This window comes from Streptomyces sp. NPDC006372 (assembly GCF_040612515.1).
In the GTDB taxonomy this organism is placed as follows: Bacteria; Actinomycetota; Actinomycetes; order Streptomycetales; family Streptomycetaceae; genus Streptomyces.
This window is the reverse complement of record NZ_JBEXQJ010000013.1, coordinates 110,953-165,969: the sequence shown is the minus strand read 5'-3', so window position 1 is coordinate 165,969 and position 55,017 is coordinate 110,953. Positions and strand designations below refer to the sequence as shown.

The window sequence follows — 55,017 nt, the reverse complement described above, 5'->3', positions numbered from 1 at the left end:
GAGCGCCGTGCACACCACCGCCGCCGTCACGCACCGGTACTTGCGCACCGCCACCTGGGACAGGAACCGGATCGTCTGGGACAGTTCGCCGCGCTCCCGGTCCGGGTCGCCGCCGTCGTCGCCGTCGCCGGCGTTCCGGGCGGGCAGTATGTCGGGGCCCGAGGCGAGGTGGACGAAGCTGTAGCGGTTGGCCCCGGTGGGTCTGAGGACCCGGGGGCGCAGGGTGGCCGCCAGGAAGCCCGCGCCGCCGAACATGGCGCAGAGGAACAGGCCGAGCAGCAGCCCGGCGACCACGCCGCCGGGGCCGCCGCCCGAGGCCGCGCGCAGTGCCGGGGCGCTCCAGTAGCCGGCCGTGCCGACGAGCGCGGCCTGGGCCGCGGCGAGAATCCCGGCCTTGGTGTCGGCGTGCTGGTGGGTGGTCTGCAGCGCGGTGAACATGAACTGCGCGGGACGGCTGTCGGGGCGGGCGCCGGTGGACGACGGCATGCTGCTCCTTCTGGGGCCGTGGGCTGTCCGGGTCTCCAGTACGCCCCGAAACCGGCCACGGAACCTGGGATTTCTGCGGGATTCAGGGCGTCGCTCCGTCACGTTCCGCCCCAACTGGACGAACTCGTCCGTAACTTGCGGCTACCGCTGTATGTTTCCGCACCTTTCCGCATCCCGTATTTCGACGGGGTTCGCGGCGGACGGCGCATGTAGGACTGGCCTACCGGCGTCCGCGTGTGGGGGGAGCGGACGCCGGTGTCTGCCGGAGTGCGCGCCCCCGGCCCAGATCCCGGGGTGCGGCTCCACTTCAGTGAGCGGGGAGTCAGGCATGGGAACGTTCGGTCGCAGACTGCTGCTGGCGGTCGACGCGAAGGGATACGGCGGCGTCGACGTGGTGACGCAGCGCGAGTGGCAGGAGGCGATCCGGCGGCTCCTTGAAGAGGCGGCCGGTGTGGCCGGGCTCGACTGGGAGCAGTGGGCGACGCAGGTCGGCGGGGACTCGGTGTTCGCGGTGCTGCCGCAGGGGGCGTCCGAGCCAGGCCTCGTCGACCCGTTCATGCGGCAGCTGGAGGCCGGTCTGCGCACCTTCAATCGCAACCGGCGCGACGAGGCCTGGCTGCGGCTGCGGGCCGCCGTGCACTTCGGCACCGCCTCGCCGGCGGCCAACGGCTTCGAGGGCCGCGCCCCGGTCGAGATCGGCCGGCTGCTGGACAGCCGGGTGCTCAAGGCGGCGCTGGCGGCGGCGCCGGACGCGCCGCTCGCGCTCGCGGTCTCCGCGACCGTCTTCAACGACGTGATCGGCGAGGCGTACACGACGATCAGGCCGCAGGAGTTCCGTGAGGTGCGCGTCGCGGAGAAGGAGTACGCCGGGCGGGCGTGGATCCGGGTGCCGGGGTACGACGTGAAGGCCCTGGACCTCGGGGACACCGACGCCGGCGCGGGAGGGGGCGCAGGGGGCGCGACAGCTGTCGACGCGCGCCCCTCAGGCGCCCCAACTGCTCCCGGTGACACGGTAGTTCAGGTGATCAACGGAACCGTGCATGCGCAGGGTGCCGTCTTCGGGATCTCCAAGTGACCTGAGCGACGGCCGAGGATGAACGAGGAACACGAGGAACACAGCGAGCAGAGCGCTGCGCCCCAGGGTGAACCGGAGGCGCGGCACTCGCAGGACGTGCCGGACACCCCGGCCGAAGCGGAACCATCACCAGAGCCGGAAGCGGAACCCGGACCGGAACCGGATCCGGAACCGCTCCACACCGACGAGCCCGGAGCCCCCCAGGACGCGCCCGAGAAGACGGACCCGCCCGCCCCGGCCACCCCTTCGGAGCAGGTCCACCACAACAGCGTCAACCAGTACTTCTATGGCGAACTCAACGCCTCCGGCGCCCAGTTCGGCATCGGCACGGCCGGTTCCGACAACGCGCGCCGCCGGGCCGTGGGACGTCTCGACGCGGGCGAGGCGGACGCGATCCTCGCGCCGTACGTGAAGCCGGCGTGCTTCGAGCGGGCCGCGCTCGCCCTCGAACAGGACGGGGTCGTGGTCCTGGTCGGGCCTCCGGGCACGGGCAAGCGGTCCGGGGCGGTGGCGCTGGTCGACGCGCTCGCGGACGGGTCGGAGTACGTCGTGCTGTCGCCGGGCCGCAGCCTGGACGACCTCGCGAGCGGGCGGGTCGCCTTCGAGAAGGGCGTCGGCTACGTCCTGCTCGACCGGATGAGCGACGACACCTCCCAGACGGCGGACTTCGACTGGCGGCGGGTCCGGGACACGGTCCGCGAACACGACGCCCGCCTGGTCGTCACCACCGTGCACCGCGCATCGGGCGGCGTCGTCGAGTCCGTGCGGCACGTGACCTGGGAGCTGCCGGACCTCACGGCCGTCCTGCGGGTGCGGCTGGTGCGGGAGGGGTGTGGCCGGGACACCGTGGAGCGGGCCGTGTCGGGGATGCCCGACGGCTGCCGGATCGCGGAGGTCGCGGCAGCCGCCGAGCGGATCGCCCGCGGGGCCGCGCCGGACGAGGTCTGGCGGGACTACGGCAGCAGCGCGGCCCAGCCGGTGCGCGACTGGTTCGCCGAGGACCGTACGCCGCAGGAGTGGGCCGAGGTCACCACGCTGGCCTTCGTCAACGGCGCCGGTTACCGCGACTTCGAGACCTGCCAGGAGCGGCTGGAGTCGTGGGTGGAACCGGCGTTCGCGGCTCCCGTCACCGAGGAGGAGCAGGCAGCCGCGGCCCGGCGGGCCGTCAACCGCAGGCAGTCGCTGTCCCACAACGAGCTCGTCGCCGTGGAGCAGCGCAAGAACGGCCCCCTCACCCGCACCGCGCTGGTCTTCCCGCACCCGCAGTACCGGCAGTGGGCGCTGGAGGAGCTGTGGGCCCGGCTCTCCACCCCGTACTGGAACGGCGTACGGGACTGGCTGACCGAACTCGTCGCCGCGCAGCCGGGGCTGGGGCTCCAGCTGTCCGTCGCGCAGGGGCTGGCGCTGCTCACCCGGCCCGCCTTCGACGAGGTCGCCGACAACTACCTGCACCCCTGGGCGGGCGGCGCCGCCGGTCCCGCCGGGCAGTCGACGGCCACGCTGGTGCTGCAGTGCATGTGCCTGGACGAGAGCCTGGCCGCCACGGCGCTGGGCGTGGCCCGCGGCTGGGCCCGTTCCTACGACCCGGTGCTGCGGTCGACCGCGGCGGCGGCGTTCAGCGGGGCGCTGGGCGTGCGCTTCCCGACGGACGCCGTCACCATCCTGCTGAAGCTGATCGTCCGGCGCGGCGGTCTTCCCGTGGACGCGGCGTTCGCGCTGGCCGGTCTGGTCGCGGTGCTGGCCGAGTGCGGGCAGGACACGGGGGCGGTGTTCCGGCCGCTGGCGTACCGGCTGCGGGCGCAGCGCGAGACGCTGACCGGGCAGCACAAGGAGAACCTCCTCGGTGCCGCCCTGACCGTACTGCGGGCCCGTGACGCGCGGACCGGGCGGCTGGTGTGCGCGTCGCTGCTGGAGCGGGACGTCCCGCGGACCGCGAGCATCGGCGAACTGTGGGCGGGTGTGCTGGACAACCTGCCCCGCCGGGGCCGGGCCCTGGCGGCCCTGTACGCCACCCTGCGCGAGCTGCCGGCCGTCTCGGAACGGCCCGAGCAGGTGGCCGAACGATTCGGCGGGGCCGTGGGCGAGGCCCTGCCGCCGGACGACGGTCCACCGCTGGCCGCGGCCCTGCGGCAGGTCGCCGCCCGCGCCGACGAGCAGACCACCGCCCTGGTCGACATCTTCCTTACCGCCGTACTGAGCACGAAGGGCTGACAGGCATGGCTGAGAAATACCCGCTCGTCGAGCAGCGGGAGTACGGGCGGCCGGAGAAGCGCGGCAGCGTCTGGCGCAAGCGGACGACGCGCGCCGACGAGGAGCTGCCCCGGGTCGCCGCCCACCACGTGCGCGTGTTCCGGGTCGGCGAGGAGTACGTGGAGGACCACGGGCAGCTGCGCGCCGACGACCCGGTGGTGGTGGACGCCAGCTCGGTCACGGTCGTGGACCGGCGCATCGAGGTGCCCGTCGTCGTGGAGACCCGCATCCCCTCGGCCGAGGCGGGCGACTTCACCGTACGGGCCTGGTTCCACTGCACGGTCACCGACCCGTGCGCGGTCGTGCGCGACGGTGTCACCGACGTGGAGGCGCTGCTGCTCGCCCATCTGCGCGAGGTGCCCGGGCTCACCGAGGACGGCAGCGATCTGCCCGTCGTCGACACCGCCGCCGTACGCGCCCGGATCGACGCCCGGCTGACCGCGTACCACGAGATGCGGCCCTCCGTGGTGTCGGGGATCCGCGCCCGGCACGGCGTGATCGAGGTCCTCACGCCCGAGGAGATGTCCGCGTACGTCGCGGAGATGGAGAGGACCCGCCGGGAGAGCGAACGCGACCGCCGGCGGGAGGAGATGGAGCAGCAGGCGGCTCTGGACCGGGCCCTGCGCGAGGCCGAACTGGAGCTGAAGCGCGAGGAGATCCGCAATCTCCAGGCGCTGCGCAAGGAGCGCAACCGGCAGGAGGAGGAGACGCTGCGCACGGGCTACGAGCGCGGCGCCGGTGCCGAGCAGCAGGACTACGAGCTGGAGATCGAGCGCCGGCGCAACCGTTTCACCCGGGCCGAGATCGAGGACGACCTGAAGCTGATCGGTTCCGACCCGGTCTCCGCCGACTACCTGGCCTGGCGCAACGGCGACATCAGCGCCGACGAGTTGTCCAAGCGGCTGCACGCGGCCGAGGAGCGCTGGGACGCCCGCAAGGACGACCGGCTGCGGCTCGACCGCGACTACGAGTTCCAGCGCCGGGGCCTGGACCGGGAGGACCAGCGCTGGCAGGTCGAACGCGACGACCGGCGCCAGGAGCTGACCCGCAAGGAGGAGCGGGACGAGACGGCCGCCCTGAGGCACGAGGACGCTCGGCGCTGGGACCTGGAGCACGAGGACCGGCTGAGGCAGCGCCAGGAGGAACGGGTGGACGCCAAGGAACTCCAGCGCGACCAGCGCGAGTGGGCGAAGGAGCAGCTCAGTGTGCGGGCCACGCTGGGCAAACAGGCCATCGACCGGGGCCTGTTCGACAGCACCATGTACGACGCGGGCGCCTTCATCAACAGCGTCGGCGACGTTGCCTACAACCAGTCCCCGTCGCAGGGCGACGGTCCGGAGATGCCCAAGGCGGAGCTGAAGGGCGAGGTCAAGGGCGAGCTGCGCCGGGGATCCCGGCGGGCCGCCGAGGCCCAGCCCGCCGCCGACGACATGGACGAAGCCGACGACTTCGACCCCGCGAACCAGGAGGGCCGCCTTGGCGACTGACATCCCGCTCCGGCCGGCCGACAGCGCCGCCTACGACGACGACCGCAGCAGCCAGTCCCGTCCCGCGCCGCCGGCGTCCGGCTGGGCGCCCCGGCTGCGCCGTCTGATCGGCATCGAGGAGGGGCTGCTGGCCTGGGTGCCGGAGGAACGCCCGCGCTACACCTGGTACGGCGCGCTCGTCGTCAACACGGCGCTGCTGGGCGCGATCTCCATGGTCCTGGCGCTGTCCAGCTTCCGTTCCGACCTGCCGCTGGCGGCGGTGCTCGTGGTGGCCGTGGTCTGGTTCTGGGTGATCCTGGCCCTGGACAGCTGGCTGGTCTCCAGCACGCACGGCACGTCGGTCCGCAAGTGGACCTTGCTGGTCCGGTTCTTTCTGTCGGTGCTGCTGGGCCTGTTCATCGCCGAGCCGATCCTGTTCCAGATCTTCGACAAGGAGATCCGCCAGGAGATAGCCGTCGGCAACGAGCAGAAGGTCGCCGACTACCGGGGCATGCTCGTCTCCTGCAACCCCACCGACGGCGCGTCCACCACCGGCCGTCCCGAGTGCGCCCGCTACCAGCTGAAGGTCGCGGGCTCCCCCGCCGAACTGGCCCGCCAGATCAAGAGCAACGGCGACCGCGCGGCGGCCCTGCGGACCCAGGTCGCCGGCATCAACAAGACGCTGAACGACAAGCTCGACACCGAACAGCGCCTGTGCGGCCCGAAGTACTGGATCGTCCGGGGCGGCGTCCGGGACGTCACCATCACCTGCGAGCGGGCCCGCAAGGCCACCTCGGAGTACGAGGACAACAGCAAGATCAGGACGTACGAGGAGCAGCTCAAGGGCCTGGTCGCCAAGGGGCAGGAACTGTCCGCCCGAAAGGACCGGGCCGCCGACGGGTACCAGCCCCTGCTCCAGAAGGCCATCGACGACAAGACCCGGCAGCGCGGGTCCGATCTGGACACCGACGGCATCCTCACCCGCGCCCATGGCCTGAAGGAGGTCGCCGGGTCGGACGGCTTCGCGCTGTTCCTGACGATCGTCCTGCACCTGCTCCTGCTCTGCCTCGACGCGATGCCCGTCCTGGCCAAGGTCCTCAGCGGCGCCACGACGTACGACACCCTCCTCGGCGCCCGTCACCGCACGAGCCGCACGCTGTACGCCGAGGAACTCGAGGTCCAGCACTCCTGCGCCCGCCTGGAGCACGACGTCCAGCGCCACCGGGTGCAGCTGGACACGGCCGACCGCATGAGCCGTCTGGACCACGAGTACCAGCGGGCCCAGGCCGAGCGGGCGGCGGCGGAGCGGGCGGAACTGGAGGAGAGGATGGGACGGATCATGCGGGCCCGGGGTGCGAACGCCACGGTCTGATCCGGAAACCCACCGAAACATTCGCTGACCGGAACCCTGCCCTCCGGCCCGGCTGGGCAGGGTTCCTCTCGCCATCGAAGCCCCATCACCCACTGAACAGCGCATATCCACCCTGCCGGACGCCGGACGGGTGACGAACATTTCGCAACAGTCGCCGAAACCATTGACAGTTGACAGGGCCAGACCAACACTCCCGGGTGACAGAACGCCTCCATCGACCCCACGCACCCGAGGAGGAAACACCCCCATGAGCCACGCCCTCAGTCGCTTACGGCTGCTGCTCAGCAGCACCGTCACCCTGCTGCTGGTCGCCGTCGCCGCCCTCGCCCTGCCGGGCACCGCCCACGCGGACACGGTCGTCACCACGAACCAGACCGGCACCAACAACGGCTACTACTACTCGTTCTGGACGGACGCCCCGGGCACGGTCTCCATGACCCTCTCCTCCGGCGGCAGTTACAGCACCTCATGGCGCAACACCGGGAACTTCGTCGCGGGCAAGGGCTGGAGCACCGGCGCCCGCCGCACCGTGACCTACTCGGGCTCGTTCAACCCGTCCGGCAACGCCTACCTGACCCTGTACGGCTGGACCGCGAACCCGCTCATCGAGTACTACATCGTCGACAACTGGGGCACCTACCGGCCCACGGGCACGTACAAGGGCACCGTCACCAGTGACGGCGGCACGTACGACATCTACAAGACGACGCGGTACAACGCCCCGTCCGTGGAGGGCAACAAGACCTTCGACCAGTACTGGAGCGTGCGGCAGTCGAAGCGGACGGGCGGCACCATCACCGCCGGCAACCACTTCGACGCCTGGGCCCGCGCGGGGATGCCTCTCGGCAACTTCAAGTACTACATGATCATGGCGACCGAGGGTTACCGGAGCAGCGGCAGCTCCAGCATCACGGTGCGCTGACGATGAGGGCCCGCACACGCTCCTCACGACGCGCCCTGGTCACCACGCTGGCGGCCCTCGCGACCGCGACGGCGGCCACCCTCACGACCACCACCGCCACCGCCGCCCCGGCGCGGGCCGCCGCCTGCTCCGGCTACGTCGGACTCACCTTCGACGACGGCCCGTCCGGCAACACGACGAAGCTGCTCGACGCACTGCGCCGGAACGGGCTGCGGGCCACGATGTTCAACCAGGGCCAGTACGCCGCGGCCAACCCGTCCCTGGTCCGGGCCCAGGTGTCCGCCGGCATGTGGGTCGCCAACCACAGTTACACCCACCCGCACCTGACCCGGCTGAGCCAGGCACAGATCGACTCCGAGATCTCCCGGACCCAGCAGGCCGTCGCGAACGCGGGCGGCGGTACACCGAAGCTCTTCCGCCCGCCGTACGGCGAGACCAACGCGACGGTCAGGTCGGTCGCGGCCCGGTACGGCCTGACCGAGATCATCTGGAACGTCGACTCCCAGGACTGGAACGGCGCGAGCACCGACGCCATCGTCCAGTCCGTCGGCCGTCTGACCAACGGCCAGGTCATCCTCATGCACGACTGGCCGGCCAACACGCTCGCGGCCGTCCCCCGCATCGCCCAGTCCCTGACGGCCCGCGGCCTGTGCGCGGGGATGATCTCCCCGCAGACGGGCCGGGCCGTGGCGCCCGGCTGACCGATCGGCGTGACGGCGTCCCGAGCCGTCGCGCCACCGGGCGGGACGCGCACACCGGCACGCACCGAGGTGGCCCGGCCGGGGGGCCGGGCCACCTTCGACCGATGCCGCTCAGGCGGGCCGCGGGGCGGGCGCCGCCGGAGCGGCCTCGGCCTTGCGGGTCTCACGCATCATCAGCAGGCCGTTGACCACCATCAGTGTCGCGGTCAGGCCGTGGACGCCGAGCGCGGTGGCCACGGAGCCGTGGTGGGCCAGCACCGTGGTCATGTCGCCGTAGGCGGCGAGGGCCTCGACCAGCAGCGCCCAGCCCAGCGCCCGGCGGTGACCCGTCACCAGCAGGACACCCAGGACCAGGGCCAGGACGACGTCGCGGATTCCCTTGACGACCAGGAAACCGCCGCCGTCGCCGGACGGCCGACTCGGCAGGCCGAAGCTCGGTGCCGTCGTCTCCGGGCTCAGGATGAACTCCGTCCCGAACCAGAGGATGAAGAGGACGAAGGCGGCGGCCAGGACGGTGTTGAACTTCTTCAGCGACACGGTTCTTCTCCTCGCGGGTCTACGTGAGCTCGGTGGAGCCTGCTGAGTCCTACGGGCCTGGTCAGGCGCCACGGACCAGGGCGGTGACCAGGAGGGCGAAGGCCGCGATGATGACGGCGACGCGGACGTAGTGGAAGCGCAGCCAGCGGTTCAGCTGCTGCTTCCAGTCGGCGGGCCGGTTGCCGGGGGTCCACTCCCTGTTCCGGTTGTTGATCGGGACGAGCAGCAGGATCGACATGATCACGCTGACGATCAGCAGCGCACCGGCGGTGACGACGAGGCCGGTGCCGTGGTGGTGCCACCCGGCGACGGCCCAGACCGCGACGAGCACGAGCGAGCCGATGTACCAGACCGGCATCACGGCACCGAGCATCCGGCCCCCGTGGGCATGACCGAGCTGCGCACTGTCCTCGGGCAGTGCGTTGAGGATCGGGTTGATGACGAAGGCGACGGAGAACTCCACCCCCACCATCACGCCGACGACCACGGTGGTGACGACCTCGAGTGCGCTGAGCATGATGGACCCCCTGGGTATCTAGCATTGCTAGCCGTTGAGGCAACGCTAGACCTACTGCCGCTCTTTTGTCTAGCGGTGCTAGGATCGATTCATGTCGGTACAGGAACGCAAGCAACGGGAACGGGCGGAGCGCGAGCGCCTCATCGTGGCGACGGCCCGTGAACTCGCCGAGCAGCAGGGGTGGGACGCGGTCACCACCCGTCGGCTCGCCGAGCGCATCGAATACAGCCAGCCCGTCCTCTACAGCCACTTCCGGGGCAAGCGCGAGATCATCGGCGCCGTCGCCCTGCAGGGCGCCACAGAGCTGGCCGCGGCGGTGCGGGCCGCGACCGCCGCCGTGGACGGCCCCCGCGCGCGGGTCGCCGCCCTCGCGCACGCCTACCTCGACTTCGCCGAACGCAGCCCGGCGGTCTACGACGCCATCTTCCAGCTCGACGGCGGTCTGGCGTACGCCCAGGAGGACACCCCGGAACCCCTCAAGGACGCCTTCGCCGCGCTGCTGGAGTGTCTCGGCGAGGTCGCCGGCGACGGCGTCGAGCCGGGGCTGTTCACCGAGGTGTTCTGGGCGTCCCTGCACGGGGTGGCGACCCTGACCCGGTCGGGACGGCTGCCGCCGGAGTACACCGGGCAGAGGGTGGAACTGCTGGTGGACCGGCTCGCCGTGGTCTGATCCGCCGTCCCGCCCGACGGGCCTCGTGGCCGAAACGCCACGGTGGGCGAGCGGCAGGGGCGACCGATGTCCCCGTCCGGCCGGGAAATGCACCTAGGTTGGTGGGCCGGTCCCCCTATCCCCGCCCTCAGGAGACCCGCATGCCCGACGACACCCTGCGCGCCCGTATCGACACGTCCAAGCCGCACTCCGCGCGCTTCTGGAACTACTTCGTCGGCGGCAAGGACAACTACGAGGTCGACCGCGAGATCGGCGATCAGATCAAGTCGATCTTTCCGGGCCTGGTGGACGTGGCGGTCAGCAGCCGCCGGTTCCTGGGGCGGGCCGTCCGGTACCTGGCCGGTGAGCAGGGTGTGCGGCAGTTCCTCGACATAGGGACCGGGTTGCCGACCGCCGACAACACGCACGAGGTCGCGCAGCGCGTCGCACCGGACGCCCGGATCGTCTACGTCGACAACGACCCCATCGTGCTGGCCCACGCGAACGCCCTCCTCACCAGCACCCCCGAGGGCCGGACCGCCTATCTGGACGCCGACCTGTACGAGCCCGAGGCCGTCCTGGAGGCCGCGGGCACGCTCGACCTCTCCCGGCCCGTCGGGCTGATGATCCTCAACACGCTCGGCCATGTCGCCGACCACGACCAGGCGCGTGAGCTGGTGCGGCGGCTGATGGCCGGGCTGCCGTCGGGCAGCCACCTCGTGATCAGTGACAGCACGGCCACGAGCGAGGGGATGATCGCGGCGTCGGAGGCGTACAACGCCAGTGGGGCGGTGCCGTATTACGTGCGGGCCGTGTCGGAGATCGCCGGGTTCTTCGAAGGGCTGGAGTTGGTGGAGCCGGGGGTTGTTCGGGTGCCGGAGTGGAGGCCGGACTCGGAGGGGGCCGAGGGGTTCGATGCTGCTGCCGTGGATGCGTTCTGTGGGGTGGGGCGTAAGCCGTAGGGGGTGTCCGGGTTGTGGTGCGGGTGCGGCGCCGTGGGGGCTGGTCGCGCCCACGCGGCGGAGCCGCATATCGATACGGCCCCGCGCCCCCAAAAAGGGCGCCGCAGCCCCTGGACCGCCATAATCAGGGCATGGGCGCACCACCCCCCTCCCCCGAGTCGGTCCGGCGGCTGGTCGGGGATCTGGTTGATGTGGGTGAGGGGTACTCGCTCGTGCTCATGGGTGGGTATGCCGTGCTGGCGCACGGGCTGGTGGAGCGGGGCGGGTGGGATGTGGATGTCGCCACCGAGCATCCGGCCGCGATGGACGGCATCGCCGACGCCGTCCGGGCCGGGCTGGTGGAGCGCGGGTGGCTGGTGCGGAGTCTGGAGACCGGTCCGCTGTCCGCCCAGTTCCTCGTCACCGATGCGGCGACCGGTGAGGAGTACGAGGTCGGCGTCCACAAGGAGGTGCTGTGGCGTCCGCCCGTGGCGACGGAGCTCGGGCCGGCCCTCTCCCTCGACGACCTCGTCGGTACCCGCGTGCGGGACCTGGCCGACCGGGGGCTCGCCCGTGACCTGGTCGACGTGCACGCCGCCTCGGCCCGCTGGAGCCACCCCGAGCTGGAGGAGCTCGGCCGCCGCCACTCCCCCGACGCCTTCGACCTCACCGACCTCCAGTCCCGGCTGACCGGCACGGACTGGCTGGACGACAGCGCGTTCACCGCCCACGGCCTCGACGTCCGGGACGTCGCGGGGCTGCGCCGGTGGGCCCAGGAGTGGGCCGACGACATCGCGGAACGGCTCATCGAGGGCGAGGCCCCCGACGAGGAGTGACCGGTTGTCCGCTGCACCTTCCTGGGCCGGTCCTACCGGTCGGTACCCTGACCCGATGGGCAAGGGGGCAGGCGGACAGGTGGGGGTCGTCGCCGCGCTGGTGCGGGCGGCGTTCCTGGTGGACGGTGTGTACGCGGAGACCAGCCGGGCCCACGGACTGACCCCGCAGCAGGGGCAGCTGCTGTGCGTGCTCATGCCCCAGCCGTACGGCATGGGTGAGCTCGGGGAGACGCTCGGGCTGGCGAAGTCGAGTCTGACCGGGCTGGTGGACCGGACCGCGCAGCGGGGACTGGTGCGGCGGGAGGCCGACCCGCGCGACGGGCGGGCCGTGCGGGTGGGCCTGACGGAGGAAGGGGCGGCGCTCGCCGGGAGGTTCCACGCCGAGACGTGGCGCCGGATGGAGGCGCTGCCCTCCGGGCTCAGCGGCGCCGAGCGGGACCGGCTGGCCGTACTGCTGTCGCGGATCGTCGTGGAGCACGAGGTTCCTGAGGTGTTCGCGGAGACCGAGACCACCTCGGACTGCGAGGAGCGGACATACGGCTAGGAGAGCCGTTCCGGCACCGCCGCCGTCACTCCCTCTCCGCGCCTTCCCGCCGCCATCAGCATCAGCGTCACCGCCACCGAGCCGGTGGCCATGACCGTCATCGCCGAGGCCGGTGACGTCAGTTGGGCCACTGATCCCCCAAGTGCCGCGGCCACCCCCTGCGTCGAGAGCATGCCCGCCGAGTGCAGCCCCAGGGCCTGCCCGGTCAGCGCCTCGGGAGTCAGGGCCATCAGGCGCTCCTGCTGTACGAGGCTCGCCCCAAAGCCGACCGACGCCAGCGTGACGGCGGCCGCCGCGAGCGGAAGCGGTGGGTGCAGGAGGAAGGGCATATACGGGGCGGCCAGGAGCAGCAGGAGCGGGAAGCCCAGGCGCGGACGCAGACGGGGTGGGAGCAGGCGGCCGACCAGTACGTCCCCGGCCAGCATGCCCAGCGCGGCGCAGGCGAACAGGGTGCCGGCGGAGTCCGGCGCGTAGGAGACGTAGAGGGATTCGCAGCCCACCACCAGGCCGTTGGGGATCCAGAGGGCCAGATAGACCTGGCGGCGGGGCGCGGACGACCAGAGCAGCGCGTTGGCGCGCCAGGTCGCCGCCACCGAAGGGCGGCCCGTCGCGCGCGGGGGGCGACGGGTCAGGCCGAGGCGGACGACCGCCGCGCCCAGGACGTACAGGGCGGCGGCCACCAACAGGGACACCCGCGGGGACAACAGCGCCACCAGGGCGCCTCCGGTCCCGTAGCCGGTGATCTGCATGAGGCCGGTCATCATGTTGAAGACCGAGCGGCCCAGCAGATAGCCGTCCTTGGAGAGGATCTCGTTCAGCAGGCCCCAGCGCACTCCCCCGCCCACCGACTCCACCAGCCCCTTGACCAGGACGATAGCGAAGATCCCCCAGACCGGCAGTCCGGGCAGGGCCAGGGCGGCCGTGGCCGCGGCGAAGAGGAGAGGCAGGGCGGTCAGGGCCGCGCGCGGGGGCAGCCGGTCGGCGGCCGAGAGCAGGAACGTCGCCCCCAGCACCTGCACGAGCGACGAGCCGAACATGCTCACCGCGGACAGCAGCGGCGACTCGGTCGCCCGGTACACGAGGGTGCCCAGTGCCAGTCCGCCCATCGTCCGGGCGATCGTCTGCACCGAGCCTGCAAGGAAGAACGGGGTGAACTCGGGTGTGCAGAACAGTTCGCGGTAACTGCGCATGAGCGGAGTCTGCGAGGCCGCGGATCGCGGGGTTATTGTTTCGCGCACGTGCGAAACGTCTGGAGGGGGGCCATGGGTTGGTGGCAGATCAGCGCCGACACCCTGGCCGGGAGCCGGTTCGTGATCTCACCGTTCGCGGAGGCCTTCGGGAGTCTGCGGCTGCTGCACGGGGCCGTGGCCGCGCATCCCGGTGAGCGCCGGTGGCTCGACGCCCATCTGCCCGACTACCGGCGGCGGTTGGCGCGGGACCCGGTAACCGCGCAGCTCGTCAGCGCCGGGATCGGGAGGGACTGGACGGCCGACTTCCTCTCCCCCGCCCCCCGCGCCGAGACCTTCGAGGAGGGGGTCGCGCGGGTGCGGGCGGCCGACCCGGAGACGGCGCGCTCCGACCTCGTCCTCTCCCTGCACGGCCCCGTCCCGGCCCCGCTGCACCGGGACGACCTGCCGGAGCGCGCGGCGGACCTGCTGAACTACGTCTGGACCACGGCCGTACGACCGTACTGGCCGCACCGGCGGCGCATCCTCGAAGCCGATGTGGTCGCGCGGACCGCGCAGGTCAGCAGGGGTGGCTGGGCGTCGGCGCTGGGCGCGCTGCGGCCGGGGACACGGTGGCTCGGGGAGAACCGGCTCCAGGTCAACGCGCGCGCGTATCCGCCGCGTGAGCTCTCCGGCGCCGAGCTCGTCTTCGTGCCGATCACCACGCAGCGCATCGGCTGGGTGTCCTGGGAGGGCACGGACCGGTACGCGCTGGTCTACCCGTGCGCGGGCGCCCTCGCCGACCCCGACGCCAGGCGGCTCCCCGCGAGCCTCGCCGCACTGCTCGGAACCGCCCGCGCCGGTGTGCTGGTCCGGCTCGGCTCCCCCTTGAGCACCAGCCAGCTGGTCGCCGTGACCGGTCAGGGCCTCGGGTCGGTCGGCCGGCATCTGCGGGTGCTGCTGGACGCCGGGCTGGTGGAGCGACGGCGGGCGGGCCGGTCGGTGCTGTACTCGCGGACGGCGGCGGGGCAGGTCCTGGTGGAGGCCGTGGAGGCCCGGAGCCGTCCGGACACCCGCCGGGGCTAGCATCCGCTCATGACGACTACCAACGGTTCCTCTCCCCTCGACGTCGAGATCGGTGCGCTGCAGGGCGGTTCGGCCGCCCTGTCCCAGTACGCGGGCAAGGCGGTGCTCGTGGTGAACGTCGCCTCCAAGTGCGGTCTGACCCCGCAGTACACAGGCCTCGAGAAGCTCCAGGAGCGGTACGCCGAGCGCGGCTTCACGGTCCTCGGCGTGCCCTGCAACCAGTTCCTCGGGCAGGAGCCCGGCAGCGCCGAGGAGATCGCCGAGTTCTGCTCCGCGACGTACGGCGTGACCTTCCCGCTGACCGAGAAGGTCGAGGTCAACGGCGAGAACCGGCACCCGCTGTACGACCGCCTGACCGGCTTCGCCGACGCCGAGGGGCACAGCGGGGACATCCGCTGGAACTTCGAGAAGTTCCTGATCGGCCGGGACGGCAAGGTCGTGGCCCGCTTCTCGCCGCAGACCGAGCCGGAGTCGGCGGAGCTCGTGGCGGCCGTGGAGGCCCAGCTGGGCTAGCCCGTGCCGGGCAGGCGTTGACCTTGCCCCTGGGGCAGGGCCGAGTGTCCTCGTCGTCGGGCGGAAGAGCCGCCCGGCGACGGAGGATGCCGTGGTGGACGTATCTGACAGGGATCTGCTCACCATCGGGGCGTTCGCCGCGCGCGCCCGGCTCTCGGCCAAGGCGCTGCGGCTGTACGACCGGCTGGGGTTGCTGTCCCCGGCGCACGTCGACGAGGCCACCGGCTACCGCTACTACCGCGCCGGCCAGGTCGAACGGGCCCGGCTCGTGGCGATGCTGCGGCAGCTGGACATGCCGCTCGCCCGGATCGCCGAGGTGGTCTCGGCGGGCGACGGGCCGGCTGCGGCCGAGTTGCTCTCCGCCTACTGGGCGGACGTCGAGGCGCGGGTGGCGGGGCAGCGGACGCTCGCCGAGTACCTCCGTGGACGACTGTCGGGGAGGAGCTCCGAGATGTACCAGAGGTTCGCGGTCGAGACGGTGGACGTGCCCGGGCAGGTGGTGATCAGCGAGACCCGGCATGTGCTGGCGGGTGAGCTGCCGGCGTGGATCGGGGCGTCACTGGGCCGGCTGGAGTCGGCGGCACGGGAGTGCGGCGGCATCACGGCGGCGCCGTTCGTCGTCTACCACTCCGAGGTGTCGATGGAGAGCGACGGGCCGGCCGAGGCCTGTGTGCCGGTGGCCGACGAGGCGGCGGCCCGGGCGTGGGTCGAGCGGCACGGCCGGACTCGGGGGACGAAGGTACGGGTGGACCCCGCCCGGCGGCTCGCCTACACCCGGATCACCAAGGCGCAGGTGGCCCATCCGCAGATCATGGCGGCCTTCGAGGCGGTGGAGGAGTGGATCGCCCGGGAGGGCCTGGAGCAGGCGGGCCCGTGCCGGGAGGTGTACTTCGCGGACTGGGACGCGGCGGGAGCCGAGGACCCGGTGTGTGACGTGGCGTTCCCGGTGAGCTGATCCCAGCTGATCCCCCTTCGGGGACTGCCCCCTCTTCAGGGGCCGGGCACGAGCGGAGCCCTCTCGGCTAGGACGGCGATGCTGGTCGAGAGGGCTCTGTCGGTGGTGCGTGTGCTGTTGTCGCTCGGCGTCTCAGGACTTGACCGAGGCCACGAAGGCGTTCCACGCGTCGGCGGGGAACGCCAGCTTGGGGCCCTCGGGGATCTTGGTGTCACCGAGCTCCAGAGCCTGCTCGACGGTCGACCTGACCATCACACAGGCTCCGTTGTTGTTGGTGTAGGAGGACGTCGTCCACGTTTCCGTGGCGCCCAGACGAATTGCCATGTTCGCTCCGTAGCCAGTTGCGTTTACGCCAACCCGTGCTGGTGGTTGGCGTGATCGACGCTACTCGCCAACATCCTCTTTCGGAGCAGTCATTCACTCGACTGGATGGCATATTCCAGGGGAGACTTCCAGTCAGGCGTGTCAGGGGTGTAGCATCGCCGGCTTTTCAGCGGGCGTAGTCCTTCGCCAGGCGCTCGACGAGCTGCCGCGACTGGTCCACGTTCAGCGACTGGGCGCGCAGATGCTCGTACATCACCGTGTACTTCTGCACGTCGAGCGGCTTCTCCAGGTACAGGTCGCTGGTCACGCCCTCGATGTACACGACGCTCGAGTCGGCCGCGTCGGCGAACTCCAGGATCGAGTACTGGCCGTTGATACCGGCGTGCGCCCCGACCTCGAACGGCAGCACCTGCACGGTGATGTGGGGCAGCTGCGACATCTCGATGAGGTGCTCCAGCTGCTCGCGCATCACCTGCCGGCTGCCGACGACCCGGTGCAGGGACGCCTCGTCCAGGACCACCCACAGCCGCAGCGGGTCCGTCTCGGCGGTGATCCGGCCCTGCCGGCGCAGCCGGACCTCGACGCGCTTGTCGTTGTCCGCCTCCGAGGCCTCGGGCGAGCCGCCCCGGATGATGGCCTCGGCGTACGCACGCGTCTGCAACAGGCCGGTGATGATCTGCGGTTCGTAGACCCGCAGCGACTCGGCGTCCGTCTCCAGGCCGATGTAGACGCTGTACGGGATGTCCCCGAAGGCGTGCCACCAGCCCTGCTGCCGGGAGTCCTTGGCCATCTGCATCAGCGAGTCGACGACCCGCTGGTCCTCCACCTCGTAGACCCCGCACAGGTCGCGGACGTCCCGCTGGCTGATGCTGCGGCGGCCGTTCTCCAGCCGGCTGATCTTCGACTGCGACACCAGCAGCCGCTCGGCGACCTCTTCGGCCGTCATGCCCTTGACCTCACGGAGCCTGCGCAGCTCCTGGCCGAGCCGGCGTCGCCTGACGGTGGGATTGACATTGGACGCCACGGGACGTGCACCTCCGGCTGCGTGCCTCTACTTTGCGTATCTGCTGTTGAGCAGACTGCCACCAAGCTGCTTCCTACCGCTGGGAAACGGTGGATATGCGACGGGTCCACGCCAGTTCGGACACGCACGCCGAGCGGGGCGGGGAGAGTGTGTGCTCTCCCCGCCCCGCTCGGCAGCGGCTCCCGTGACCGGGTTCGTGGGTGCGGCGTGGTGTTCGTGGTGCGGCGCGGCTCAGTGGGCCGCGGCACGCGCCATGGTTCCGTGGCGCGGTTGCATCGGAACACCGCGGGCGGGTTCCGGTGCGGGCCTGGCTCCGCCGGCGGCCTGACGGCCGGACGGGGCCGGGTTGCGGCGCGGCTGGGCCGCCACGCCGTTCTGGACGTCCATCACGGCGTGCGCGACGAGCCCGCCCATGGGGTCGTGCCTGATCAGGTCCCGCAGCCGGGAGCGAGAGGAGCGTCCCTCGTTGCCCGGGTACAGGTGCTTGCCGAGGCCGACCGCGTGTGCCAGGGCGGCGAGCGCGGCGGTCCGCGGGTCCGGCGGTACGCCGGTGCGGATCGCCGAGTCCAGCCGGGCCTTGATCTCCCGGCTGATGGCGGTGTCCGTCGCCTGGTAGCGAGTCGTCGGCAGCACTCCGCACATCTGGCCCGCCACGGCATGCACCATGCCGCACCGCTCCAGATGCGAGAGGTAGGTCTGGCGCAGCCCGAGACGCGGCCCGCCAATCCAGTTCACTGCCCGCACGGGAGCGCCACGCCTTCGCAGCAACTCCAACGCGCAGTCCAATGTTGGATCTCCAGTCGGCCGTGGGGCCACCACGGCGATACGATCCCCGTCTGGGGCTATCCGTCCGGCCAGCGCCAGCTCCACTAGCTGTGCTCCGGCCAGACCGAGGTCGAGCGACTGCGGCTGTGCGGTGGTACCCGTGGTCGGGTCCAACGCCAGCAGCAGAAGCTCCTCCGGAAGTGTTCTGCGGCTCCTGCCCATCCATGCCTCCCCGCGTGGATGAAAGACAGGGTGACCCCTCTCACATTGGTCTGTCGAGGGTGCGTGACCGGTTCGTAGTGGAACCAGTAGGTATGTCGTTCTCGTCTACCGGATGGGTCCAGTCCGCGCACAGGACACTGGTACATGGTTCGGACAGCGCTGGAAAGCGGTGTCAGGGCGGCGGTTCACGGTTCGGTACGCGCCCGCGGGGAGTGCGGCGCGAGGAGGAGGCATCGGTGGCGGGCGAGTCCCCCGACAGGTCGAAGCAGCGCGAGTCGTCGGCAGAACGGACGTCGGGGAGCGCGAGTCCGGTTCCTGAGGCCAGGAGCGAGTCCGCCGACCCGCGGCTCGCGATGGCCAGGGAGGCGAAGCGGTCCTCGGCACGCGGCGGCGTCGACACGGCGACGCGTGTGCTGTCCGTACGGACGGACGAGGGGCCGGAGGACACAGAGCGGGACGAGAGCGACTCGGGCGCCGAGGAGGCGGTCACGGACGCCGGGAAGGACGAGGGCGCCGGGGAGTCCTCCGGCTCGGGTGAGCGGAGCGAGGGCGAGAGCGACTCCGCCGCCGGTGACGGCCGGCTGCGGGACGCCGTGGCGGCATGGGTCGCGTCGGCGGACGAGCCTGCCGGCACGGAGGACCAGGACGCGGACTCCGAGGACGCCGAGAAGGACTCCGCGGACGCGGGGAAGCCCGGGAAGGCTGACGCCGAGGAGGCCGAGGAGGCGGACAGCGAGGACGACTCCGCCGATGCCGAAACGGCCACCGAGGACGACCAGCAGACCGAGGACGCGGACAAGCCCGCGGCCCAGGCCGGCAAGGTCGCAGAGGACGACACGGCCGAGGATGCGGACAAGCCCCTCGTTGGCGACGGCAAGCGCGCCGAGGACGACAAGGCCGAGGACCCGGACGAGCCTGTCACCCAGGCCGACAAGCACACCAAGGACGACGAGGCCGAGGACGCGGACAAGGCCGCCGTCGGGGACGAAAAGCGCGCCGAGGGCGGCCAGGAGGCGGATGAGAGCGCCGACGAGCCCTCGGACGCCCCGGAAGGCGGCCAGAAGGCCGTAGAGGCGGCAGCGGAGGGCTCTCAGAGCAGTGACGAGGCCGACGAGGAGGCCGAGGAGCGAGAGGCGGACCGTTCCGCCACGGACACCGACGAGTCCGAGACGGAGACGGACTCTCCCGCGTCCGACGCCGGGCCGAAGGCTGACGCCGACGACGACAAGGCCACCAAGCCCGCGGACCCGCGCACCGCCGACGACACCAAGGCCGACGCCGCACCCAAGGCCGACACGGACACGGACGACACCACCACCGACTCCGACGAGTCCGACGCCGACGCCGAGGGCGACGACGACAAGGCCGACTCCAAGCCCCCCGTCGATCAGCCCACCGCCGTCTTCAAGGCCGTGCGGCAGCCGGTCGACCAGCCGACCACCATGCTGAAGCTCGGCGGGGTCGCGAAGGACGTCAAGGGCGCCGAGGAAGCCCCCGAGAGGGAGTCGGAGCGGACCAGCAAGTTCGTCGCGCTCAAGCCGCTGGACGACCCGTCGACTCGCAAGCCGGCATCCACCGGACAGACCGACCAGACCGACCGGACCGCCAAGTCCGCACAGTCCACACCGGCCGCACCGGCCGCACCGGCCGCCCCCGCCGACGCCACCGCCCCCGTCCCCACCGTCGGCCCCGAGCGGACCACGCAGCAGCCGCTGCCGCCCAAGCCGCCGCTGGACCTGCTCGCGGAGCTGACGAACACCCCGCCGCCGCCGGACACCCCGCTGCGGACGGCCGTACGGCGGGTGAAGATCTGGACGCCGCTGGCACTGCTGCTGGTGGTCCTCCTCGCGGTCGTGCAGAGCGTGCGCCCGCTGCCGGCGCCGACCCTGGAGCTGACCGCCGAGGACAGCTACACCTTCGAGGGCGGCAAGCCCGACATCCCGTGGCCGGACAAGGGCCAGGCCGCTCTGGACGTGCAGGGGATCGGCACGTTCGGGTCGTCCGGCGAGCAGAAGCCCGTGCCGATCGCCAGTGTCGCCAAGGTCATGACCGCCTATCTGATCCTGCGCGAGCACCCGCTGAAGAGCGGCGCGCCCGGCCCGAAGATCGAGATCGACCAGGCCGCCGAGGACCAGTCCGACGCCGGCCAGGAGTCCACCGTCGACGTCACCAAGGGTGACAAGATCACCCAGCGGGAGGCTCTGGAGAGCATCCTGATCGCGTCCGCGAACAACATCGCGCGACTGCTCGCCCGCTGGGACGCCGGTTCCGAGAAGTCGTTCGTGCAGAAGATGAACGACGCCGCCAAGGACCTCGGCATGAAGAACACGACGTACACCGACCCGTCGGGCCTGAACAACACCACGGTGTCCACGGCCGTGGACCAGGTGAAGCTCGCCAAGGCCGCCATGCAGCAGCCCGCGTTCCGCGAGGTCGCCGCGATGATGTCGTACGTCGACTACAAGGGCACCAAGCACGACAACTGGAACCGCCTGGTCGGCTACAACGACGTCACCGGCATCAAGACCGGCACCACCACCTCGGCCCTCGGCAACCTCGTCTTCTCCGCGAGGAAGGACGTCGACGGCGAGACCCGCCGGGTCATCGGCGCCGTGGTGCGCCAGCCCGCGGGCGGCCCCGACAACACCATCCTGGGTGCCGCGCTCCACGAGGGCGACCAGCTGATCCGGGCCGCTCAGGGCGCGCTGAAGTCGGCGACGATCCTGAAGAAGGGCGACGTCGTCGGGTACGCGGACGACGGTCTCGGCGGCCGTACGCCGGTCGTCGTCACCGAGGACGTCACGGCCGTCGGCTGGGCGGGTCTGTCCGTCAAGCTGACGTTCGCCCCGGACGAGCTGCCGCACACGGCCAAGGCCGGAGCGAAGGTGGGCACCCTCACCGTCGGTGACGGCACCACCAGCGCGGTCAAGGTCCCGGTCGCCCTCCAGAAGGACCTCGTGGAGCCGGGCTTCGCGGACAAGTTGACGCGCCTCGGCTGAGCCGGGGCCGCCGGCCCGCACCACCGCACCCCACCGGGTGAGCGCCCGCCCGGGCGCCGCCCGGTGGGGTGCGTGCTAGCGTCACGAATCGGGCAGGCCGCGGAAGCCTGCGCCACGGCAGTGAACCGCCGACCAACGGGACACGGCCGGGAGCGGAAGACGAGAACGAGACGTCGAGAACAGAAGACGGGACACGGGGAGTGCCTTCGAGTGGCCACTGCGGAGCCGACACGCGCCGACGACGCCGATCCGGGCCCGGTATCCGGCCCGCGAATACGCCTGTCCGCACCACGGGACACCGACCTGCGGGAGGCCGACCCACGGGAAGCGGACGACCGGGAAGGCCGCGACGGCCCGGACGGCCGTAACGACCGGGACGGCCGTAGCGACCAGGACGGCCAGGCCGACCGGGACAACGGCTTGCCCGGCACCTCTGAAGCCCCCGACTCCCCCGGCACCCCCGACCCTCAGCTGCCCGCTGTCCTCCTGACCCTGCGTGAGCGCATGCTGCGCCACCCCGTCCTGTCCGTCACCGGTCTGGCCGGAGTGCTCCACGTCGTCTGGTTCTTCACGTTCGCGAACAGCGGGGGCGACCTGGCCGCGCAGGACGCCTGGGCCGAGTTCGTCGGCCGGCACCCGGACTCGGCGTACAACCTCGCCTGGTACGGCGGGATGCACCCGGTCTCGTACAGCGTGGTGTCGCCGTACCTGATGTCCCTGCTCGGTGTGCGGACGACGATGATGATCGCGGGGACGGTCTCGGCCGGTCTGCTGACCCTGCTCCTCATGCGCAGCCGCTCGGTCCGCAACCCGCTCTGGGCGGCGCTGGCGGGCGTGTTCGGGCTGTTCTGCAACGCGGTGTCCGGGCGGGTCACGTTCGGCCTGGGCATGATGTTCGCGCTCGCCGCGGTGGCCGTCGTGTTCTGCTGGCCGTACCGGTGGCGGTACAAGCGCTGGGCGAAGGCCCTGTGCGCGGCGCCGCTGGCCGCGCTGGCCACCATGTCGTCGCCGGTGGCGGGTCTGTTCGTGGGCCTGGTGGCGGTGGCGCTGTTCCTGCAGAAGCGGCGGCCGGGCGCGTGGGCGCTGGGGCTGGCGCCGAGTGCGGTGGTGGCGGTGTCGGCGTGGCTGTTCCCGTTCTCGGGGACGCAGCCGATGACGTACGGCTCGGTGATCCTGCCGCTCGCGTTCTCCGTACTGGTCTACTTCCTCGTGCCCGAGGGCTGGAAGACGGTCCGGCTGACGGCCGCCGTGTACGGACTGGGTGTCGTGCTGGTGTGGCTGATCAGCAGCCAGATCGGTTCGAACATCACGCGTCTGGCGATGCTGTTCGCCGGGGTGGCGCTGGTGGCCGCGCTGCCGTTCACGGTGCCGCGCAGCCGCAGCTGGTACGCGGTCGTGGTGGCGTTCGTCGGTTTCACCGTGTGGATCGGCTTCAAGTCGGTCGACGACATCGTCCACACGGCCCCGGCGGCGAACTGGTCGCGCGAGCTGGCCCCGCTGGTCAACGAGTTGCAGGAGGTCGGCGCGGAGAAGGGCCGGGTGGAGGTCGTCCCGGCGCGTTCGCATCGCGAGGCCTCCGCCCTCGCCCCGTACGTCAACCTGGCCCGCGGCTGGAACCGGCAGGCCGACATGGAGCGCAACCCCCTCTTCTACGACGACACCCTCAACTCGGCGAACTACCACGAGTGGCTGAAGCGCTGGGCGGTGCACTACGTGGTGCTGCCGAAGGGCGAGCCGGACGGTGACGGGGGTCAGCGTGAGCGGGCGCTGGTGCGGCGCGGGCTGCCCTATCTCAAGCAGGTGTGGGGCGACGCCACCTGGCAGCTGTTCGAGGTGACCGCTCCCACTCCGCTGGCCGAGCCGAACACGGTCGTCGACCGGGCCGAGCAGGGCGAGATGGTCCTCCAGGTGAAGAAGGCGGGCCGGATCCTGGTCCGGATCCCGTACTCGCCGTGGCTGAGCATCGTCGACGAGGAGGGCAGGAGCCTGAAGCCGCCGCAGGAGACGGAGGCGTCCAGGAAACGTCCGGAGAGCGAGCCGAAGACGTACGTCAACGTCAACGGCTGTCTGACCGAGACGGAGGAGGACGCGGAGGGCGACAAGTGGACGGAACTCCTCGCCCCGAAGGCGGGGACGTACCGGCTGGCGGCGCCTTACCAGCTGCCGCGGGGGACTCCGTGCCCGGAGGAGATGCGGTAACCGGAGCTGACCGGCGTCTGACCGGAGCGGGGTTCGCGCTCAGCGGCCGGGCCGGGAGAGCTGTTCGCGCAGCCACGCCGGGTCAGGATTGACCTGCGGGCGGCCGGCCACGAAGACCGTCGGCACGGTCTCGTCGCCCTCGTTGGCCGCCCGTACCATCGCCGCGCCCGCCGGGTCCCGCCAGATGTCGACCCAGTGCACCAGGCGGGCGTCACGGCCCAGCCGGATGCGCAGTCAGCGGCCGAGCCGCAGAACACCAGCAGGGCCGGCAGGGTCCAGGAGCGCTTCATGAAGGCGAAGGGTAGCGCCGGTCGCGGCCCGTTTCTCAGCGCAGCCGGTCCACGTACGTGTCCGTGCCCGGCACCGTCGGGATGAACGGGGCCACCAGTTCCACCTTGCCCAGTCCCGACTCCGCGAGCGCCGTGTCCAGGCCGGTGAAGTGTGCTTCCCAGCTCTCGCGCGGGTCGGTCCGCAGGAACCACAGCAGGGTGAGCCGGGTGTCCACGCCCTCGACCTGCTTGACGTAGGTCATGCGGTCGCCGGGGAGCGGGGTGGGCCGGAAGACGATGACCATCGCCGCCGGTGAGCCCGCGAGGCGCTTGGGCAGATGGCGGGTGCGCAGCCACTCCAGCAGTGCGGCGCGCTGCTCCGCGGTGTCCGACTCGACGACCTGGAGGACCAGGCCCGCGTAGGGATGGTCGAGGGCATGGACGTCGCGAGGGCCCGCCGCGCCGTCCCGGTACACCGTCGCCTCGTGGTCCTGGAAGGCGGTGAGGACGTGCGTGCGGTCGTGGTAGACGCGGGCGTCGCGGTTGAGGCGCTTGTTGATGGCGACCGTCCAGCGCATGTGGTCGTCGTAGCGCCCGGCGGTGATCCAGTACGTGGAGAGGTAGCAGCCCGTGGTGACGGGCTGGGCGATCGCCGACTTCTCGGGGTAGCGCAGGAGTTGCAGGTCCCTCGTCGCCACCCAGCGGCGGCCGGCGTACATCCAGGGCATCGCCATCGCACCGGCGTAGTAGTGGTCGTCCTCGTACCAGCGGTTGTAGGCGTACTCGTGGCCCGGATGCGGTTCGACCATGGTGATGAGGGCGTGGCCGGGGTGGGTGCCGTAGGGGCCGACGGCGGCCAGTTCGGCGTACAGCTCGCTGCGGGTGTCGTCGCTCATGCCCTTCCCCTTCTTCGGCGGCTGACCCATACTCTGACGCTCCGTCAGATAATGCGCCAGGGTTCCGGGGAGGTCTGCGATGTCGCTGCTCGCGGGGAGGACGGTCGTCGTGTCGGGGGTCGGGGCCGGGCTGGGGCGGCAGGTGGCGGCGGCCGTGGTGCGGGACGGCGGCCGGGCCGTGCTCGGGGCCCGTACGGAGGCGAACCTGGCGAAGATCGCCGAGGAGGTCGATCCGGAGGGGGCGTGCACGGCGTACCGCGCGGTCGACATCCGCGACGAGGCCCGGTGCGAGGCACTGGCCGAACTGGCGCGGGAGCGGTTCGGGGGGATCGACGCGGTGGTGCATGTGGCGGCCCTGGACAGCTACTTCGGAGGGCTGGAGGACGCGGACTTCGAGTCCTGGCGCCCGGTGCTGGACGTGAACCTGCTGGGCACGCTGCGGATGACCCGGGCCTGTCTGCCGCTGCTGAAGGAGGGCGGCGGTTCCGTGGTGTTCGTCGGGACGCAGTCGGCGGTGGCGGCCCCGTCGCAGGTGCGGCAGGCGGCGTACGCGGCGTCGAAGGGGGCGCTGACGAGTGCGATGTACTCACTGGCCCGGGAGCTTGGGCCGTACCGGATCCGGGTCAACACCGTGCTGCCCGGCTGGATGTGGGGGCCGCCGGTGCAGGCGTACGTACGATTCGCGGCGCAGTCGGAGGGCGTGTCCGAGGCGACCGTCCTGGAGGGGCTGACCGGGCGGATGGCGCTGCCCGAGCTGGCCACGGACGCGGATGTGGCCGACGCGGCGGTGTTCCTGGCGTCGGACCGGGCGCGGGCGATCACCGGACAGTCGCTGCTGGTCAACGCAGGGGAGTTGATGCGGTGAGTTCATGTAGATGAACCAAGGCCATCACGCCGAACATCTTTACCTCCCCTTGACCCGACGGTCACTTGTCGTGTTCACGCGACAGCGCCCACGATGAGCGCCGGGCTGATCCATGGGAGGGCGCACATGAACGGTCTCGACTGGGCCGTGCTCATAGGCTATTTCGCCGTGATGGTCGCGATCGGCGTCTGGTCGCACAAACGCGTGGACAACGTCAGCGACTTCTTCACGGCCGGTGGCAAGATGCCGTGGTGGCTCTCCGGCATCTCCCACCACATGTCGGGCTACAGCGCGGTGATGTTCACCGGGTACGCGGGCATCGCCTACACCTACGGCGTCACGTCCTTCGTCACCTGGTCCTTCCCGATCGCCCTCGGCATCGCCATCGGCTCCAAGCTGTTCGCACCGCGCATCAACCGCTTACGCTCACGCCTCCATGTGGCCTCCCCGCTGGAGTATCTGAAGAACCGTTACGACCTGAAGACGCAGCAGGCGCTGGCCTGGTCCGGCATGCTGCTGAAGATCGTGGACGTGGGCGCGAAGTGGGCGGCGATCGCCACCCTGCTGTCGGTGTTCACCGGGATCTCCCTGAACCAGGGCATCCTCATCACCGGCGCCATCACGGCGATCTACTGCACGATCGGCGGGCTGTGGGCGGACGCACTGACCGAACTGGGCCAGTTCATCATCCAGTTGCTGGCCGGCGTCGCGATGTTCGTCGCCGTCGCCGTACGACTCGACGACCACGGCGGCTTCTTCGGCGTCTGGGACTCCCCCGAACTCCAGGGCCACGAGAAACCGCTGGTCGGCCCGTACGGCACGGTGTTCCTGCTCGCCTTCCTCTTCATCAAGCTCTTCGAGTACAACGGCGGCATGCTCAACCAGGCCCAGCGCTACATGGCCACGCGGAACGCCTACGAGGCCGAGCGCTCGGCGCGGCTGTCGGCGATCCTGTGGCTGGTCTGGCCGCTGGTGCTGTTCTTCCCGATGTGGATGTCGCCGCTGCTGGTCGAGTCCCAGAAGCCGGACGGCTCCGACTCCTACGCCCTGATGACCGAACAGCTCCTCCCGCACGGCCTGCTGGGCCTGGTCATCGTCGGCTTCTTCTCGCACACGATGGCCATGTGCTCCTCGGACGCCAACGCCATCGCGGCGGTGTTCACCCGGGACTGCGCGCCGGTGATCTGGGCCAGGGCACGGACCTGGAACCAGGGCCAGGGCCTGCGGGTGGCCCGGATCGCGACGGTCGTCTTCCTCGGCCTGTCGATGGCGGCCGCGACCCAGGTCAACTCCCCGGCGTTCAAGGACATCATCACGGTCGTCATCAAGTGGGTGGCCGGCCTGATGGGCCCGATGGCGATCCCGATGATGCTGGGCCTGCTGCGGGCGTTCCGCCGGTCCGGCCCGACGGCGGCACTCGTCAGCTGGTCGATGGGCCTGCTCGCCTTCTGGCTGGTGAACTACCCGATCAACTGGAACGTCGAGGGCGGCGTCCCGCTCCAGTACCAGGTGTCGGTGCCGCTGGCGGTCTCCCTCGTCCTCTACGTCCTCGTCGGCTACATCAAGCCGGAGGACACCCCGGAACGGCTGGCACTCATCGAGAAGATCAACACCGACGGGGACGGCGCGGCCGCGGCCGCGATTCCGACGCCGGCCGGTCCGGCGGACGGGGCGGTGCGGACGACCCTCAAGGAGTGATCACGAGGTTCTGCTGTCAGGCACGGGGATAGCGGGCGAGCCACCCGGGCGACGATCCGCCGGGCCCGTGCAGGGCGGGCCCCTGGGTCATCTCCATGGCAAAGTCGTCGGCCAGCTCCAGCATCGTGGGACGGCCCTCCAGCTCGGCCAGCCAGGCCGGGGGGAGGGCCGTCTCGCCGTGCAGGGCACCGAGCAGGCCGCCCGTCAGCGCGGCGGTGGCGGCGGACGGGCCGTCGTGGTTGACGGCGAGACACAGCCCGTGCCGGACGTCGGCGGCGACGAGGGCGCAGTACACGGCGGCGCCGACGAGGCTCTCCGCCGTCCCCGCCCCGCACAGCTCGGTCACCCGCTCGGGCCCGGGCATGCCCTGCCGCACGGCACCCAGCGCGTGCTGGAGGGCCTCCGACACGGGCTGGTGCCCGGGCCGGGCGGCGAGCAGCGCGAAGGCCCGCTGCACGGCTCCGTCGAGACTCTCGCCGAGCGCCAGCGCGTGCACGATCACGGCGTACGCACCGGCCGCCAGGCAGGCCGTGGGGTGACCGTGGGTCTGCGCCGCGCACTCCACCGCGAGCTGCGCGACGAGCTGCGGCTCCCACCCCACGAGCAGCCCGAAGGGGGCGGACCGGGCGGCGGCCTCCGGCCCGAGCTCGCCGGGGTTCTTGGGCGCCTCGGGGGTCCCCATGGTCTCGTCGCCCAGCCCGAGCAGCAGCGTCCGGCTGGGATCCCGCCGCGCGTACAGCCACTCCTCCCGGGCGAGCCAGCCGTCGTCCTTGCGCCGCAGGTCGGGCCCCCAGTCGCGCTGGGTGGCGGCCCAGCGCAGATATGCCCGGTGCAGGTCGGTGGGCGGGTGCCAGGCTCCGGTGTCGCGGCGCACCTGCGCCCGGATCAGTCCGTCGACGGAGAACAGGGTGAGCTGGGTGAGGTGCGTCACGGCCCCACGTCTGCCATAGGCGGGGGCGAGATCCACGAGCCCCTCCCCGCCGTGCGCCTCCCGTATCGCCTCGATCCCCAGCCCGTCGACGGGCGCGCCCAGCGCGTCCCCGACGGCCACACCGAGCAACGTCCCGCGCACCCGGCTACGAAAGTCCTGCTGCTCCGTACGCCCCCAGACGGCACCGGCAGTCGCACCCACCTTGACCTCCCAGGGACCGTCCACACGTACGACGCCCAGCACTGTAATCGAACGGGGAGGGTGGGCTCCCTTCCCGTCCGTCACAGCCCTGCCTGCGCCCCTGCGGCCTCCCGGGTGGCGTGCCGGACCCGGCTCAGCCGGACGACGGCGTGGCCGGAGCCCACACGCCGAACCACTGCTCGACGCCGAACTCCTCGAACCGCTCCACCTCGGTGAACCCGAGTTTCGCCGCGAGGCGCATCGAGCGGGCATTGGCGGTCTGGGTGCAGAGCACCACCGGCTCGCCCGGAAGCGCGTCGGCGCACCAGTCGAGTGCCGCCGCACACGCCTCGGCGGCGTACCCGCGCCCCCACGCCTCCGGCAGGAAGGTGTAGCCGAGCTCGGCCTCCCCGGCGTCCGCACGGACATGGCCCGGACGTGCCGCGTCGCGCCGGTCGAAGGTGACCATGCCGATCATCGCTCCGTCGAGATCGATCACGAACAGGCCGGGGCGCCGCCCGGGCACCTCGGGCATCGCGCGTTCGAGCTCGTCGCGCGGTCGGGGGCCACCGAGATAGGCGTACACCTCCGGCGACGCGAACAACTCGACGAACGCCGCACGGTCACGGGCCTCGGACTCGCGGAGCACGAGCCGTTCCGTCTTGATCGGAGCAGGCGGCCAGGCGACGGGCCCTAAGTCAGTCATGGCGGGCAACCTATCGCGCGCCGGCTCCCTCCGTGGCGCCCACGTCGCGGCGCATCGCTTCTAGTGGCCCGGCAAGTCCGCTTGCCTCAGCGCCAGTTCGGCCCACACCGTCTTCGCGTGCGCCGGTGCCTCCTGCACTCCCCAGCGGTCCGCGTACGCCTCGACGATGCGCAAGCCCCTGCCTCCCTCCGCGCCCTCCTCCCCCGGGTCCGGGAGTCGCGGGACCCGGTCGCCCCGGGCGTCCGTGACCTCGATACGGAGCGTGCGGTCGGCGTGCAGCTTCAGCCGCAGCCGGAAGTCCCTGCCCATGACCCGCCCGTGCCGTACGGCGTTGGACGCCAGCTCCGCCACCACGTGAGCGGCAGCGTCGTACGGCTCACCCCACTGGTCGAGTTGGCGTTCGGTCAGCAAGCGGGCCAGTCGCGCACCTCTTCGAGTGGCGGACAGCTGCACCGCGAAGTGCCGGGTGAGGAGCGGGATTCCAGTGGGGGATTTCTGACTCATGTCACCCAGCGTGGCCGTCGGTCCCTACGCTGAGAAGTGACGACCTCGGTACGGAGGGTGACTGTCCGGACGTTCGGCGAGGTCGTACGGGTCGTACGTCAGGAGGGGAAGGCGTGGAGGACGAGGAAGCGGCGGCCGTGCTCAGGGCGGTCGGTCGGCAGATCAAGATGTGGCGTGAGGCCGCGGGGCTGAGGCAGGCCGAGTTGGGGTCGGCCATCGGGTACGGGGAGGAGATGGTGTCGTCCGTGGAGCGGGCGCGCCGCGTTCCGAAACCCGACTTCCTCGACAAGGCCGATGAGGTCCTCAACGCCGGGGGGAAGCTCTCCGCGATGAAGGAGGATGTGGAGAAGGCTCGGTATCCGAAGACCGTCCGGGACCTGACCAAGCTGGAGGACCAGGCCGTTGAGCTGGGGGCTTACTCCGCCCTGCACATCCATGGGCTGTTGCAGACTCCGGACTATGCCCAGGCGCTGTATGAAATGCGGCGCCCCGCGTACACCGAGGACGAGATCGAGCGCCATGTGGCCGCACGTATGGCCCGTAAGGCCGTCTTCGATCGGGTGCCCCGGCCTCTGGTCACCTTTGTCCAGGAAGAGATGACGCTGCGGCGTCCTCTCGGCGGCAAGATGGTGATGCGCCGCCAGCTCGAACACCTTCTGAAGGTTGCCGAGTTGCGGCATGTCGAGATCCAGGTGATGCCCATGAACAGGGAGGACCACGCGGCCGTGATGGGCTCGTTCCGGCTGCTGAAGCTCCAGGGCGGCAAGGCACTCGGGCACACGGAGAGTCAACTGTACGACCGGGTGATCAGCGAGCCGAAGGACGTGCAAGTCCTCGATATGCGCTATGGCATGATCCGGGCGCAAGCCCTCTCGCCCCGCGAGTCGTTGGCCTTCATCGAAAAAGTGCTGGGAGACGAGACATGACCACCAATCCGCTGACCTGGTTCAAGAGCAGCTACAGCGGCAACGACGGCCCCGATTGCGTAGAGGCCGCGATATCCCCCACCCCCCACCCCACGATCCACATCCGCGACTCCAAGAACACGGCCGGCTCCTGTCTGGCATTCACCGACGACGCCTGGTCCGAGTTCCTGGAGTTCGCGGCGGGACGCTAACCGACTCGCTGCATCGCCTTCCGGTGCCGCTCCGCCATCGCCGCCCCGGACTCGCGGCGGGCCATCCTGCGCAGGACGGACGGTGCGAGGAGCAGCCCGGCGGCCGACCAGGCGCCCAGCGCAGCGGCCGTCTCCAGGTGCCGCCAGGACGTGCCGATCTCGGCGGCGACCGCGTCGGCCGGCAGCAGCGCGGAGCGGAGACCGAGGCCGACCCAGTACACGGGGAAGATCTGCCCGACGGTCCGCAGCCACTCGGGCAGTTCCGACAGCGGGAAGTAGATCCCGGAGATCACGACGAGCCCCATCACCGGGAGCATCAGCAGCCCGACGGTGCGTGGGCTGCTGACGAGTGAGCCGATGACGGCGCCGATCGGCAGGGTCGCCAGGAGACCCAGCGGGATCACCCACACCAGCGTCAGCAGCGCTCCGCCGCCCTGCCGGGCGACCCCGTCCACCAGGAACACGCCGACGGCGAAGGGGAGCGCCATGGAGGCCAGGGCCGTACCCGACACCATGATGATCTTGCCGACCAGGTGACCGACCATGCCGTGGGGGACGGCTTTGGCCCGCAGCAGCGTGCCGTCCTCCCGCTCGGTCGCGAGCAGTTGCGCCGTGGTCATCATCCCGGTGAACGCGAGCGTCATGCCGAGCATGCTCGGCAGCATGAACGCGCCGGTCGTAATGCCGGCGCCCTTCAGCGGATCGTCCTTGAGCAGGAACAGCGGCACGATGAGCAGGACGGTCCAGAGCACGTACCCGAACACGTCCTGGCCGGTCGTGAACGTCTGCCGAAGTTCCGTCCAGCCGCGCCGGGTTCCCGCTGCCGCCGCGTACCACACCGGGCTCTTCACGATCCGTCCCCTGCCTCGAACTCTCGCACCATCGTCAGGTAGGTGTCCTCCAGGCTCGCCCGGCGCACTTCCAGCCCGCCGATCGCCTCTCCGTGTTCTTCGAACAGCCGCCGGACGAAGCGGGTGGGCTCGGCCGTCGCCTCCTCGAAGGGCCGCCCGTCCAGGGTCCAGCGCACCGTGGCCTCGGCCGATGCCTGCCGGGACAGTTCCCCGGCCGAGCCGTCGGCCACGATCCGGCCACCGGCCAGGATGAGGATCCGGTCGGCGAGCTTCTCCGCCTCGGCGAGGTCGTGCGTGGTCATCAGGACCGTGGTGTTCTCGTCCGCGAGTCCGCGTACCAGGCCGTGGAACTCGTTCCTCGCCTCCGGGTCCAGACCGGCCGTCGGCTCGTCCAGGAACAGCAGCTCGGGCCTGCCGACGATGCCGATGGCCACGTCGAGACGCCTGCGCTGCCCGCCGGACAGCGTTCCGACCCGCTTGTCGGCCTGCCCGGTCAGCCCCACCGCGGCGAGGAGTTCGTCGACGTCCCAGGGGCGCCGTATGAGGTCGGTGGAGTACGGCGCATAGTACGAGCCGAGGTGGGCCAGCAGTTCCCGCACCCGCCACTTGCCGTGGTCCCGCCAGGACTGCAACACGATGCCCAGCCGCGCACGCCAGCGTTCGTCCCCGCGAGCCGGATCGGTGCCGAGGACGGTCACGTCACCGTCCGAGCGCATCCGGAAGCCTTCCAGGACCTCGATCGTGGTCGTCTTGCCGGCGCCGTTCGGTCCGAGCAGGACGACGACTTCGCCTCGCCGGGCCGTGAAGCCGACCCCCTTCAGCACGTCCGTGCTGCGGTAGCGCATCCGCAGATCGTGTACGTCGATGACCGTGTCGCCGCCCTGCGGCGGACCGGCCCCCGCCCCGGTCAAGGCGTGAGTGGTTGTCAACGTCGTTCCCCCGTCCGGCGGCAGCCGTGAGCCGCTCCCTTGGCGAACACATTACCGAAGGGCTCCGGTGGCTCCAGACATGCCAGGAGCCGCCCCACCGACTGGGGCGGCTCCGAGAGCAGGGTCGTTGTCCGCAGGGCGCTCAAGCGCCACAGGTGTGGACGTCGACCGGTCAGGCGTGACGGTGCGAGCGCCGGTTGCCGGTGACGACGCGGTAGAGAGCGAGCAGGATGAGGGAGCCGACGATCGCGGCGACCCACGTGGAGATCTCGAAGAACCCGTCGATGGAGTCCACTCCGAAGATGACCTTGCCGAGCCAGCCGCCGAGCAGACCACCGGCGACACCGATGAGCATGGTGATGATGATGCCCCCCGGGTCCTTGCCCGGCATCAGGGCCTTGGCGATCGCGCCCGCGAGCAGCCCGATGATGATCCAAGCAATGATGCCCATAATGCCTCTCCGCTTCGTCGTATAAGGATTTTGTTAGTTCATCGGGTGCACCGAATCTCCTCACCCAAACGTCCTCTTCGCGGTCGTCACTGTTGCTCGATGGTCACGGGGTACACGCGACGCCCACACGCGGAGAGAATGATCGGCATGGCCACCTCCACAACCTCACGCGGCGGGCTGTCCCTTGCCGCCATGCTGCTCACCGCGACCATCGCCCTCTACATGGCACTGGTCGCCTTCGGGAACATCACCGACTTCGGCACCAACCAGCAGTTCGTCCGGCACGTGCTGGCCATGGACACCACGTTCAAGGACGAGGACCTGATGTGGCGGGCCATAACCAGCACGGGACTTCAGGACACCGCGTACGTCCTGATCATCGTGTGGGAGACCGTCGCCGCGCTCGTCCTCAGCTACGGGAGCTGGCTGTGGGCCAGGCGTGATCGGGCGCGTGCCCGGCAGTTCTCCAGCTACGGGCTGCTGATGGTGATGCTGCTGTTCGGCGCCGGGTTCATCGCGATAGGCGGTGAGTGGTTCTCGATGTGGCAGTCGAAGAGCTGGAACGGGCTGGACGCCGCGACCCGGATCTTCCTGTTCAGCGGGGTCGTGCTGATAGTCAACCAGCTGTCGGCCCCGCGTACGGAGACGCCCGCTACCTGACCACCGTCACGGTCGTGCCGACCGTGCCGAACGCCCACAGTGCCGTGCCGTCCGCCTTCTTCATCCGGACCCCGCCCGTCTTGGCGCCGGAGTCGGCGGGCGGCGGTGAGGCTCCGTCGACCGCGTTGGAGAAGGCGACGGAGACGCCGTCCTTCGCGGCGAAGTACATGATGTGCTCGATCCGGACGCCGTCGGAGCCGGTGGTGGCCGGGTTGCGGGAGGACACCGTGTACGTGCCGGGGTCGGGGCTGACCGTGCCCGGCCACACGGTGAACGTGCTGCGCGTGGCCTCGCTCGCGTCGACCAGCCACACCCGCTTGTCACCGAGGGAGTAGACGACGCGCCGGCCGGTGCCGGAGCCGTCGGGCACCCGGGCCGGGGCGGACGCGGTGGGCGTGGGCCGCGCGCTCGCCGGGGCCGAGCTGCTCGGCTTGGCCGAAGTGGCGGTGGGGTGCGGGCCGCCCTCCGCCTGCACGGCCAGGACGGTCACCGCGGCTATCGCTCCCACGGTCAGCCCGGTCACCCAGGCCCACGAAGGAAGTCGGGCAGGCACGGGCACGCATCTCCTCAGTCACGGGACCCCGCACACACCGGGGTTCCGATCATCGTACTGCGCGCCCGCCCCTCCCCTGGCGGCTCAGGTGCCTTCGGCGGCGGTCTTGCGGACCGGCACCGGGCCGGTGCCCGCTCCGCGGGCGGCGTAGCGCGGGGAGCAGACAGGGGCCGGGTAGGCGAGGTGCACGAGGCGGATCTGTTCCTGCCGCATGTGCGTGAGCGACTCGAGGATGTAGCCCACGAGCAGGACCAGTGCCGCGATCGTCATGATCGCGGCGGCGAGGATCGCCGTGGGGACGCGGGGCACGGTGCCGGTGCGGACGAAGTCGGCGATGACGGGGATGCCGAGGATGACCGAGACGAGGGCCAGGACCCCGGCGATCACGGTGTGGACGAGGGAGGGGCGCTCGCGTCTCGCCAGGTCGAGGATGACCCGCAGGATGCGCCAGCCGTCCCGGTAGGTGCGCAGCTTGCTCTCGCCGCCGGCCGGCCGCACCCGGTAGTCCATCGGTACCTCCGCCGTGGGGAGGCGGAGGTGCAGGGCGTGGATCGTCATCTCCGTCTCGGTCTCGAACTCGCGCGCCAGGGCCGGGAAGGACTTGACGAAGCGCCGCGAGAAGACGCGGTAGCCGCTGAGCATGTCGGTCACGTCGTTGCCGAAGAGGGAGCGCACCGCCCCCGTGAGCAGCTTGTTGCCCACCGCGTGCCCGGTCCGGTAGGCGCCGTCGTCCGTGACCCGGCGGGCGCCGACGACCTGGTCGTACGGGCCCTCGAAGAGCAGGTCGACCAGTTCCCGGGCCCGGGAGGCGTCGTAGGTGTCGTCGCCGTCGATGATGAGCAGCGCGTCGGCGTCGACGTCGGCGAAGGCGCGGCGGATGACGTTGCCCTTGCCCTTGCGGAGCTCCTCCCGGACGATCGCGCCCGCCTCGCGGGCGACCTCCACCGTGCGGTCGGTGGAGGCGTTGTCGTACACGTAGACGACCGCCTCGGGGAGCGCGATCCGCAGGTCGCGCACCACCTTGCCGACGGCCGCTTCCTCGTTGTGGCACGGCACGACACACGCGATCGTCGGTTCCACGGCCGCTCCCTTCTCGGGTCTCGGACGATTACTCATACGATAGGAAATAGTGCGATATGAGCGTGGCTGAGCCGCGAGGGCGCGCCGGGTCGTTACTCTCGCCGTGTGCCGGTCCTCGCATCTGTGACGCTGCGTGCGCGTGATGCCGTCAAGGGCATCTGGCGCGAGGCCGCCAAGTTCTCAGTCGTGGGGGCGCTGGCCTTCGTCGTGGACAACGGCGGCTACAACCTGCTCGTCTTCGGCCTGCCCGGCGGCGCGGGAGGCGGGCCGATGAGCGCCTCCCCCGTGCAGGCGTCGGTCCTCGCGACCAGTGCCGCGGCGCTCTTCAGCTGGGCCGGGAACCGCTACTGGACCTACCGCCGGCAGCACCGCGAGAAGATGGCCCGCGAACTCGCCCTGTTCCTCGTGGCGAACGGGGTGGGGCTCGCCATCACCGCGGGGACGGTCTTCGCCTCCCGGCACCTGCTCGGGCTCGACTCGGCGCTCAGCGACAACACCGCCCGCATCCTCGGCTGGGTGCTCGCGACCCTGTTCCGCTTCTACGCCTACCGGCGCTACGTCTTCGTCGCACCCTGAACCGTTAGCATCCGACTTATGGGACAAATGGGATGGGTGGCGCGGGTGCGGCGCTGGGTGTGGGCCCTGGCCGCCGTCGCCGCCGTCTGCTGCCTGGGCACGATCCTCGTCTTCGCCCCCGGTTACCTGAGTCCCGACAGCCTCGAACAGCTCCGGCAGGCCGAGGGCAGAACGCGCCTGACGGACTGGCATCCGCCGGTGCTGAGCCTGGTGTGGCGGGCGCTCATCGCCGTGACCGGCACCTTCGCGTCCATGGCCGTGCTCCAGGCGGTGGTCCTCTGGGGGGCGCTCTGGGTGCTGGCCTGGTGCGTCTGGGAGCTGACCGGGAGCCGCGGCGGTTCGCTCGCCGTGCTCGGGATCGGGCTGGCGCCCTTCGTGCTGAACTTCGCCGGGGTGGTGTGGAAGGACGTCCACACCGCGTTCGCGCTGCTCGCCGCGTGCGCCGTCGCGTTCCTCGGGCTGCGGCTGCGGGGCGGAGACCCGCGTCCCGCCGTGCGGTGGGGCCTGCTCGCGCTGGGCGTGCTGTTCCTCGCCTACGCCATGCTGGTGCGCAAGAACGCCTACTTCGCCGCGATCCCCCTCTTCGTCATGCTCGTCCTGGCGCTGTGGCGGGCTCCCGGGCGCCGTACGTGGGTGACGTGCACGGCGGCACTCGTGGCCGCGGTCGTCGTACCGGCCATCGCCATCTCCCTGTTCGCGCGGCCCCTCGGGACGAAACAGGGTGCGCAGATCATGCTCGACGACCTGGTCCACGTGCTGACGGTGAACGAGCTGCGGTCGGCGGACGTGCCACCCGGCCTCCGGGACCGGCTCGTGGCCTCGGCGCGCGAGTGCGACCGGGTCGGGGCCCTGTCGGACGCCTACTGGGCCTGCTACCAGCGCCCCGCGGACGGGCTGCGCGGGGACTCGGGCGAGATCACGTCCCTGTGGCTGCGGGAGATGAGCGGGCACGTGCCGGGCTACCTCCAGTACCGGCTGCGGCTCTTCGCGACGCTGCTGTTCGAGACCGACTACGCCTACAAGGCGGGGATCACCCAAAACGACCTGGGCATCGAGGTGGCGCACCCGCGACTGGAGGACATGCTCGGCAGCTACGTCAACGGCATGGCGACGGACCTGCGGTGGCTGTTCCGCGGGTGGTTCTGGCTCGCCGTCGCCCTGGTACTGGCCGTCCGCCCGGGCCGGAGCATGTTCGCCATGCCGGTCCGGGCGCTGGGCATCAGCTCGGCGGCCTACATCCTCGGCTATCTGCCGATCATGCCCGCGACGGACTTCCGCTACGTCTACTGGCCGGCGATCGCCTGCTCGCTGGGGCTGGTCCTGCTGTGGACGGGCCGGGGCATCGCTCCCCCGCCACCGAAGAGCCCCGGCGCCACGACCGACCGTGCCGTGACAGCACATCAGCCGGCGGACGCCGGGGGCCCATAGGGCTGCTGTCAGTCGAGCACCGGCAGCAGTTCCGGGAGGTGGCCGTCCGAGGCCCGGGCCGCCTGCTGTCGTTCCTCCGGGACCTCCCCGTAGAGCGTGTTGCGCGGCTTGGCCGGGCGTCCGGCCGCGTCCGCCACTGCGATGAGGTCCTTGACCGACTTGTACGAGCCGTACGACGAGCCCGCCATCCGGGAGATCGTCTCCTCCATGAGTGTCCCGCCGAGGTCGTTCGCGCCGGAGCGGAGCATCTCGGCCGCGCCCTCGGTGCCCAGCTTCACCCAGCTGGTCTGGATGTTGGGGATGTGCGGGTGCAGCAGCAGCCGGGCCATGGCCGTGACCGCGCGGTTGTCCCGCATGGTCGGGCCAGGGCGGGCGATCCCCGCCAGGTACACCGGCGCGTTGGTGTGCACGAACGGCAGCGTCACGAACTCGGTGAAACCGCCGGTGCGCTGCTGGATTCCGGCCAGGGTGCGCAGGTGGCCCAGCCAGTGCCGGGGCTGGTCGACGTGCCCGTACATCATCGTCGAGGACGACCGGATGCCCAGCTCGTGGGCCGTCGTCACGACCTCGATCCAGTCCGCCGCGGGCAGCTTGCCCTTGGTCAGGATCCAGCGGACCTCGTCATCGAGGATCTCGGCGGCCGTTCCCGGGATGGTGTCCAGCCCGGCCTCCTTGGCGGCGGTCAGCCACTCGCGGATCGACATGCCGGTGCGGGTCGCGCCGTTGACCACCTCCATCGGGGAGAAGGCGTGGACGTGCATGCCGGGCACGCGTTCCTTCACCGCCCGCGCGATGTCGAAGTACGCCGTGCCGGGCAGGTCCGGGTGGATGCCGCCCTGCATGCAGACCTCCACCGCGCCCACGTCCCAGGCCTGCTGCGCCCGGTCGGCGACCTGGTCGAGGGAGAGGGTGTAGGCGTCGGCGTCCGTGCGGCGCTGGGCGAAGGCGCAGAAGCGGCAGCCGGTGTAGCAGACGTTGGTGAAGTTGATGTTGCGGGTGACGATGTAGGTGACGTCGTCACCGACGGCCGACTTCCGTACGTCGTCGGCGACCCGCGCGAGGGCGTCCAGGGCCGGGCCGTCCGCGTGCAGCAGCGCCAGCGCCTCGTCGTCGGTGAGCCGCGTCGGGTCGTCGGCCGCCGTGCGCAGCGCCTGCCGTACGTCGGTGTCGATGCGCTCGGGAGCCATGCCCGGGGCGGCGGCCTCGCGCAGGGCGCCCCAGTCGCCGTACACCTCGTCGAAGTCGTCCCGGCGGTCCGAGGTGCGGCCCTCGGTGTCGATGGAGCTGTGCAGGTCGGTGCGGCCGGACGCCGTGAAGACCTCCTCCGGCTCCTGCCACGGCAGGCCCTGCGGAAGGGCGTCGGGGCGGGCCAGGCCGGTCTCCGGGTCGGCCAGCGCGGCCACGTGCGGACGCAGCCGCGGGTCCAGCCAGGGCTCGCCGCGCCGCACGAACTCCGGGTACACGCACAGCCGCTCCCGCAGCTCGAACCCGGCCGCCCGGGACTTCTCGGCGAGCTGCTCGATCTGCGGCCAGGGGCGCTCGGGGTTGACGTGGTCGATGGTCAGCGGGGAGACCCCGCCCCAGTCGTCGATGCCGGCCCGGATCAGCCGCTCGTACTCGTCGTCGACGAGGTTGGGCGGGGCCTGGATGCAGCCCGAGGGGCCCATGAGGAGGCGGGCGACGGCCACCGTGGCGACCAGTTCGTCCAGTTCGGCGTCCGGCATGCCGCGCATCGCCGTGTCCGGCTTGGCGCGGAAGTTCTGGATGATCAGCTCCTGGACGCCGTGGTAGGCCCGGGTCACCTTCCGCAGCGCGAACAGCGACTCGGCGCGCTCCTCGTAGGTCTCACCGATTCCTATCAGGACGCCCGAGGTGAAGGGGACGGAGGAGCGGCCCGCGTCCTCCAGGACGCGCAGGCGGACGGCGGGCTCCTTGTCGGGGGAGCCGTGGTGCGGGCCGCCCGGCTCGGACCAGAGGCGGGTCGCGGTCGTCTCCAGCATCATGCCCATGCTGGGCGCCACCGGCTTCAGGCGCTGGAAGTCGGTCCAGCTCATGACGCCGGGGTTGAGGTGGGGCAGCAGGCCCGTCTCCTCCAGGATGCGGATGGAGATGGCGCGGACGTAGGCGAGGGTGTCGTCGTAGCCGTGTGCGTCGAGCCACTCGCGCGCCTCCGGCCAGCGGTCCTCGGGCTTGTCGCCGAGCGTGATGAGCGCTTCCTTGCAGCCGAGGGCCGCGCCCTTGCGGGCGATGTCCAGGACCTCGTCGGGGGACATGAACATCCCGTGGCCGTCGCGGCGCAGTTTGCCGGGGACGGTGACGAACGTGCAGTAGTGGCACTTGTCCCGGCACAGCCGGGTCAGCGGGATGAAGACGCTCTTCGAGTACGTGATGACGCCGGGCCGGCCGGCCGCCTCGAGCCCGGCGTCCCGCACCCGGGCGGCCGAGGCCGACAGGTCCTCCAGGTGCTCGCCCCGGGCCTGGAGCAGCACCGCCGCCTCGGCGACGTCGAGCGTGACGCCGTCCCTGGCCCGTTTCAGGGCGCGACGCATGGAGTTCTCGGTGGGGCCGGTTCCGGAGGTCGCGGAAGTCGTCATCCTTCGAGCATACGAGTGCGCTGATCAGAGCCGGGGAAGCCCCGTCAGTGGAAGGCCAGCCATCCCGTGCCCAGGGCGAAGGTGAGTCCGGCGGCGGCCACGGCGGCCGGCCGGTTGCGGTGCAGCGCGAACCAGACCAGCGCGGCGGTCACGACCACGGCCAGCGTGCCGACCCCGGCGCGCAGCAGCCCCTGGCTGTAGCCGTACTCATTGAAGTGCCGCACGAGCCAGGCGAACCAGGCGATTCTCATGAACTCCCCCATGGGCGACGCGAGCCCGGGCGGGTCACACCTGTCGGCCGCGATGGTCGGTCGCGCACCGGTGCCCACCCACCCGCTTTTGTTGCCCGCAGCCTAATGATCGTTCGGGGCCCGCGGCTAGGCGGCCCAGACGAGCCAGCGCTGGGAAGGTCCGCCGGTGCACGACGCCGTGGAGACGCGGTCGTTCGTCCCGCGTGCAAGGCACTTGTGGTTCACGGTGTTCTGGATCAGCGCACCTCCGGGTGACGACGTGTCGACGGACCACAGAGCCGCCTCGTCGGCGGCGGCGCACGGCTTCATGGTCAGCTGCCCGCCCCGCAGCGTGAGGCACAGCTTCGTGGCCACCTGCCGGAGCGCGGTGACCCGGGCCTCGTCGTTCCAGTGCCACCTCTGGTAGTCGGTGCCGTTGCAGCCGAAGACGTACGGGCCGTAGTCGGCCCGGAAGTCCAGACACGCCCCTGCCGGTGCCTGGTTCTCGAAGGCGCTGGTCCTCGGTGCCGCGCTCGCCGGTGCACTGCTCAGGCCCAACGCGAGCCCGACGACCGCCCCCACGGCGGCGAGCCTGGTCAGAATCATGGGTCCCCCCTCTGTCGGCCGGTTCCACCCAGGTGCTACCCGGACGTGGCCTTGGCCAGACGGGACGACCGCACGTGTACACATGTTCCCCAAGCGGCGAACTCACCTGCCGGTAGAGGGAGTTTTCACAGATATCCCGCCAACCCGTCCAGCGCCTTCAGCACCTCCGCCTCCCCCGCCGTCGGCAGCTGCACCACGACCTCCTCGATGCCGAGCTCCCCGTAGTGGGCGAGCTTGCCCGGGGTCGGGTGGACGGCGTACGGGACGACCTGGAGGGCGTCCGGGTCGCGGCCGGCCTCCGCCCAGGTCGTCCGCAGCAGGGGCAGTGCCTCGGACAGGCCGCGTCCGCCGATGGGCAGCCAGCCGTCGGCGTACTCACCGATGTGGGCGAACAGCTTGGGCCCGGCCGCCCCGCCGACGAGTGTGCGCGGACCGACGACCGGCCCGCGCGCCTTCCGCACCGGCTTGGGGTACGCCTCACTGGCCCGGACGCCGCCGAACTCGCCCTCGTACGCGACCGGTTCGGCCGACCACAGGGCCCGCATCACCCCCATCCGGTCCCGGACCAGCTCGCGCCGGGTGCGCCAGCGCACGCCGTGGTCGGCGGCCTCCTCGACGTTCCAGCCGAAGCCGAGCCCGAGCGTGAACCTTCCGCCGGACAGGTGGTCCAGGGTCGCGACCTGCTTGGCCAGGACGATCGGGTCGTGCTGGGCGACGAGCGTGATGCCCGTGCCGAGCCCGAGCCGTTCGGTGACGGCGGCGGCCTGGCCGAGCGCCACGAACGGGTCGAGGGTCCGGCCGTACTCGCGCGGCAGCTCACCGCCCGCCGGGTACGGAGTGGTCCGCTCGACCGGGATGTGCGTGTGTTCGGGCAGGAACAGCCCGGCGAAACCGCGGTCCTCCAGCTCACGTGCGAGCCGGGTCGGAGTGATCGTCTCGTCGGTGAGGAAGATCGTCACGGCGATGCGCATGGAGTATCCCTACCCGGGGGACTTCCAGGTGTCCATACCGGCCGGTCGTGTTCATCCGGCTGCCGCGAGCGCCGCGTAGCCGGTTCCGGACTCGGCGACGGCCCACAGGGCGGCGGCCAGGGAGCTGTAGGGCGCGACGCGGTGGTAGGGCAGGCGGGTGGCGCCCGCGAGGTGCGGGGTGAGGGTGCGCAGCACCGGGACGAAACGGGCCACGAAGACGGCTCGGCCGCCGTGGCGGTCCATCAGGGTGTCCGCTCGCCGCCAGGTCGCGGCCGGGACGCGGCTGCCGAACCCGCCCGTGCGCAGACGGTCGCCGAGCAGGGCTCCGGTGCGGTGGGCGAGGAAGTCACCCACCGTCGCCGCGCCCGCGGCCGAGACGACGACGAGCGGCAGGCTCACCTGCCCGGTGCGGGCCAGGGCGCCCGCCGCGAGCAGCAGGCCGAGGCTGGGGACGAAGGCTCCGACCAGCAGGACGGACTCGGCCAGGACCGCCGCCGCCAGCACCCCGTACACGGCGGTCGCCGGGAGGCCGCCGAGGAGGTCGGACGGGACGGTCACCGGCCGGTTCCGGCGGCGCTGTGGAGCGCCCCCGGCCCCTGACGCACATCGCCGCCCGGCCGCCGCAACTGCCAGACCCGGGCCGGAGGCAGATTCCCCCACACCGACCAGCGGCCGGTCGCGTACCGGCGCTGGTAGGCGGCCATGACCTCCTCGACCGCCCGGTGCCTGCGGACCTGCGCGCGAGACGCCACCAGGGTGCGGGCGTGCCGGGTGCCCAGGTAGGCGAAGTAGGTCAAGGTGCCGCCGGGGTGCAGCAGCTCCAGGTAACGGGCCATGATCGCGCCGACCTGGTCCGGGGCGAAGTTGGTCAGCGGCAGACCGGAGACGATCACGTCGTAGCGCTCGTCACCGGGCAGGTCCTCGACGTACGAGCGGTGCACCCGGACCCGACCGGGTGTCCCGGCCAGGAGGGGGTGCCTGTCGACGAGTCCGCTCAGCCGGGCGGCGAAGCGGGGGTTGGCCTCGACCACGTCCAGGCGGCTGCCCGGCGAGAGGTGGGGTATCAGGGCCCGGGTGACCGCTCCGGTTCCGGCACCCGCCTCCAGGACGGTCAGCGGCCGTGGCGCCAGGGCGCGTACGGGGTCGGTCAGCGCCCGGGACAGGGCCCTCCCACTGGGGGCGACGGCGCCGGTGGAACGCGGATCACGGACCGCCTCGGTGAGAAACGTCCAGTCCATGGTTCGGAAATCCATGGTTTCGACGCTAGGAACGGGCCGACGCCCGAAAATCCCTCGTTGTGCGACGGACCACCCCTACGAAAGTAGGGGGCGAAGGGAGACCTGGGTCGGACGCCGGGCATGCCCCGCCCACCTAACATCCGAGGGGTGATACGCACGTACGGGCGCTGGTGCCTCGTCGTCCTGCTGACCGCCCTCGCCGTGCTGAACAGCGCCTCCACCGCCCAAGGCCGCTATCTCTCACCGGCCACCGTCGCGGCGGTGCTGTGCGGCGCGGCCCTGCTGGTGCGCCGGGTGCCCTGGTACGCCTCGGCCGGGCTCGCCACCGCGGTGACCGGACTGTGGGGATGGCCGCTGCTGCCGCTGCTGCTCGTCGCGCTGTTCGACCTTGCGGCGCACCGGCGGGTCCGGTGGGCGGTGGGCTGCGCCGCGGTCGCGCTGGGTGCCAACCTGCTCATCCCGCCGGCGGTCTCGGTGTGGACCCCGCGCCAGTACGGCTCCACCCTGTTCGTGCTGCTGGCCCTGGTGAGCGGGCTGTGGGCGGGCAACCGCCGTCGGCTGCTGAAGGCACTGGGCGACCAGGTCGAGCACCTGCGCGTCGAACGGGAGCTGCGCGAGGAGGCCGCCCGGGCCGCCGAACGGTCCCGGATCGCCGCGGAGATGCACGACGTACTGGCGCACCGCCTGAGCCTGATCGCCCTGCACACGGGCGTCCTCGCGACCCGGAAGGAGCAGTTGCCCGCGCCGGTCGTGGAACGCCTGGCCCTGCTGCGCACCACCTCCACCGAGGCCCTGGCCGACCTCCGCGACGTCCTCGGCGCCCTGCGCGACCCCGGTTCCGAGTCCGCCGAATCCGCTCCCGGCCCCGTCCTGCGCGACGTGGACGAGCTGGTCGAGCAGGCGCGGGCGGCGGGGCAGCAGGCCGGGCTGCGGGTCGACGGCCGGGCCGAACAGGCTCCCGCCGCGCACCGGCTGGCCGTCTACCGTCTCGTCCAGGAGGCACTGACGAACGCCCGCAAGCACGCCGGGGGCGCCCCGGTGCGCATCCACCTCTCCTACGGGCCGCCCGCCACCACCGTGGAGATCACCAACGCGCCCGGCAGCCCGTCCGCACACGCGGTCACCTCCGGCTTCGGACTGGTCGGCCTGCGGGAACGCGTCACCGCCCTCGGCGGCCATCTGCACGCCGGGCCCGGCGGGGCCGGCAGCTGGCGGCTCGCCGCCCGCATCCCCCACCCCACCCCTCTCGAACAGAACGGCACCACCCCGTGATCCGCGCCCTGATCGCCGACGACGACGCCCTGGTCCGCCTGGGCCTGACCGACCTCCTCGACGACGACCCGGGCATCGAGGTCGTCGCCCAGGCGTCCGACGGACTGCACGCCGTCGAACTGGCCACCGCGCACCGCGTCGACGTCGCCCTCGTCGACGTCCGCATGCCCCGCATGGACGGCATCACGGCCACGGCCCGGCTGCGCGCCCTGCCCCACCCCCCGAGGGTGATCACGCTGACCACCTTCGATCTCGACGAGTACGTCTACGACGCCCTCGCGGCCGGGGCCGACGGGTTCCTGCTGAAGGACACGGACCCGGGCGAGATCCTGCGCGCCGTCCATCTGGTCGCCGCCGGCTCGGCGATGCTCCACCCCAGCGCCGCCCGCCGCCTCATCGACCGCTACCACCGCTCGGGCGGACCGCGGGCGACCACCGCCCGGGCCCGGCTCCTCCGGCTCACCCCCCGGGAACGCGATGTGCTGGCCCTGCTCGCCCAGGGCGAGACCAACGCCGACATCGCCGGCCGCCTCGGCATGCGCGAGAGCACCGTCAAGGCGCACGTCAGCCGCATCCTCACCGCGTTGGAGGTCACCAACCGGGTGCAGGCGGCCCTGGTGGCCCGGGACGCGGGTCTCACCCCCTGACCCCGCGCGGCCTGTTTCCCTGCCGCCCGCCGTCCAATTCCCTTCCCTTGCCCGCAGGTTCACGACTGAATACAACGGTTGCACGCACCACCCCCGCACCACCCATGCCACGTCACCGACGACACATCGGGAGCAACTGCATGTGCGAGGACAACCACGGCGGGCTCGGCCGGCGTGCCCTGTTCGTGACCGGAGCGGCCGCCGCGCTTACGTTGGGAAGCGTGAGCTTCGCTTCAGCGGCAGAGGGCAGCCGGGAGAGCAGAACGGTGCGCGGCACGCTGCCGCCCGGCTCCCCCGACTTCGTGTACGTGCCCGTCGAGGTCCCGGCCGGGGTCCGGGAGATCAAGGTCGCCTACACCTACGACCGGCCGTCCGTCCCGGCCGGCACCACGGGCAACGCCCTCGACATCGGCATCTTCGACGACCGCGGCACCGACCTCGGCGGCCGGGGCTTCCGGGGCTGGTCGGGCGGGGCGCGCACCGAGTTCTTCGTCCGCGCGGACGACGCCACGCCCGGCTACCTCCCGGGCCCGGTCCGCGCGGGCACCTGGCACATCGCGCTCGGCCCGTACACGGTCGCCCCGCAGGGGCTGGCGTACGAGATCACGATCACGCTGACGTACGGGGAACCGGGCGAGTCCGCCCGGCCGGTGTATCCGCCGGAGCGGGCCAAGGGCCGCGGGCGGGCCTGGTACCGGGGCGACTGCCACCTGCACTCCTGGCACTCCGACGGCCGCCGCACCCCCGCCGAGATCGGCGCCCTGGCGCGGGCGGCGGGCCTGGACTTCATCAACTCCTCCGAGCACAACACGCACTCGGCGCACGCCCACTGGGCGGATGTGGCCGGGGACGACCTGCTGGTCATGCTGGGCGAGGAGATCACCACCCGCAACGGTCACGTCGTCGCGCTCGGCACCGACCCGGGCACCTTCGTCGACTGGCGCTACCGGGCCCGCGACAACCGCTTCGGCCGCTTCGCCCGCCAGATCCACCGCGCCGGCGGCCTGGTCGTACCGGCCCACCCGCACGCCACCTGCGTCGGCTGCAACTGGAAGTTCGGCTTCGGCGAGGCGGACGCCGTCGAGGTGTGGAACGGCCCCTACACGCCCGACGACGAGGTCGCCCTCGCCGACTGGGACAGCATGCTGGTGGCGTCCGTACGGGACGGCCGCGGCTGGCTCCCGGCGATGGGCAGCAGCGACGCCCACCGCGACCCGGACGCCGTCGGCAGCCCCCAGACCGTCGTCCTGGCCGACGACCTGACCCGGGAGGCCATCCAGGAAGGCATCAAGGCCGGACGCTCCTACGTCGCCGAGTCCGCCCGGGTCGAGCTGTCGTTCCAGGCGTCCGGCGGGCGCGGCGACCACGCGGGCATCGGCGGCCGGCTGCGGGTCGACCGCGACACGCCGGTCACCGTCCGCCTGGAGGTCAAGGGCGCCCCGCGCTGCACGGTCCGGTTCGTCACCGACCAGGGCGTGCTCCACACCAGCGACCCACTGCCGGTGTCCGGCTCGGGCGTCGTCGAGTGGCGGACGACACCGTCGTACGCGGCGTACGTGCGGGCCGAGTTGCGGCACGAGGCGGCGGCGGGGCCGCTGCCCGGCGCGCCGGCGGCGGTCACGAACCCGATCTTCCTGGGGCGCGTGGCCGACTGACCCGCGGAGGTCAGGCCCCCTCCTGGTCCGCCTGGTCCGCCAGGTCCGCCACGACCGCCGCGTGGTCGGAGGGCCAGACCCCGTCCACCGGGCCGGCGCAGGCCCGCCGTACGTCCCGGACGTGGCCGAGTCCGCCGGGGCCGGGCGGGCCCACGTGGACGTAGTCGATGCGGGCGCTCGGCTCGTGGGTCGCCGCAACGTACGGGTTGGCGGTGTCCCAGGTGGCGGCGGGGGCGTCCGGGCCGGCGTACTCCCAGGCGTCGAGCAGGACCTGGCCGGGCACGGCCGGCGCGGTCCTGCAGCCACCGAGGAGGCGTACCTCGTCGGAGTCGGGCGGGGCGTTGAGATCGCCGGTGACGACGGGCGGGAAGGGGGTGTCGCCGCGGTGCCGGGCGACGAACCCGGCGAGCGCGGCTGCTTGCCCGCAGCGGACCGCCGAGCCGTGCGGGGCGGAGGTGAAGTGGGCCGTGAAGAAGGGGACGTCGTGGCCGGGGGCCGCCAGACGGGCGTAGAGGGCGAGCCGGCCGTCGTCGGTCTCCGCCGGGGCGGGCAGCGGCAGCACGTCCCGGTCCACGACCGGCCACCTGCTGAGCACGGCGTTGCCGATGTCGACGGTGGCGTCCCCGATCCGCCGCCGCCAGCGTTCCGGAGCGGGCGAGGGGGCCCAGGCGCAGTGCAGGCCGAGCTCTCCTGCCAGCCACTCGGCGAGGTTCTCACCGTCCGCGGCCCACACCTCCTGGAGGCCGACGACATCGGGCCGCAGCTCTCTCAGGGCCGTGAGGATGGCCTTCTGCCGCGTCTGCCACGGCCCGAAGCGCCACCACAGGTTCCAGGTCACGATCCGCATCCGCAGCCACCTGCCTTCGTCCCGCGCGTCAGGGATCATTGAAGCAGGAGCCGTTGCAGAAACCGTGAGAGCTTCGTGCCGAAGGAGACCGCCGACGATGTCCCGCCTCACCGACCTGCGGTTCCGCGCCGCCACGTCCTTCCAGCGCCGCATCAACCCGGTCCTGCGCCGCCTGCCCCTCCAGACGGTCCTGGAGACCAGGGGCCGCGTCTCCGGGCTGCCCCGCCGGACACCGGTGGGGGGCCGCCGCGTCGGCGATGCCTTCTGGCTGGTGTCGGAGTTCGGCGAGCGGTCGCAGTACGTGCGCAACATCAAGGCCGATCCGCGGGTGCGGGTGCGGGTCCGCGGGCGGTGGCACACGGGCACGGCCCATCTCGTGCCGGACGACGACCCCGTGGCCCGGCTGCGGCAGCTGCCCAGGCTCAACGGGCTGGGGGTGCGGGCGTTCGGCACGAACCTGCTGACGGTGCGGGTGGACCTGGACACCTGAGAGGCGTCAGCCCGGCCACACGATCGCCTGTACCTCGCTGTAGGCGTGCAGCGCGTACGAGCCGACGTCCCTGCCGACGCCGCTCTGCTTGAAGCCGCCGAAGGGCGCCTCCATGTTGCGGCCCACGGTGTTCACGCCCACCCCGCCGGCCCGCAGCCGCCGCGCCACCCGGAAGGCCCGGGCGACGTCGCCCGACCAGACGTAGTCGATGAGCCCGTAGTCGGTGTCGTTGGCGAGGGCGACGCCCTCCTCCTCGTCCTCGAAGGGGATGACGGCCACCACCGGCCCGAAGATCTCCTCCCGGGCCACGCGCAGGTCGTTCGCGCAGTCGGCGAGGAGCGTCGGGGCGACGTAGAAGCCGCTCGGCAGGTCCGGGCGTTCGCCGCCCGTCACCACCACCGCCCCTTCCCTCCGGCCCAGTTCGACGTACGACTCCACCCGGTCCCGGTGCGCCGCCGAGATCACCGGCCCGACCACCGTGCCCGGCTCCCGCGGATCCCCGATCTTCAACCGCCCCGCGTAGGCGGCCAGTTGCTCCACCAGCCGGCCGTAGATCCCCCGCTGCGCCAGCACCCGGGTCGGGGCCGTGCAGATCTGTCCGCTGTAGAAGGAGAAGGTGGTCCCGATCCCGGCCACGGCCGAGCCGACGTCCGCGTCGTCGAAGACGACCGCCGCGCCCTTCCCGCCCAGCTCCATCAACTGCCGTTTCATGCCCCGACCGCACACCTCGGCGATGCGCTGCCCGACCGCCGTGGAGCCGGTGAAGCTGACCATGTCGACGTCCGGCGAGTCCACGGCCGCCTCGCCGACCCCTGGGGACCGGCCGGACACCACGTTCACCACACCCCGTGGCACACCCGCCGCCTCCAGCGCCTCCGCCATGCGGTAGACCGACAGCGGGTCCTGCGGCGCGGGTTTCACCACGACCGTGTTGCCCATGGCCAGAGCGGGGGCGATCTTGCCGGCCGGGTTGGCCCAGGGGTTGTTGTACGAGGTGATGCAGGTGACGACCCCGACGGGCTGACGGACGGCCAGCGCGCCCATGACACCTGCCTTCCCCATTGTCCCGGCCTCGTTGATCTGCGGCGGGATCGCCCACTCGGCGGGTTCCACGCGTGCGTAGCGCCGGAAGCGGGCGGCGGCGACGCCGACCTGCATGCCGCGCGCGGTGCCGGTGGTCGCGCCGGTCTCGGCCTGGGCGAGTTCCGCGTACTCCTTCAACCGGCCGGCGATGAGCCCTGCCGCCCGCCCGAGCACCGCGGCCCGCTCCTCCGGCGGCGTTCGCGACCACGGCCCGAACGCCTCGCGGGCCGCGGCACAGGCAGCGTGCACCTGGTCCCGCGAGGCCTCCGGCGCCCACCCGACGGTCTCCTCGGTCGCCGGGTCGAGCACCGCGTAGTGCCCGCCGTCGGGCTCCACCCAGGAACCGCCGACGAACAACGCCTGCCGTGCCGTCGCCTGGTCCACCTGGTTCACCTGGTGCTCACCGTCTCCGTGTCCCGCCCCGAGCGCAGCACCCGGCCCGGCACCGCCCCGGTCACCACGTCGTCCCGGATCGCCTCGACCCCGTTGACCCACACGGCCCGCACTCCCAGCGCCTTGGAGTCCAGCCGCGGACTGTCACCCGGCAGGTCGTGCACCAGGGTGGCCGGGCCCGCGTCGATCCGCTCCGGGTCGAACAGGACGAGATCAGCGTGCCAGCCCTCCCGGACCTGCCCCCGCTCCCGCAGGCCGAAGAGCCGGGCCGGGTCGTCGGTCAGCATCTTCACGGCCCGCTCCAGACCGGCCAGCTTCCGTCCCCGCAGACAGTCCCCGAGGAACCGGGTCGTGTACGGCGCCCCGCACATCCGGTCCAGATGCGCCCCCGCGTCGGACCCGCCGAGCAGCACGTCCTCGTGCTGCCAGGTCTCCGCCCGCAGCGCCCAGGACGCCGGGTCGTTGTCGGTGGGCATCGGCCACAGCACGGTCCGCAGCCCGTCCTCGGCACAGATCTCCACCAGGCATGCGAACGGCTCCTGGCCGCGTTCCTCGGCGATGTCCTCGACCACCCGGCCGGTCAGCCCGGCGTTCGCTTCGCTGTAGGTGTCCCCGATGACGTACCGCCCGAAGTTCGACAGCCGCCGGAAGACGCCCGCCTCCTTGGACCGGGCCCGCCGCAGCAGTTCGGCCCGGACGTCCGGATCCCGCAGCTTCTCGATCCGCTCGGGCACGGGCAGCCCGAGAACCGGCCCCCACCCGGGGATCAGATTCAGGGCGCAGAAGGTGCCGAGCGACATGTTCATCGGCGTGAGGATCGGCATGGTCAGCGCCACGACCCGCCCGCCCGCCTTCCGCGCCTGCTCGCTCGCGAGGAGCTGCCGGGGAACCCGCTCGGGCACCGCCGCGTCGATGGTCAGCACGTTCCAGTTCAGCGGCCGCCCCGCCACCGCGCTCATCTCCACGAACAGATCGATCTCGGCGTCACTGAACTGGTCGAGACAGCCCGCGACGATCGCCTCGATCTGGGTGCCCTCGTGCTCTCCGACGGCCCGGGACAGTGCCAGGAGTTCGGCCGGCCCCGCGTGCCGGGAGGCGACCGGCTGCCCGTCGCCGTCGGAGTGGCTGGTCGACTGGGTGGTGGAGAACCCCCACGCACCGGCGTCCATGGCCTCGTGCAACAGCCCAACCATCGAGGCGAGTTGCTCCCCAGTCGGCTGCCCGCCCACCGCCTCCGGCCCCATCACGTACCGCCGCAGCGCACAGTGCCCCACCATGAACCCGGCGTTGACCGCGATCCGCCCCTCCAGAGCGTCGAGATACTCCCCGAACCCGTGCCAGCTCCAGGGCGCCCCCTCCTCCAACGCCACCAGCGACATGCCCTCGACCTTGGACATCATCCGCCGCGTGTAGTCGGCGTCCCCGGGCCGCTCCGGGTTCAGCGGCGCGAGCGTGAACCCACAGTTCCCACCGGCGACGGTGGTGACCCCGTGGTTGAGGGAGGGAGTGGCATACGGATCCCAGAAGAGCTGGGCGTCGTAGTGGGTGTGGGGGTCGACGAAGCCCGGGGTGAGGACGAGGCCGGTGGCGTCCTCGACCGACAGTGCCTCCTCGGTGACCGTCCCTACGACGGAGATACGGCCGTCCTTGATGCCGACGTCGGCGGTGAAGCCGGGTGCACCGGTCCCGTCCACGACGGTCGCGCCCTTGATGACGTGATCGAGCATGAGCACTCAACTCCTCGAGCTGCATGTCCCTAAGGGGCGCGGGGAACTGCGCGACCAGCCACAAACCACCCGCACCCGCCGACGAACGCTCAGACCCCCTGACGGAACCGCGAAGTCCGATGCACAGGATCCGTATCGATCTTCGGAATCACGTACTCCCCGACCAACCGAATCGTCTGCAACGTCTCCTCCTTCGGCACCCCCACCGGCAACCCGAAACTCAACTGATCCGCCCCGGCCCGCTCCCACCGCTCACACTGCCGCAGCACCTCGTCCGGATCCCCGCAGATCAGCAACTCCTCCTCGATCAGCACCTCCACGAACTCCTCGGTGTACTCCGGCAACGTCTCCGGCCACACCGGAAACCCCTCGGGCCGGGGGAACGTGTCGTGGTACCGGAACACCAGCGACGGCAGATAGTGCAGCCCCCCGCTCGCCGCGATCCGCACCGCCTCCGCGTGCGTCGGCGCGCAGATCGCCGTGGTCGTCACCATCACGTTGTCGTTGACGAAGTCCCCCACCGGCTCGGCGTCCACGATCGCCGTCTTGTACTGCTCCAGCACCCACTCCATGTCGGAGACCTTCTGCACGCTGAAGCCGAGCACGCCGAGCCCCTTCTTCGCGGCCATGGCGTACGACGGCGGCGACCCGGCCGCGTACCACATGGCCGGGTGGGACTTCCCGTACGGCTTCGGCAGGACCTTCCTCGGCGGCAGCGACCAGTGCTTGCCCTGGAAGCCGGCGTACTCGTCCTGCAGCCACATCTTGGGGAACTCGGCGATGGTCTCTTCCCAGAGTTCCTTGGTGTGGTTCATGTCGGTGATCCCCGGCAGGAAGCCGAGGATCTCGTGCGACCCGGCGCCCCGCCCGCTGCCGAACTCGAACCGCCCCTCGCTGAGGTGATCGAGCATGGCGACCTTCTCGGCGACCTTCACCGGGTGGTTGACCGGCGCCAGCGGGTTGAAGATCCCCGAGCCCAGGTGGATCCGCTCGGTGGCGTGGGCCAGGTAGCCGAGGAAGACGTCGTTGGCGGAGAGGTGCGAGTACTCCTCCAGGAAGTGGTGCTCGGAGGCCCAGGCGTACTTGAAGCCCGACTTGTCCGCCTGGATGACGTACTCGGTCTCCTCCATCAGCGCCTTGTGCTCGGCGAGCGGGTCGGTCTCGGCCCGTTTGCCCACGTATCCCTGTACGAAGACCCCGAATTCCAAGGAGGTTCACCGCCCCACGGTCATATCTGACGGATCGTCAGATCAGTGCATCCGACTGTTCCACCGGCCCCCATGAGCGTCAATAGCTGATGCCCCGTCAGGTACGTCATCCGAGTCAGATGACGCTCACCCCGGCCAGCCACCCCCCGTCGATCACGAACGGCTGCCCCGTGATGTACGACGAGTCGTCCGAGGTCAGGAACAGGGCGAGCCGTGCCACCTCCTCCGGCCGCCCGACCCGCCCCAGCGGCACGAGCTTGCGGTACAGCCGGTCGAGCCCCTTCGTCGTCGCCTCCGGGTCGGCTTCGGGGTCCAGCCGGGCCGGATTGGACATCGCCGTGTCGATGGCGCCCGGGCAGACGGCGTTGACGCGGATCCCCCGTCCGGCCAGCTCCAGGGCGGCGACGCGGGTCAGGCCGACCACGGCGTGCTTGCTGGCCGCGTACGCACCCACCGCCGCCATCCCGGTCAGACCGGTGTAGGAGGCGGTGTTGACGATCGTGCCCCCGTCGGCCATCTCGGGGGCGACCGCCTTGATGCCGAGGAAGCAGCCCACCTGGTTGACCCGCACGACCTGCATGAACTCGTCGAGGGGTGTGTCGAGGAGGGTGTTGAAGCGCAGGATGCCGGCGTTGTTGACGAGCCCGTCGAGGTGCCCGTAGGCCTCCTTCGCCGCCGCGACAGCGGCCTGCCAGTCGTCCTCCCGGCCGACGTCGAGATGGACGTACTTCGCACCGATCTCCTTCGCGAGGGCCTCGCCCTGGTCGTCGAGGACGTCCGCGACGACCACCCGGGCCCCCTCGGCCGTGAACAGCCGGGCCTCCTGCTCGCCCTGGCCGCGCGCGGCGCCGGTGACGATGACGACCCGTCCGTCGAGCTTGCCCATGGGGCCTCCTCACAGGTGGGGAGCGACCTCGGCGCCGAACGCCGCCATCTGGTCGGTCAGTTCGGTGCGGCTCCGGCTGCGGAACCGCACCTGGATCTGGTGCACGCCCATGGCGCGGTAGGCCCGCAGCGACTCGGCGAGCTCCTGGGGGCCGCCGGTGAGGGTCCTGCGGCCCACGTCCCAGCGGGGCGAGCCGACGTACAGCGGCTCGGTGATGGCGCCCACGGTGAAACCCCCGTGCACGCCCTCCCGTTCACGTATCCCGGCGATCCGCGCGATCTGCGCGGGCAGCCGGTCCCGCGGGTCCCCCTGCGGCAGCCATCCGTCGCCCTTGAGCGCGGCCCGTCGTACGGCGGCCGGCGAGGAGCCCCCGACCCACAGAGGGACCCGCTCCTGAACCGGCCGGGGCCGCTGCCCGAGCCCCTCGAAGTCGTACAGCTTGCCGTGGTGCTGGGGGAACTCGTCGGGGCCGAGGGCGGCGCGCAGGGCGTCGAGGCACTCGTCGAGGACGGCCCCGCGCTGCCGGAAGTCCACGCCCAGGGCCTCGAACTCCTCCCGCACGTGCCCGGCGCCCACCCCGAGGATCAGCCGTCCGCCGCTGAGCCGGTCGAGGGTGGCGTACTGCTTGGCGGTGAGCAGCGGGTGCCGCAGCCCGACGATCGCCACGTGGCTGAGCAGCCGGACCCGAACGGTGGCCGCCGCGAGGAAGGCGAGGGTGGCGACGGGGTCGTACCAGACCGTGCTCATCGCGGCGGCCAGGCGGCGCGGGATGCCGACGTGGTCGCAGCTCGCGAGGTAGGCGAAGCCGGAGTGGTCGGCGACGCGGGCGATCTCCAGCAGGTCGGCGGGCCCGGCCTCGGCCTCCCATCCTTCGGCGTAGAGGGTGCTCTGCGACTGCACGGGAAGCTGCATCCCGTACCGCAGGCTCACCGGGTGCCGCCCGGCCACAGCCCCTCGTCGGTCAGTCCGAGCAGCTCGATGGCGTTCCGCCGCACGATCCGCTCCACCACCCCCGCCTCCAGGTGCCCCATCTGCGCCTCGCCGACCTCGCGGGACTTGGGCCAGGTGGAGTCGGAGTGGGGGTAGTCGGTCTCGTAGAGGACGTTGCGCAGGCCGATCGCGTCGAGGTTGCGCAGTCCGAAGGCGTCGTCGAAGAAGCAGCCGTAGACGTGCTCGGCGAACAGCTCGGACGGCGGCCGGTGCACCTTGTCGGCGACACCGCCCCACGCCCGGTTCTCCTCCCACACCACGTCGGCACGCTCCAGGATGTAGGGGATCCAGCCGATCTGCCCCTCGGCGTACATCACCTTGAGGTTCGGGAACTGCTCGAACTTGCCGCTCATCAGCCAGTCGACCATCGAGAAGCAGCAGTTGGCGAAGGTGATGGTGGAGCCGACGGCGGGCGGGGCGTCGGCGGAGGTGGAGGGCATACGGCTGCTGCTGCCGATGTGCATGGCGATGACCGTGCCGGTCTCGTCGCACGCCTGGAGGAAGGGGTCCCAGCCGTCGCCGTGGATGGAGGGCAGCCCGAGGTACGGCGGTATCTCGGAGAACGCGACGGCACGGACCCCGCGCGCGGCGTTCCGCCGGACCTCCTCAGCCGCCAGCTCGGCGTCCCAGAGCGGGATGAGGGTCAGGGGAATGAGCCGGCCCCGCGCGTCGGGCCCGCACCACTCCTCCACCATCCAGTCGTTGTAGGCGCGGACGCACAGCAGCCCCAGTTCGTGGTCCTTCGCCTCGGTGAAGGTCTGGCCGCAGAAACGCGGGAAGGTCGGGAAGCACACGGCCGACTGGACGTGGTTGACGTCCATGTCGGCGAGCCGGGCGGGGACGTCGTAGGAGCCCGGCCGCATCTGCTCGTACGTGATGACCTCGAGCTTGATCTCGTCCCTGCTGTACCCCACGGCCGTGTCGAGCCGGGTCAGGG

The 55,017-nt window shown here is 71.5% G+C and carries 55 protein-coding genes and 1 pseudogene (2 of these 56 cut by a window edge); 26 read left to right on the top strand and 30 right to left on the bottom strand.

What is annotated here, in order from left to right:
- Nucleotides 1-486 carry the 5' portion of a Pycsar system effector family protein gene (locus ABZ016_RS21165; RefSeq protein ID WP_356918179.1) on the bottom strand. The gene continues 51 nt to the left of window position 1, outside the view, so 486 of the gene's 537 nt are visible here — the first part of the coding sequence; it begins with the start codon at nt 484-486; the stop codon falls past the left edge of the window.
- A 328-nt stretch (nt 487-814) separates the two neighbouring features.
- Between ABZ016_RS21165 and ABZ016_RS21160 the strand changes: the two genes are divergently transcribed.
- The 6 genes from ABZ016_RS21160 to ABZ016_RS21135 all read left to right on the top strand — a co-directional run bounded on the left by ABZ016_RS21160 (nt 815) and on the right by ABZ016_RS21135 (nt 8,272).
- On the top strand, nt 815-1,561 hold the full coding sequence (locus ABZ016_RS21160) for a hypothetical protein (protein WP_356918178.1): 747 nt from the start codon (nt 815-817) through the stop codon (nt 1,559-1,561).
- 18 nt (nt 1,562-1,579) lie between these two features.
- Entirely contained in the window at nt 1,580-3,772 is a 2,193-nt protein-coding gene (locus ABZ016_RS21155; RefSeq protein WP_356918177.1) for a hypothetical protein, read from the top strand.
- 5 nt (nt 3,773-3,777) lie between these two features.
- Complete coding sequence (locus ABZ016_RS21150; RefSeq protein WP_356918176.1) at nt 3,778-5,298, top strand: hypothetical protein; 1,521 nt, start codon at nt 3,778-3,780, stop codon at nt 5,296-5,298.
- A complete protein-coding gene (locus ABZ016_RS21145) occupies nt 5,288-6,649 on the top strand; it encodes a DUF4407 domain-containing protein (RefSeq protein ID WP_356918175.1) in 1,362 nt (453 codons plus the stop codon). Before ABZ016_RS21150 ends, ABZ016_RS21145 begins: the two co-directional genes overlap by 11 nt.
- A gap of 247 nt (nt 6,650-6,896) precedes the next feature.
- Nucleotides 6,897-7,571 (top strand): glycoside hydrolase family 11 protein, encoded by a 675-nt coding sequence (locus tag ABZ016_RS21140; protein WP_356918174.1) that lies wholly within the window; start codon nt 6,897-6,899, stop codon nt 7,569-7,571.
- A 2-nt stretch (nt 7,572-7,573) separates the two neighbouring features.
- Entirely contained in the window at nt 7,574-8,272 is a 699-nt protein-coding gene (locus ABZ016_RS21135) for a polysaccharide deacetylase family protein (RefSeq protein ID WP_356918173.1), read from the top strand.
- Between the two features lie 111 nt (nt 8,273-8,383).
- Here ABZ016_RS21135 and ABZ016_RS21130 read toward each other — a convergent pair whose 3' ends face one another.
- Nucleotides 8,384-8,809, bottom strand: a complete 426-nt coding sequence (locus tag ABZ016_RS21130) for a DUF4267 domain-containing protein (protein WP_356918172.1) — start codon at nt 8,807-8,809, stop codon at nt 8,384-8,386.
- A 61-nt stretch (nt 8,810-8,870) separates the two neighbouring features.
- A complete protein-coding gene (locus ABZ016_RS21125; protein ID WP_356918171.1) occupies nt 8,871-9,326 on the bottom strand; it encodes a DUF1772 domain-containing protein in 456 nt (151 codons plus the stop codon).
- A gap of 91 nt (nt 9,327-9,417) precedes the next feature.
- Here ABZ016_RS21125 and ABZ016_RS21120 point away from each other — a divergent pair, with 91 nt between their 5' ends.
- The 4 genes from ABZ016_RS21120 (at nt 9,418) to ABZ016_RS21105 (ending at nt 12,296) form a co-directional block, all read left to right on the top strand.
- The gene (locus ABZ016_RS21120; protein WP_356918170.1) at nt 9,418-9,996 is read left to right on the top strand and encodes a TetR/AcrR family transcriptional regulator; all 579 of its coding nucleotides are present in this window, start codon (nt 9,418-9,420) and stop codon (nt 9,994-9,996) included.
- Between the two features lie 140 nt (nt 9,997-10,136).
- On the top strand, nt 10,137-10,937 hold the full coding sequence (locus tag ABZ016_RS21115; RefSeq protein ID WP_356918169.1) for an SAM-dependent methyltransferase: 801 nt from the start codon (nt 10,137-10,139) through the stop codon (nt 10,935-10,937).
- Between the two features lie 131 nt (nt 10,938-11,068).
- On the top strand, nt 11,069-11,752 hold the full coding sequence (locus tag ABZ016_RS21110; RefSeq protein ID WP_356918168.1) for a hypothetical protein: 684 nt from the start codon (nt 11,069-11,071) through the stop codon (nt 11,750-11,752).
- A 55-nt stretch (nt 11,753-11,807) separates the two neighbouring features.
- Nucleotides 11,808-12,296 (top strand): MarR family transcriptional regulator, encoded by a 489-nt coding sequence (locus ABZ016_RS21105; RefSeq protein WP_356918167.1) that lies wholly within the window; start codon nt 11,808-11,810, stop codon nt 12,294-12,296.
- Here ABZ016_RS21105 and ABZ016_RS21100 read toward each other — a convergent pair.
- The gene (locus tag ABZ016_RS21100; RefSeq protein WP_356918166.1) at nt 12,293-13,486 is read right to left on the bottom strand and encodes an MFS transporter; all 1,194 of its coding nucleotides are present in this window, start codon (nt 13,484-13,486) and stop codon (nt 12,293-12,295) included. The genes ABZ016_RS21105 and ABZ016_RS21100 overlap by 4 nt on opposite strands.
- A gap of 72 nt (nt 13,487-13,558) precedes the next feature.
- On the opposite strand from ABZ016_RS21100, the gene ABZ016_RS21095 reads away from it, so the two are divergent.
- From ABZ016_RS21095 to ABZ016_RS21085, 3 genes are all read left to right on the top strand, one after another.
- On the top strand, nt 13,559-14,548 hold the full coding sequence (locus tag ABZ016_RS21095) for a helix-turn-helix domain-containing protein (RefSeq protein ID WP_356918165.1): 990 nt from the start codon (nt 13,559-13,561) through the stop codon (nt 14,546-14,548).
- A gap of 9 nt (nt 14,549-14,557) precedes the next feature.
- A complete protein-coding gene (locus ABZ016_RS21090; protein WP_356918164.1) occupies nt 14,558-15,061 on the top strand; it encodes a glutathione peroxidase in 504 nt (167 codons plus the stop codon).
- Between the two features lie 91 nt (nt 15,062-15,152).
- On the top strand, nt 15,153-16,016 hold the full coding sequence (locus ABZ016_RS21085; RefSeq protein WP_356918163.1) for a MerR family transcriptional regulator: 864 nt from the start codon (nt 15,153-15,155) through the stop codon (nt 16,014-16,016).
- Between the two features lie 132 nt (nt 16,017-16,148).
- Here the strand turns inward: ABZ016_RS21085 and ABZ016_RS21080 are convergent, their stop codons facing one another.
- The 3 genes from ABZ016_RS21080 to ABZ016_RS21070 form a co-directional block, all read right to left on the bottom strand.
- Nucleotides 16,149-16,340, bottom strand: coding sequence for a DUF397 domain-containing protein (locus ABZ016_RS21080; protein ID WP_003990968.1), 192 nt, complete (start codon nt 16,338-16,340; stop codon nt 16,149-16,151).
- Nucleotides 16,341-16,506: 166 nt separating this feature from the next.
- Nucleotides 16,507-17,364 carry a helix-turn-helix transcriptional regulator gene (locus ABZ016_RS21075; protein WP_356918162.1) on the bottom strand — a complete coding sequence of 286 codons (858 nt, stop codon included), beginning with the start codon at nt 17,362-17,364 and terminating at the stop codon, nt 16,507-16,509.
- A gap of 231 nt (nt 17,365-17,595) precedes the next feature.
- Complete coding sequence (locus ABZ016_RS21070; protein ID WP_356918161.1) at nt 17,596-18,351, bottom strand: GPP34 family phosphoprotein; 756 nt, start codon at nt 18,349-18,351, stop codon at nt 17,596-17,598.
- A 236-nt stretch (nt 18,352-18,587) separates the two neighbouring features.
- Between ABZ016_RS21070 and ABZ016_RS21065 the strand changes: the two genes are divergently transcribed.
- Nucleotides 18,588-21,350: a D-alanyl-D-alanine carboxypeptidase gene (locus ABZ016_RS21065; RefSeq protein ID WP_356918160.1), complete on the top strand. Its 2,763-nt coding sequence runs from the start codon at nt 18,588-18,590 to the stop codon at nt 21,348-21,350.
- Between the two features lie 210 nt (nt 21,351-21,560).
- The gene (locus ABZ016_RS21060; RefSeq protein WP_356918159.1) at nt 21,561-23,549 is read left to right on the top strand and encodes an MFS transporter; all 1,989 of its coding nucleotides are present in this window, start codon (nt 21,561-21,563) and stop codon (nt 23,547-23,549) included.
- Nucleotides 23,550-23,588: 39 nt separating this feature from the next.
- Here the strand turns inward: ABZ016_RS21060 and ABZ016_RS21055 are convergent.
- Both ABZ016_RS21055 and ABZ016_RS21050 read right to left on the bottom strand, forming a co-directional pair.
- Nucleotides 23,589-23,783, bottom strand: a pseudogene (locus ABZ016_RS21055) (hypothetical protein); the annotation flags it as partial.
- Between the two features lie 91 nt (nt 23,784-23,874).
- Nucleotides 23,875-24,714: a hypothetical protein gene (locus tag ABZ016_RS21050; RefSeq protein ID WP_356918158.1), complete on the bottom strand. Its 840-nt coding sequence runs from the start codon at nt 24,712-24,714 to the stop codon at nt 23,875-23,877.
- A gap of 79 nt (nt 24,715-24,793) precedes the next feature.
- On the opposite strand from ABZ016_RS21050, the gene ABZ016_RS21045 reads away from it, so the two are divergent.
- Together ABZ016_RS21045 and ABZ016_RS21040 are read left to right on the top strand one after the other, a co-directional pair.
- Entirely contained in the window at nt 24,794-25,579 is a 786-nt protein-coding gene (locus ABZ016_RS21045) for an SDR family oxidoreductase (protein WP_356918157.1), read from the top strand.
- 126 nt (nt 25,580-25,705) lie between these two features.
- Nucleotides 25,706-27,277, top strand: a complete 1,572-nt coding sequence (locus tag ABZ016_RS21040) for a sodium:solute symporter family protein (RefSeq protein ID WP_356918156.1) — start codon at nt 25,706-25,708, stop codon at nt 27,275-27,277.
- A gap of 16 nt (nt 27,278-27,293) precedes the next feature.
- Here the strand turns inward: ABZ016_RS21040 and ABZ016_RS21035 are convergent, their stop codons facing one another.
- The 3 genes from ABZ016_RS21035 to ABZ016_RS21025 all read right to left on the bottom strand — a co-directional run bounded on the left by ABZ016_RS21035 (nt 27,294) and on the right by ABZ016_RS21025 (nt 29,598).
- Entirely contained in the window at nt 27,294-28,409 is a 1,116-nt protein-coding gene (locus ABZ016_RS21035; protein ID WP_356918155.1) for an ADP-ribosylglycohydrolase family protein, read from the bottom strand.
- 133 nt (nt 28,410-28,542) lie between these two features.
- A complete protein-coding gene (locus ABZ016_RS21030; RefSeq protein WP_356918154.1) occupies nt 28,543-29,094 on the bottom strand; it encodes a GNAT family N-acetyltransferase in 552 nt (183 codons plus the stop codon).
- Between the two features lie 60 nt (nt 29,095-29,154).
- The gene (locus ABZ016_RS21025) at nt 29,155-29,598 is read right to left on the bottom strand and encodes an ATP-binding protein (RefSeq protein WP_356918153.1); all 444 of its coding nucleotides are present in this window, start codon (nt 29,596-29,598) and stop codon (nt 29,155-29,157) included.
- Nucleotides 29,599-29,711: 113 nt separating this feature from the next.
- Here ABZ016_RS21025 and ABZ016_RS21020 point away from each other — a divergent pair, with 113 nt between their 5' ends.
- Nucleotides 29,712-30,524, top strand: coding sequence for a helix-turn-helix transcriptional regulator (locus tag ABZ016_RS21020; RefSeq protein ID WP_356918152.1), 813 nt, complete (start codon nt 29,712-29,714; stop codon nt 30,522-30,524).
- Entirely contained in the window at nt 30,521-30,715 is a 195-nt protein-coding gene (locus ABZ016_RS21015; RefSeq protein ID WP_356918151.1) for a DUF397 domain-containing protein, read from the top strand. Before ABZ016_RS21020 ends, ABZ016_RS21015 begins: the two co-directional genes overlap by 4 nt.
- On the opposite strand, the gene ABZ016_RS21010 is transcribed toward ABZ016_RS21015, so the two are convergent.
- The 3 genes from ABZ016_RS21010 to ABZ016_RS21000 all read right to left on the bottom strand — a co-directional run bounded on the left by ABZ016_RS21010 (nt 30,712) and on the right by ABZ016_RS21000 (nt 32,946).
- Nucleotides 30,712-31,566 carry an ABC transporter permease gene (locus tag ABZ016_RS21010; protein WP_356918150.1) on the bottom strand — a complete coding sequence of 285 codons (855 nt, stop codon included), beginning with the start codon at nt 31,564-31,566 and terminating at the stop codon, nt 30,712-30,714. The two genes, ABZ016_RS21015 and ABZ016_RS21010, sit on opposite strands and share 4 nt — an antisense overlap.
- The gene (locus ABZ016_RS21005) at nt 31,563-32,411 is read right to left on the bottom strand and encodes an ABC transporter ATP-binding protein (protein WP_356918203.1); all 849 of its coding nucleotides are present in this window, start codon (nt 32,409-32,411) and stop codon (nt 31,563-31,565) included. Before ABZ016_RS21005 ends, ABZ016_RS21010 begins: the two co-directional genes overlap by 4 nt.
- A 256-nt stretch (nt 32,412-32,667) precedes the next feature.
- Entirely contained in the window at nt 32,668-32,946 is a 279-nt protein-coding gene (locus ABZ016_RS21000; RefSeq protein ID WP_356655420.1) for a GlsB/YeaQ/YmgE family stress response membrane protein, read from the bottom strand.
- 147 nt (nt 32,947-33,093) lie between these two features.
- On the opposite strand from ABZ016_RS21000, the gene ABZ016_RS20995 reads away from it, so the two are divergent.
- Nucleotides 33,094-33,606 carry a DUF2165 domain-containing protein gene (locus ABZ016_RS20995; RefSeq protein ID WP_356918149.1) on the top strand — a complete coding sequence of 171 codons (513 nt, stop codon included), beginning with the start codon at nt 33,094-33,096 and terminating at the stop codon, nt 33,604-33,606.
- On the opposite strand, the gene ABZ016_RS20990 is transcribed toward ABZ016_RS20995, so the two are convergent.
- Entirely contained in the window at nt 33,599-34,159 is a 561-nt protein-coding gene (locus tag ABZ016_RS20990; RefSeq protein ID WP_356918148.1) for a hypothetical protein, read from the bottom strand. The genes ABZ016_RS20995 and ABZ016_RS20990 overlap by 8 nt on opposite strands.
- Nucleotides 34,160-34,243: 84 nt before the next feature.
- Entirely contained in the window at nt 34,244-35,239 is a 996-nt protein-coding gene (locus tag ABZ016_RS20985; RefSeq protein ID WP_356918147.1) for a glycosyltransferase family 2 protein, read from the bottom strand.
- A gap of 105 nt (nt 35,240-35,344) precedes the next feature.
- On the opposite strand from ABZ016_RS20985, the gene ABZ016_RS20980 reads away from it, so the two are divergent.
- Both ABZ016_RS20980 and ABZ016_RS20975 read left to right on the top strand, forming a co-directional pair.
- On the top strand, nt 35,345-35,815 hold the full coding sequence (locus ABZ016_RS20980) for a GtrA family protein (RefSeq protein WP_356918146.1): 471 nt from the start codon (nt 35,345-35,347) through the stop codon (nt 35,813-35,815).
- Between the two features lie 18 nt (nt 35,816-35,833).
- Complete coding sequence (locus tag ABZ016_RS20975) at nt 35,834-37,243, top strand: hypothetical protein (protein WP_356918144.1); 1,410 nt, start codon at nt 35,834-35,836, stop codon at nt 37,241-37,243.
- An 8-nt stretch (nt 37,244-37,251) separates the two neighbouring features.
- On the opposite strand, the gene ABZ016_RS20970 is transcribed toward ABZ016_RS20975, so the two are convergent.
- From ABZ016_RS20970 to ABZ016_RS20945, 6 genes are all read right to left on the bottom strand, one after another.
- Nucleotides 37,252-39,837: a bifunctional FO biosynthesis protein CofGH gene (locus tag ABZ016_RS20970; RefSeq protein ID WP_356918142.1), complete on the bottom strand. Its 2,586-nt coding sequence runs from the start codon at nt 39,835-39,837 to the stop codon at nt 37,252-37,254.
- Between the two features lie 44 nt (nt 39,838-39,881).
- Complete coding sequence (locus ABZ016_RS20965; protein ID WP_356918141.1) at nt 39,882-40,088, bottom strand: hypothetical protein; 207 nt, start codon at nt 40,086-40,088, stop codon at nt 39,882-39,884.
- Between the two features lie 126 nt (nt 40,089-40,214).
- The gene (locus ABZ016_RS20960; protein ID WP_356918140.1) at nt 40,215-40,673 is read right to left on the bottom strand and encodes an RICIN domain-containing protein; all 459 of its coding nucleotides are present in this window, start codon (nt 40,671-40,673) and stop codon (nt 40,215-40,217) included.
- Between the two features lie 125 nt (nt 40,674-40,798).
- Nucleotides 40,799-41,644 carry an LLM class F420-dependent oxidoreductase gene (locus ABZ016_RS20955; protein WP_356918139.1) on the bottom strand — a complete coding sequence of 282 codons (846 nt, stop codon included), beginning with the start codon at nt 41,642-41,644 and terminating at the stop codon, nt 40,799-40,801.
- A 51-nt stretch (nt 41,645-41,695) separates the two neighbouring features.
- Nucleotides 41,696-42,202 (bottom strand): DedA family protein, encoded by a 507-nt coding sequence (locus ABZ016_RS20950; protein WP_356918138.1) that lies wholly within the window; start codon nt 42,200-42,202, stop codon nt 41,696-41,698.
- Nucleotides 42,199-42,897, bottom strand: coding sequence for a methyltransferase domain-containing protein (locus ABZ016_RS20945; RefSeq protein WP_356918137.1), 699 nt, complete (start codon nt 42,895-42,897; stop codon nt 42,199-42,201). The genes ABZ016_RS20950 and ABZ016_RS20945 overlap by 4 nt, the downstream gene beginning before the upstream one ends.
- A gap of 132 nt (nt 42,898-43,029) precedes the next feature.
- Here ABZ016_RS20945 and ABZ016_RS20940 point away from each other — a divergent pair, with 132 nt between their 5' ends.
- The 3 genes from ABZ016_RS20940 to ABZ016_RS20930 all read left to right on the top strand — a co-directional run bounded on the left by ABZ016_RS20940 (nt 43,030) and on the right by ABZ016_RS20930 (nt 46,456).
- The gene (locus ABZ016_RS20940; protein WP_356918136.1) at nt 43,030-44,154 is read left to right on the top strand and encodes a histidine kinase; all 1,125 of its coding nucleotides are present in this window, start codon (nt 43,030-43,032) and stop codon (nt 44,152-44,154) included.
- Nucleotides 44,151-44,801, top strand: a complete 651-nt coding sequence (locus ABZ016_RS20935) for a response regulator transcription factor (RefSeq protein ID WP_356918135.1) — start codon at nt 44,151-44,153, stop codon at nt 44,799-44,801. Before ABZ016_RS20940 ends, ABZ016_RS20935 begins: the two co-directional genes overlap by 4 nt.
- Nucleotides 44,802-44,941: 140 nt before the next feature.
- A complete protein-coding gene (locus tag ABZ016_RS20930) occupies nt 44,942-46,456 on the top strand; it encodes a CehA/McbA family metallohydrolase (RefSeq protein ID WP_356918134.1) in 1,515 nt (504 codons plus the stop codon).
- A 10-nt stretch (nt 46,457-46,466) separates the two neighbouring features.
- Here ABZ016_RS20930 and ABZ016_RS20925 read toward each other — a convergent pair whose 3' ends face one another.
- Nucleotides 46,467-47,303, bottom strand: a complete 837-nt coding sequence (locus ABZ016_RS20925) for an endonuclease/exonuclease/phosphatase family protein (protein ID WP_356918133.1) — start codon at nt 47,301-47,303, stop codon at nt 46,467-46,469.
- 97 nt (nt 47,304-47,400) lie between these two features.
- Between ABZ016_RS20925 and ABZ016_RS20920 the strand changes: the two genes are divergently transcribed.
- A complete protein-coding gene (locus tag ABZ016_RS20920) occupies nt 47,401-47,793 on the top strand; it encodes a nitroreductase/quinone reductase family protein (protein WP_356918132.1) in 393 nt (130 codons plus the stop codon).
- A 6-nt stretch (nt 47,794-47,799) separates the two neighbouring features.
- Here the strand turns inward: ABZ016_RS20920 and ABZ016_RS20915 are convergent, their stop codons facing one another.
- From ABZ016_RS20915 to ABZ016_RS20890, 6 genes are all read right to left on the bottom strand, one after another.
- Nucleotides 47,800-49,269 carry an aldehyde dehydrogenase family protein gene (locus ABZ016_RS20915; RefSeq protein ID WP_356918131.1) on the bottom strand — a complete coding sequence of 490 codons (1,470 nt, stop codon included), beginning with the start codon at nt 49,267-49,269 and terminating at the stop codon, nt 47,800-47,802.
- Nucleotides 49,266-50,996 carry a D-aminoacylase gene (locus ABZ016_RS20910; RefSeq protein ID WP_356918130.1) on the bottom strand — a complete coding sequence of 577 codons (1,731 nt, stop codon included), beginning with the start codon at nt 50,994-50,996 and terminating at the stop codon, nt 49,266-49,268. The genes ABZ016_RS20915 and ABZ016_RS20910 overlap by 4 nt, the downstream gene beginning before the upstream one ends.
- A gap of 89 nt (nt 50,997-51,085) precedes the next feature.
- Nucleotides 51,086-52,204, bottom strand: a complete 1,119-nt coding sequence (locus ABZ016_RS20905; RefSeq protein WP_356918129.1) for an LLM class flavin-dependent oxidoreductase — start codon at nt 52,202-52,204, stop codon at nt 51,086-51,088.
- Nucleotides 52,205-52,319: 115 nt separating this feature from the next.
- Complete coding sequence (locus ABZ016_RS20900) at nt 52,320-53,090, bottom strand: glucose 1-dehydrogenase (RefSeq protein ID WP_356918128.1); 771 nt, start codon at nt 53,088-53,090, stop codon at nt 52,320-52,322.
- A 9-nt stretch (nt 53,091-53,099) separates the two neighbouring features.
- The gene (locus tag ABZ016_RS20895) at nt 53,100-54,002 is read right to left on the bottom strand and encodes a TIGR03619 family F420-dependent LLM class oxidoreductase (RefSeq protein ID WP_356918127.1); all 903 of its coding nucleotides are present in this window, start codon (nt 54,000-54,002) and stop codon (nt 53,100-53,102) included.
- Between the two features lie 14 nt (nt 54,003-54,016).
- Nucleotides 54,017-55,017 carry the 3' portion of an amidohydrolase family protein gene (locus ABZ016_RS20890; RefSeq protein WP_356918126.1) on the bottom strand. 238 nt of this gene lie beyond the right edge of the window, so only the last 1,001 of its 1,239 coding nucleotides appear in the window; the start codon falls outside the window, past its right edge — the gene reads right to left on this strand; its stop codon occupies nt 54,017-54,019.

Bases quoted from the DNA above. Each gene is read 5' to 3' on its own strand.
- ABZ016_RS20960 (WP_356918140.1), bottom strand. From the start codon at position 40,673: ATGATTCTGACCAGGCTCGCCGCCGTGGGGGCGGTCGTCGGGCTCGCG.
- ABZ016_RS20955 (WP_356918139.1), bottom strand. From the start codon at position 41,644: ATGCGCATCGCCGTGACGATCTTCCTCACCGACGAGACGATCACTCCG.
- ABZ016_RS21100 (WP_356918166.1), bottom strand. From the start codon at position 13,486: ATGCGCAGTTACCGCGAACTGTTCTGCACACCCGAGTTCACCCCGTTC.
- ABZ016_RS21070 (WP_356918161.1), bottom strand. From the start codon at position 18,351: ATGGGCAGGAGCCGCAGAACACTTCCGGAGGAGCTTCTGCTGCTGGCG.
- ABZ016_RS21105 (WP_356918167.1), top strand. From the start codon at position 11,808: ATGGGCAAGGGGGCAGGCGGACAGGTGGGGGTCGTCGCCGCGCTGGTG.
- ABZ016_RS20920 (WP_356918132.1), top strand. From the start codon at position 47,401: ATGTCCCGCCTCACCGACCTGCGGTTCCGCGCCGCCACGTCCTTCCAG.
- ABZ016_RS21140 (WP_356918174.1), top strand. From the start codon at position 6,897: ATGAGCCACGCCCTCAGTCGCTTACGGCTGCTGCTCAGCAGCACCGTC.
- ABZ016_RS20930 (WP_356918134.1), top strand. From the start codon at position 44,942: ATGTGCGAGGACAACCACGGCGGGCTCGGCCGGCGTGCCCTGTTCGTG.
- ABZ016_RS20895 (WP_356918127.1), bottom strand. From the start codon at position 54,002: ATGCAGCTTCCCGTGCAGTCGCAGAGCACCCTCTACGCCGAAGGATGG.
- ABZ016_RS21000 (WP_356655420.1), bottom strand. From the start codon at position 32,946: ATGGGCATCATTGCTTGGATCATCATCGGGCTGCTCGCGGGCGCGATC.
- ABZ016_RS21080 (WP_003990968.1), bottom strand. From the start codon at position 16,340: ATGGCAATTCGTCTGGGCGCCACGGAAACGTGGACGACGTCCTCCTAC.
- ABZ016_RS21090 (WP_356918164.1), top strand. From the start codon at position 14,558: ATGACGACTACCAACGGTTCCTCTCCCCTCGACGTCGAGATCGGTGCG.
- ABZ016_RS20970 (WP_356918142.1), bottom strand. From the start codon at position 39,837: ATGACGACTTCCGCGACCTCCGGAACCGGCCCCACCGAGAACTCCATG.
- ABZ016_RS21125 (WP_356918171.1), bottom strand. From the start codon at position 9,326: ATGCTCAGCGCACTCGAGGTCGTCACCACCGTGGTCGTCGGCGTGATG.
- ABZ016_RS20975 (WP_356918144.1), top strand. From the start codon at position 35,834: ATGGGACAAATGGGATGGGTGGCGCGGGTGCGGCGCTGGGTGTGGGCC.
- ABZ016_RS20965 (WP_356918141.1), bottom strand. From the start codon at position 40,088: ATGAGAATCGCCTGGTTCGCCTGGCTCGTGCGGCACTTCAATGAGTAC.
- ABZ016_RS21115 (WP_356918169.1), top strand. From the start codon at position 10,137: ATGCCCGACGACACCCTGCGCGCCCGTATCGACACGTCCAAGCCGCAC.
- ABZ016_RS21155 (WP_356918177.1), top strand. From the start codon at position 1,580: ATGAACGAGGAACACGAGGAACACAGCGAGCAGAGCGCTGCGCCCCAG.
- ABZ016_RS21050 (WP_356918158.1), bottom strand. From the start codon at position 24,714: ATGAGCGACGACACCCGCAGCGAGCTGTACGCCGAACTGGCCGCCGTC.
- ABZ016_RS21025 (WP_356918153.1), bottom strand. From the start codon at position 29,598: ATGAGTCAGAAATCCCCCACTGGAATCCCGCTCCTCACCCGGCACTTC.
- ABZ016_RS20945 (WP_356918137.1), bottom strand. From the start codon at position 42,897: ATGGATTTCCGAACCATGGACTGGACGTTTCTCACCGAGGCGGTCCGT.
- ABZ016_RS21040 (WP_356918156.1), top strand. From the start codon at position 25,706: ATGAACGGTCTCGACTGGGCCGTGCTCATAGGCTATTTCGCCGTGATG.
- ABZ016_RS20900 (WP_356918128.1), bottom strand. From the start codon at position 53,090: ATGGGCAAGCTCGACGGACGGGTCGTCATCGTCACCGGCGCCGCGCGC.
- ABZ016_RS21005 (WP_356918203.1), bottom strand. From the start codon at position 32,411: ATGCGCTACCGCAGCACGGACGTGCTGAAGGGGGTCGGCTTCACGGCC.
- ABZ016_RS21135 (WP_356918173.1), top strand. From the start codon at position 7,574: ATGAGGGCCCGCACACGCTCCTCACGACGCGCCCTGGTCACCACGCTG.
- ABZ016_RS21015 (WP_356918151.1), top strand. From the start codon at position 30,521: ATGACCACCAATCCGCTGACCTGGTTCAAGAGCAGCTACAGCGGCAAC.
- ABZ016_RS20925 (WP_356918133.1), bottom strand. From the start codon at position 47,303: ATGCGGATCGTGACCTGGAACCTGTGGTGGCGCTTCGGGCCGTGGCAG.
- ABZ016_RS21045 (WP_356918157.1), top strand. From the start codon at position 24,794: ATGTCGCTGCTCGCGGGGAGGACGGTCGTCGTGTCGGGGGTCGGGGCC.
- ABZ016_RS21030 (WP_356918154.1), bottom strand. From the start codon at position 29,094: ATGACTGACTTAGGGCCCGTCGCCTGGCCGCCTGCTCCGATCAAGACG.
- ABZ016_RS21150 (WP_356918176.1), top strand. From the start codon at position 3,778: ATGGCTGAGAAATACCCGCTCGTCGAGCAGCGGGAGTACGGGCGGCCG.
- ABZ016_RS21095 (WP_356918165.1), top strand. From the start codon at position 13,559: ATGGGTTGGTGGCAGATCAGCGCCGACACCCTGGCCGGGAGCCGGTTC.
- ABZ016_RS21110 (WP_356918168.1), top strand. From the start codon at position 11,069: ATGGGCGCACCACCCCCCTCCCCCGAGTCGGTCCGGCGGCTGGTCGGG.
- ABZ016_RS21120 (WP_356918170.1), top strand. From the start codon at position 9,418: ATGTCGGTACAGGAACGCAAGCAACGGGAACGGGCGGAGCGCGAGCGC.
- ABZ016_RS20910 (WP_356918130.1), bottom strand. From the start codon at position 50,996: ATGCTCGATCACGTCATCAAGGGCGCGACCGTCGTGGACGGGACCGGT.
- ABZ016_RS21160 (WP_356918178.1), top strand. From the start codon at position 815: ATGGGAACGTTCGGTCGCAGACTGCTGCTGGCGGTCGACGCGAAGGGA.
- ABZ016_RS20995 (WP_356918149.1), top strand. From the start codon at position 33,094: ATGGCCACCTCCACAACCTCACGCGGCGGGCTGTCCCTTGCCGCCATG.